General features: G+C 55.4%; 47 protein-coding genes (2 of these 47 only partly in view). 36 read left to right on the forward strand and 11 right to left on the reverse strand.

Going from position 1 to position 57,671, the window contains the following annotated elements; all coding sequences use genetic code 11:
* From M655_RS01250 to M655_RS01265, 4 genes are all read right to left on the reverse strand, one after another.
* Positions 1-378, reverse strand: partial view of a FadR/GntR family transcriptional regulator gene (locus tag M655_RS01250; protein ID WP_026557657.1) — the 5' portion only. It extends 339 nt beyond the left edge of the window; the window shows 378 of its 717 coding nt (coding positions 1-378); it begins with the start codon at positions 376-378; the stop codon falls past the left edge of the window.
* Positions 379-481: 103 nt separating this feature from the next.
* Complete coding sequence (locus M655_RS01255; RefSeq protein WP_026557656.1) at positions 482-1,162, reverse strand: LutC/YkgG family protein; 681 nt, start codon at positions 1,160-1,162, stop codon at positions 482-484.
* Complete coding sequence (locus M655_RS01260) at positions 1,155-2,663, reverse strand: LutB/LldF family L-lactate oxidation iron-sulfur protein (protein ID WP_026557655.1); 1,509 nt, start codon at positions 2,661-2,663, stop codon at positions 1,155-1,157. Before M655_RS01260 ends, M655_RS01255 begins: the two co-directional genes overlap by 8 nt.
* Entirely contained in the window at positions 2,650-3,390 is a 741-nt protein-coding gene (locus M655_RS01265; protein WP_025846918.1) for a (Fe-S)-binding protein, read from the reverse strand. Before M655_RS01265 ends, M655_RS01260 begins: the two co-directional genes overlap by 14 nt.
* A gap of 313 nt (positions 3,391-3,703) precedes the next feature.
* Here M655_RS01265 and M655_RS01270 point away from each other — a divergent pair, with 313 nt between their 5' ends.
* From M655_RS01270 to M655_RS01400, 27 genes are all read left to right on the forward strand, one after another.
* The gene (locus M655_RS01270) at positions 3,704-4,318 is read left to right on the forward strand and encodes a TetR/AcrR family transcriptional regulator (RefSeq protein ID WP_007778208.1); all 615 of its coding nucleotides are present in this window, start codon (positions 3,704-3,706) and stop codon (positions 4,316-4,318) included.
* A 194-nt stretch (positions 4,319-4,512) separates the two neighbouring features.
* Entirely contained in the window at positions 4,513-5,322 is an 810-nt protein-coding gene (locus M655_RS01275; RefSeq protein WP_206699357.1) for an HAD-IIA family hydrolase, read from the forward strand.
* 90 nt (positions 5,323-5,412) lie between these two features.
* Positions 5,413-6,558 (forward strand): ABC transporter ATP-binding protein, encoded by a 1,146-nt coding sequence (locus M655_RS01280; RefSeq protein WP_026557653.1) that lies wholly within the window; start codon positions 5,413-5,415, stop codon positions 6,556-6,558.
* Positions 6,546-7,895 carry an ABC transporter substrate-binding protein gene (locus M655_RS01285; protein ID WP_026557652.1) on the forward strand — a complete coding sequence of 450 codons (1,350 nt, stop codon included), beginning with the start codon at positions 6,546-6,548 and terminating at the stop codon, positions 7,893-7,895. The genes M655_RS01280 and M655_RS01285 overlap by 13 nt, the downstream gene beginning before the upstream one ends.
* Before the next feature lie 33 nt (positions 7,896-7,928).
* Complete coding sequence (locus M655_RS01290) at positions 7,929-8,816, forward strand: carbohydrate ABC transporter permease (protein WP_026557651.1); 888 nt, start codon at positions 7,929-7,931, stop codon at positions 8,814-8,816.
* Between the two features lie 12 nt (positions 8,817-8,828).
* Positions 8,829-9,632: a carbohydrate ABC transporter permease gene (locus tag M655_RS01295; protein ID WP_026557650.1), complete on the forward strand. Its 804-nt coding sequence runs from the start codon at positions 8,829-8,831 to the stop codon at positions 9,630-9,632.
* A gap of 18 nt (positions 9,633-9,650) precedes the next feature.
* The gene (locus tag M655_RS01300; RefSeq protein ID WP_026557649.1) at positions 9,651-10,463 is read left to right on the forward strand and encodes a sugar phosphate isomerase/epimerase family protein; all 813 of its coding nucleotides are present in this window, start codon (positions 9,651-9,653) and stop codon (positions 10,461-10,463) included.
* 20 nt (positions 10,464-10,483) lie between these two features.
* Positions 10,484-11,050: a glycerol-3-phosphate responsive antiterminator gene (locus M655_RS01305; RefSeq protein WP_005831112.1), complete on the forward strand. Its 567-nt coding sequence runs from the start codon at positions 10,484-10,486 to the stop codon at positions 11,048-11,050.
* 157 nt (positions 11,051-11,207) lie between these two features.
* Positions 11,208-12,104 carry a LysR family transcriptional regulator gene (locus M655_RS01310; protein ID WP_235694721.1) on the forward strand — a complete coding sequence of 299 codons (897 nt, stop codon included), beginning with the start codon at positions 11,208-11,210 and terminating at the stop codon, positions 12,102-12,104.
* 399 nt (positions 12,105-12,503) lie between these two features.
* Entirely contained in the window at positions 12,504-13,028 is a 525-nt protein-coding gene (locus M655_RS01315; RefSeq protein ID WP_005831116.1) for a hypothetical protein, read from the forward strand.
* 40 nt (positions 13,029-13,068) lie between these two features.
* Entirely contained in the window at positions 13,069-14,730 is a 1,662-nt protein-coding gene (locus tag M655_RS01320) for an ABC transporter substrate-binding protein (protein WP_026557648.1), read from the forward strand.
* Positions 14,731-14,746: 16 nt separating this feature from the next.
* The gene (locus M655_RS01325; RefSeq protein ID WP_005831122.1) at positions 14,747-15,757 is read left to right on the forward strand and encodes an ABC transporter permease; all 1,011 of its coding nucleotides are present in this window, start codon (positions 14,747-14,749) and stop codon (positions 15,755-15,757) included.
* A complete protein-coding gene (locus tag M655_RS01330; RefSeq protein WP_007778234.1) occupies positions 15,754-15,897 on the forward strand; it encodes a hypothetical protein in 144 nt (47 codons plus the stop codon). Before M655_RS01325 ends, M655_RS01330 begins: the two co-directional genes overlap by 4 nt.
* Before the next feature lie 24 nt (positions 15,898-15,921).
* Entirely contained in the window at positions 15,922-17,469 is a 1,548-nt protein-coding gene (locus tag M655_RS01335) for a dipeptide/oligopeptide/nickel ABC transporter permease/ATP-binding protein (RefSeq protein WP_051353916.1), read from the forward strand.
* A 19-nt stretch (positions 17,470-17,488) separates the two neighbouring features.
* Entirely contained in the window at positions 17,489-18,046 is a 558-nt protein-coding gene (locus M655_RS01340; protein WP_241752943.1) for an ATP-binding cassette domain-containing protein, read from the forward strand.
* A gap of 23 nt (positions 18,047-18,069) precedes the next feature.
* Positions 18,070-18,315 carry a hypothetical protein gene (locus M655_RS01345; protein WP_286085949.1) on the forward strand — a complete coding sequence of 82 codons (246 nt, stop codon included), beginning with the start codon at positions 18,070-18,072 and terminating at the stop codon, positions 18,313-18,315.
* 44 nt (positions 18,316-18,359) lie between these two features.
* Positions 18,360-19,007: a hypothetical protein gene (locus M655_RS01350; protein WP_026557647.1), complete on the forward strand. Its 648-nt coding sequence runs from the start codon at positions 18,360-18,362 to the stop codon at positions 19,005-19,007.
* Complete coding sequence (locus M655_RS01355; RefSeq protein ID WP_026557646.1) at positions 19,004-19,609, forward strand: hypothetical protein; 606 nt, start codon at positions 19,004-19,006, stop codon at positions 19,607-19,609. The genes M655_RS01350 and M655_RS01355 overlap by 4 nt, the downstream gene beginning before the upstream one ends.
* Entirely contained in the window at positions 19,609-20,256 is a 648-nt protein-coding gene (locus tag M655_RS01360) for a cell division ATP-binding protein FtsE (protein ID WP_026557645.1), read from the forward strand. Before M655_RS01355 ends, M655_RS01360 begins: the two co-directional genes overlap by 1 nt.
* A complete protein-coding gene (locus tag M655_RS01365; RefSeq protein WP_026557644.1) occupies positions 20,253-21,128 on the forward strand; it encodes a cell division protein FtsX in 876 nt (291 codons plus the stop codon). Before M655_RS01360 ends, M655_RS01365 begins: the two co-directional genes overlap by 4 nt.
* Positions 21,121-22,086 (forward strand): hypothetical protein, encoded by a 966-nt coding sequence (locus M655_RS01370; protein WP_025846942.1) that lies wholly within the window; start codon positions 21,121-21,123, stop codon positions 22,084-22,086. The genes M655_RS01365 and M655_RS01370 overlap by 8 nt, the downstream gene beginning before the upstream one ends.
* 37 nt (positions 22,087-22,123) lie before the next feature.
* Positions 22,124-23,038: an LPXTG cell wall anchor domain-containing protein gene (locus M655_RS01375; protein ID WP_286085950.1), complete on the forward strand. Its 915-nt coding sequence runs from the start codon at positions 22,124-22,126 to the stop codon at positions 23,036-23,038.
* A gap of 360 nt (positions 23,039-23,398) precedes the next feature.
* Positions 23,399-24,136, forward strand: a complete 738-nt coding sequence (locus M655_RS01380) for a hypothetical protein (RefSeq protein ID WP_005831142.1) — start codon at positions 23,399-23,401, stop codon at positions 24,134-24,136.
* A 738-nt stretch (positions 24,137-24,874) separates the two neighbouring features.
* The gene (locus M655_RS01385; RefSeq protein ID WP_221843694.1) at positions 24,875-26,161 is read left to right on the forward strand and encodes an IS110 family RNA-guided transposase; all 1,287 of its coding nucleotides are present in this window, start codon (positions 24,875-24,877) and stop codon (positions 26,159-26,161) included.
* Between the two features lie 408 nt (positions 26,162-26,569).
* A complete protein-coding gene (locus M655_RS01390) occupies positions 26,570-27,808 on the forward strand; it encodes an MFS transporter (RefSeq protein WP_005831145.1) in 1,239 nt (412 codons plus the stop codon).
* A 185-nt stretch (positions 27,809-27,993) separates the two neighbouring features.
* Positions 27,994-29,091 (forward strand): nitric oxide synthase oxygenase, encoded by a 1,098-nt coding sequence (locus M655_RS01395; RefSeq protein ID WP_025848125.1) that lies wholly within the window; start codon positions 27,994-27,996, stop codon positions 29,089-29,091.
* A 217-nt stretch (positions 29,092-29,308) separates the two neighbouring features.
* Positions 29,309-30,277, forward strand: a complete 969-nt coding sequence (locus tag M655_RS01400) for an iron-hydroxamate ABC transporter substrate-binding protein (protein ID WP_007778264.1) — start codon at positions 29,309-29,311, stop codon at positions 30,275-30,277.
* Positions 30,278-30,345: 68 nt separating this feature from the next.
* On the opposite strand, the gene M655_RS01405 is transcribed toward M655_RS01400, so the two are convergent.
* Positions 30,346-31,977 (reverse strand): family 10 glycosylhydrolase, encoded by a 1,632-nt coding sequence (locus M655_RS01405; protein ID WP_007778267.1) that lies wholly within the window; start codon positions 31,975-31,977, stop codon positions 30,346-30,348.
* Between the two features lie 201 nt (positions 31,978-32,178).
* Between M655_RS01405 and M655_RS01410 the strand changes: the two genes are divergently transcribed.
* The gene (locus M655_RS01410; protein WP_005831153.1) at positions 32,179-33,132 is read left to right on the forward strand and encodes a PGAP1-like alpha/beta domain-containing protein; all 954 of its coding nucleotides are present in this window, start codon (positions 32,179-32,181) and stop codon (positions 33,130-33,132) included.
* Positions 33,133-33,470: 338 nt separating this feature from the next.
* On the opposite strand, the gene M655_RS01415 is transcribed toward M655_RS01410, so the two are convergent.
* The 5 genes from M655_RS01415 to M655_RS01435 all read right to left on the reverse strand — a co-directional run bounded on the left by M655_RS01415 (position 33,471) and on the right by M655_RS01435 (position 38,020).
* Positions 33,471-34,124, reverse strand: coding sequence for a YHYH domain-containing protein (locus M655_RS01415; RefSeq protein ID WP_007778273.1), 654 nt, complete (start codon positions 34,122-34,124; stop codon positions 33,471-33,473).
* A gap of 136 nt (positions 34,125-34,260) precedes the next feature.
* Positions 34,261-34,893 (reverse strand): LysE family translocator, encoded by a 633-nt coding sequence (locus tag M655_RS01420; RefSeq protein ID WP_005831157.1) that lies wholly within the window; start codon positions 34,891-34,893, stop codon positions 34,261-34,263.
* Positions 34,894-35,166: 273 nt separating this feature from the next.
* Positions 35,167-36,924, reverse strand: a complete 1,758-nt coding sequence (locus M655_RS01425) for an SH3 domain-containing protein (RefSeq protein WP_035422924.1) — start codon at positions 36,922-36,924, stop codon at positions 35,167-35,169.
* 14 nt (positions 36,925-36,938) lie between these two features.
* Positions 36,939-37,874: a hypothetical protein gene (locus M655_RS01430; RefSeq protein WP_005831161.1), complete on the reverse strand. Its 936-nt coding sequence runs from the start codon at positions 37,872-37,874 to the stop codon at positions 36,939-36,941.
* Positions 37,871-38,020: a hypothetical protein gene (locus M655_RS01435; protein WP_007778284.1), complete on the reverse strand. Its 150-nt coding sequence runs from the start codon at positions 38,018-38,020 to the stop codon at positions 37,871-37,873. Before M655_RS01435 ends, M655_RS01430 begins: the two co-directional genes overlap by 4 nt.
* A gap of 176 nt (positions 38,021-38,196) precedes the next feature.
* On the opposite strand from M655_RS01435, the gene M655_RS01440 reads away from it, so the two are divergent.
* Genes M655_RS01440 through M655_RS01470 form a run of 7 tightly spaced genes read left to right on the forward strand, consistent with a single transcriptional unit; the run spans position 38,197 to position 51,467 of the window.
* On the forward strand, positions 38,197-39,996 hold the full coding sequence (locus tag M655_RS01440) for a vWA domain-containing protein (protein WP_026557641.1): 1,800 nt from the start codon (positions 38,197-38,199) through the stop codon (positions 39,994-39,996).
* Between the two features lie 12 nt (positions 39,997-40,008).
* Positions 40,009-43,392 carry a tubulin-like doman-containing protein gene (locus tag M655_RS01445; protein WP_005830182.1) on the forward strand — a complete coding sequence of 1,128 codons (3,384 nt, stop codon included), beginning with the start codon at positions 40,009-40,011 and terminating at the stop codon, positions 43,390-43,392.
* A 14-nt stretch (positions 43,393-43,406) separates the two neighbouring features.
* A complete protein-coding gene (locus M655_RS01450; protein ID WP_026557640.1) occupies positions 43,407-45,755 on the forward strand; it encodes a hypothetical protein in 2,349 nt (782 codons plus the stop codon).
* A complete protein-coding gene (locus M655_RS01455) occupies positions 45,752-47,032 on the forward strand; it encodes a vWA domain-containing protein (protein ID WP_007778298.1) in 1,281 nt (426 codons plus the stop codon). Before M655_RS01450 ends, M655_RS01455 begins: the two co-directional genes overlap by 4 nt.
* A 17-nt stretch (positions 47,033-47,049) precedes the next feature.
* On the forward strand, positions 47,050-47,685 hold the full coding sequence (locus tag M655_RS01460; RefSeq protein WP_005830179.1) for a hypothetical protein: 636 nt from the start codon (positions 47,050-47,052) through the stop codon (positions 47,683-47,685).
* Between the two features lie 12 nt (positions 47,686-47,697).
* The gene (locus tag M655_RS01465; protein WP_007778303.1) at positions 47,698-48,963 is read left to right on the forward strand and encodes a TRAFAC clade GTPase domain-containing protein; all 1,266 of its coding nucleotides are present in this window, start codon (positions 47,698-47,700) and stop codon (positions 48,961-48,963) included.
* Positions 48,963-51,467: a GAP1-N2 domain-containing protein gene (locus M655_RS01470; RefSeq protein ID WP_026557639.1), complete on the forward strand. Its 2,505-nt coding sequence runs from the start codon at positions 48,963-48,965 to the stop codon at positions 51,465-51,467. The genes M655_RS01465 and M655_RS01470 overlap by 1 nt, the downstream gene beginning before the upstream one ends.
* Positions 51,468-51,760: 293 nt before the next feature.
* Here M655_RS01470 and M655_RS01475 read toward each other — a convergent pair whose 3' ends face one another.
* Positions 51,761-52,372, reverse strand: coding sequence for a cupin domain-containing protein (locus tag M655_RS01475; RefSeq protein WP_005830173.1), 612 nt, complete (start codon positions 52,370-52,372; stop codon positions 51,761-51,763).
* A 127-nt stretch (positions 52,373-52,499) separates the two neighbouring features.
* On the opposite strand from M655_RS01475, the gene M655_RS01480 reads away from it, so the two are divergent.
* Positions 52,500-57,671: the 5' portion of an AAA family ATPase gene (locus M655_RS01480; protein ID WP_026557638.1), read on the forward strand. Its footprint extends 825 nt past the window's final position; the window shows 5,172 of its 5,997 coding nt (coding positions 1-5,172); it begins with the start codon at positions 52,500-52,502; the stop codon falls past the right edge of the window.

The raw sequence follows: 57,671 nt of genomic DNA on the forward strand, positions 1-57,671 counted from the left end.
GTGCAGGTCGTGATCGTCACGCTTGAGTGCAGCGATAGCGGCGTTGGAGACTTCCAGCGATTTTCGCACCTCGATCAGTTCGAGAATGGTTTGTTTGTTCGTTTGCAAGCCGCTGAGATCAGGCAGCAGGCTGTGCGCAGGGGAGGGGATGCTTCTTACCGTGCAATTGCCGCCCTGGCGAATCTCAATCAGCCCCATCGCCTTCAAGGCACTGAGCGCCTCGCGCGTGGTGGAGCGGCCGACGTCGAATCGCTCCGACAGCTCCTTGGTGGAGGGGAGCTTGGCTCCGGATGGCAGCTCTCCGTTGAGAATGAGCGCTTTTAACTGCTCGGTGATGTGTTCGTAATGGTTTTTTTTGGCGAGCCTAGAGAGATCCATTTCAACACTCCTGTACAATCCGGTTTTTTCCAAAAGCTATTGTAACACGTGACGACGCCGGAAAAAGAGCGCGCTTCCCGCAGGCCAGGGCGCGACCGGGTGCTTAGCCGACGAGCAAAACAAACACGACGCCAGGGCCGTGCACCCCGATGGTCAGATCGTTTTCGATATCGGCGGAACGGCTGGGGCCGGAGATGAAATGAATCCCGGCAGGAAAGTCTGCGAGCTCGCGTCCGTCGTAGGCAGCCAACGCTTCCCCGAGCCTTGTCCGGAGCCGCTCTGCGGGGAGGATGGCGATAAACACGGCAGGCAGCAGGCTGACCGAGCGTCCGCTGTTTTCCGACGAGGTCACGACGACCGTTCCGGTATGCGCGACGCCGCAATCGACGAGCGCGATGCCGATATCGGCTTGGGCTGCCTGTGCCAGCAGCACGTCGCGATTGGCTGGATGCCAGACGGTGAAGGTGGAGTCGGGCAAGCTCTCGGATAGCCCGAGCGCGAGCAGCTCTGGCTGGTTTTGCAAAAGAAACTGGCGGGCCTTCAGTTCGGCCGCTTTTTCCACGATGAACTGTTTGGCTTCACGCATGGTCGCAAAACGGCAGAAGTGTCCGCCAGCTTTTTGCCAATTGTCGCGGAAAAGCGCGATCTTGTCCTCCAGCGCAAGCGCGTGGGTTCGCCAAAAATCAGGAGCGCCTTTGTACGGGTGCACAGGCGGCGAAGCGGGCATCGGCCTGCCCAGTCGGTTTGTAATCATTTGAATGAAGGCTTTTTGCGCGTCACTCATGGTCGTCGACTCTCCTTTCGCGTTTGCGCAGTTCCTCTTCCAGCCGGGCTTGTAGCTGCGGGCTTAGTTCCTTGCGTTCGTCGCCGAGCACGTGCGCCAGGGCAGGCCACTTTTCGCGAAAAGACTGCGCAGGGATCGCAGGCGTGTGCCGATACTTGCTCCAGCCTTGCAAGGGTCCGCGCTTCGCTTTGATGGCAAAGTCGTGCAGCCCCAGCTTTTGCCCGAGCCTGCCCAGCGTAAGGACCCGCCTGAGCCGTCTGTGGTCGGACATGATGTAGCGAAAGCCTTTCATGGCCCATGCTTCTTCGGGGGCGGTATTGCCTGCTTCTGCCTTGCGCTTGCGCAAGTAGACGAGCATGTCGTGCAGCGGAATTTTGACCGGGCACGCTTCGTAGCAGGCGCCGCACAGGCTGGAAGCGTAGGCGATGTCGTCCCACTCCGCCACGTTTTTTTGCAAGGCAGGCTTGAGTACAGCCCCGATTGGCCCGCTGTACGGCCCGCCGTAAGCGTGTCCGCCAATGTGCCGATACACGGGACAGGCGTTGAGGCAGGCTCCGCAGCGGATGCAGTTCAACAGCTCCTGAAAATCCGGGTCGCCGAGCTGCAGCGAGCGGCCGTTGTCGACGATGATGATGTGCATTTCCTCCGGCCCGTCGCTGTCTAGGGCGCGGCGCGGTCCACTGATGCCGGACATGTAGACGGTCAGCTTTTGCCCGGTGGCGGAGCGCGGCAGGAGCGTAGCCATGACCTCCAAGTCAGCCCAGGTCGGAATGATGCGCTCCATGCCCATGAGCGAGATTTGCGTTTTCGGCACAGTGCTGACCATCCGCGCATTGCCCTCGTTTTCAAACAGGACGATGGAGCCTGACTCGGCGATGGCGAAGTTGACGCCCGTCATGCCGATGTCTGCTTCGAGGAACTTTTCGCGCAGCTTCCGGCGCACAAACCCGGCGAGCACGGCCGTATCGGGGGGCATCGACTCGCCTGCTTCTTTCGACAAAAGCTCCGCGATTTGCGTCCTGTTTTTGTGGATGGCGGGGATGATGATGTGCGACGGTCCTTCTTTCGCTAATTGAATGATGTATTCGCCGAGATCGGTTTCGATCGACTCGATGCCTTGTGCTTTCAGCGCTTCGTTGATGTGTACTTCTTCGGACACCATCGACTTTGACTTGACGACGGTGCGCGCTCCGCGTTTCTCGGCGATGGCGAGCGTGATCGCCGCCGCTTCTTCCGCCGTGTAGGCAAAATGAATCTGGGCGCCGTTCGCGCGGGCGTTGTCGATGAACTGATTGAGGTAATAGTCGAGGTGGGCGATCGTATGCAAGCGAATTTGCCGTCCGCGCTCGCGCCACTCCTCCCAGTTGCCTTGCTCTGACGCTGCTAGCTGCTTACCGTCCCGCAGCCGCTCGGTGGTGTATTTGACCGCATTGCGCAAAAATTCGTCCTGCAAAGCCGCCCTGGCCCTGTCTGCAACGGATGCTTCCTTAGCGCTTTTCACCGTTTTTCACTCCCTCGTACAGTAATTCAGCCAGATGCATCACGCGCACAGGCTCTCCGCGAAAGCGCAGGTTGCCCGAGATGTTGAGCAGACAGCCCAGATCAAGGCCAACGAGCACCTCTGCTTCTGTCTCCAGGACGTGATCGGCCTTTTCCGTCACCATCGCCCCTGATATTTCGCTCATTTTCACGGCAAAAGTACCGCCGAAGCCGCAGCAATCTTCCGCAAACGGAAGCGGAACCAAATCGAGTCCCCGAACTTGCTGTATCAGTTGCAGCGGCTCCTCGCTGACGCCGAGCAGGCGGCTCCCGTGACAGGAGGGATGGTAGGTAACCTTGTGCGGAAAAACAGCCCTCAAGTCCGTGATGCCCAACACGTTCACGACAAACTGGGTAAACTCGTACGTTTTGTCGCGCAATTGCTCCGCTTTTTGCCGCAAGACAGGGTCGTGCTCGAACAGCTTCGGGTAGTAATGATGAATCATGCCCGTACAGGAGCCGGACGGAGAAATGACAAAGTCGCTGTCGTCAAAAGCCGCAAGCAATGTTTTGGCCGCAGCTCTGGCCTCGTCCCAGTATCCGCTGTTAAAGGCCGGCTGACCGCAGCACGTCTGTACATCGGGAAACTGCACTTGCACGCCGTATCCGGCAAGCAGGCGAACCATCGCTTCTCCCACCTGCGGATACAGGGCGTCACTCAAACAGGTAATGAACAGAGAGACTTTCACGCGATCACCTTCTCAAACCAATTTTTTACTTATCAGCTTATTATACATGTCGGGAGGTTAATAGTCTGAAAAATGAAACGATCGACGCGTAAAGCGGAAAAGCTGGCAGAAGCGTTCGTATTGGGCGTTGGGATGCGCACAGGACGTACCGGGGCAGGGGGCGACCAGGGGATTTTTTCCTGCCTGATTTTTGTGCTGCCGCAAGGGTTGAGCTTGGGTAGCAGCTTGTGTAAACTGTTCATAATTAAGCGGCAGGAAGCGACGAAAGCGGAAAGCCGTTCAGGGAAAAAAGCAGGCAAAGAAGGTGTTGCGCATGGCGAGACAAAAACTGCACATCGACGAGCTGTACGAAGTGTCGGGCAAGATTCTCGTGGAAAAAGGCTACGCTGGCTTTCATTTCAAGCTGGTAGCCGATCAATTGAATGTAAGCCGCAGCACCATCTACGAGTATTTTTCCAACAAGGACGAGCTGATCGCCTCATTGATGGTCCATTTGATGGAAAAAGTCATGAGCGAATACGAGCGACCGGACAGCGAGCCGGCTCCTTTGGCGAGATTGCGGAAGATGTTTGACTCGTTTATGAAGTACGCGGACATTCACCAGATTTTGCTGTTTGCTCCGTTTGTGAACGGCGAGTCGTCTCCCGGCGTGAACGAGGCGATGACGACACTGCGCCAGCAGCATCATTTGCTGAATCGGCGGCTGATCGAGCTGATTGACACCTGCAAGCAGGACGGAGCGATTCGGGGCGATATTCCGAGCGAGCTGATCGCCAGTCTGTTGTTTCAGGCCATCCAAATTCCCAAGCATCCGGGAGTGGCCGAGACAGAGTGGAATCGCCTGATTTTTCAGGTGATGCTGGAAGGCTACGGGGCAAAAGTCGGGCGCGATTTACACAAACGAGAGCAAAGCTCAACACTCTCTTAACACTTCCCTGCTATGCTTGTCTTAAAGTCACCAAGTGAATAACGTCTGTAAGTGGGCCGAGACGTGGAGAAAGCCCTCATGCAGCGACAGCTTTAGCAATGCGGACCGATGGTATCGGTTTGTTGTTTGCATGCTGTTGCCTTGCGTGAGGGCTTTTTGTGTTTCCCCAAAAAGAAAGGAGCGAGCAGGAGGTTTTGTTAGATACCGCTTTGTATGACGCGTATTTTTTTGATCTGGACGGGACGATCTTCATTGGGGATCGGCTGCTGCCCGGCGTGGGAAAAACGTTTGCCGCCTTGCGTGCGAACGAGAAGAAGATCATGTTTTTGACGAACACCACGGTGCAGACGAGAGCGGACTGCCAGGCGCGGCTGGAAAAGCTTGGCCTCTGCGTGGAGCGCGAGGAAATCATGACGGCAGCTTATGCGGCGGGCCTGTATTTTCAGCAGCAGGCAGACAGCGCGCGTGTGCTGGTTGTCGGGGAGCGCGCGCTTGCCGCAGAGCTGGCGAGTTTTCAGATCAGGCAGGTGCAAGCGCCGTCGCAAGCTACGCATGTGCTGGTCGGCATGGACAGAACGTTCACCTACGAAAAATTGCTGCTGGCGGCCGATGCGCTGCGAAACGGAGCCAAGCTGATTGTAGCCAACCCTGACCCGGTATGCCCCGTACCAGGCGGTGCGATTCCGGATACGGGAGCGCTGGCGCAGGCGATTGAAACCGCAGGCGGCGCGACTGTCTGGGCCATGACGGGAAAGCCGTCCCGCTTCTATGCGGAGCAAGTTTTTCAGCAGTTGAACGTCCGGCCGGAACAGTGCCTGATGGTAGGCGATCGGCTGGAGACGGATATTTTGCTCGGCAAAAACAGCGGAATGAAAACCGCGCTCGTGCTGACAGGGGTGACGACGTGCCATGAGCTGGAGCGTGCGGGCATCCGGCCGGATTTTGTCCTGCCTACGCTGGATGGCAGCGCGCACGACAGGCAAGAGCAGCAGCAATGTAGATAAAAGCTTTACATTTTCCAAATATTTGCTTATCAAGCGGTTGATATGATCGGGTGATGAAGCACCAACGCCAGAGGTTCAGGGGGGATTGTCGTGGCAGAAGTGGAATTGCGACGCATTTCCAAAATGTACGAGCGGCAAAAGGTCGTCAATGAAGTCAGCGCGCTCATTGCGCCGGGAGAGTTTTTTGTGCTGGTCGGTCCTTCGGGCTGCGGCAAATCGACGACGCTGCGCATGATTGCCGGACTGGAAGACATCAGCGAAGGAGAGCTGTTGATTGGCGGCAAGCGAGTCAACGAAGTCGCGCCGAGCGGGCGAAATATATCCATGGTCTTTCAAAATTACGCCTTGTATCCGCATTTGACGGTCAAAGATAACATTTTGTTCGGCTTGCAGGTTCGCAAAGTGGACAAGCAGGAGCAGGCCAAGCGGCTGGAGCGGGTGGCCGAGATGCTCGGGATCGCCCAGCTTTTGCACAGAAAGCCAAAAGAGCTGTCGGGCGGTCAGCGGCAGCGGGTGGCGCTCGGCCGGGCGATTGTCAGCCAGCATCCGATCTGTCTGATGGACGAGCCGCTGTCCAATCTCGATGCCAAGCTGCGCGGGCATATGCGGACGGAGATTCGGCAACTGCAACAGGAGCTGGGAATCACGATGATTTACGTCACGCACGACCAGGTCGAGGCGATGACAATGGGCGACCGGATGATGGTGCTGCGCGACGGCGAGGTGCAGCAGGTAGGCAGGCCGCTCGACGTGTACAACCGTCCGGCGAACCTGTTTGTGGCCGAATTTACCGGGGCGCCGCCGATGAATACGACAGAGGGCGTTTGGCGAAGCAATGGCGCGCAGTCCGGCGTCGAGCTGACGAATGACCCGAGCAGACTGTTTTTGCCGCTCGGTCTACAGGCAGGCATCAAGGGCGGGACGCCCGTTGTGCTCGGCGTGCGCCCCGAGGCGTTGCAGCCGCTGGAGGCAGGCAGCCCGCTCGATGAGAGCCGTTCGTTGCTTGTCAGCGTGCAGGGCGTGGAGATTCTCGGTTCCGAGACGATTGTGGAATTCAGGCTGGGCGACAAGCTGTGGAAGGCAAAATGGAACGGGCAATGGCCGTGCCGCCGGGGAGATGTGCTGCGCGTCGGCTTTGCCGCAGAGCAAGTCAGCCTGTTTGATTCGCAATCGGGAAAAAATTTGGCCATCACGGCCGGAACAGAAAAGGGAGAGATACTGCGATGCGTACAGTAGTGAAAAGTCTGTTTTCAGTCGCCATGAGTCTGGCGCTTATTACAGGGTGCTCCAGCGGGACTTCCACCACAAGCGGCAATTCGTCGGGGCAGACGGGACAAGCTGCGCAGACGGGGACGCCGGAGACAAAGCCCGCGGAAAATACCGAGCTGTCCTTCTTTTATCCGGTGGCAGTCGGCGGTCCCCTGACCAAAATCGTCGACGGGATGGCAGAAGAGTTCAACAAGGCGAACCCGGGCATTACCGTCAAGCCGGTCTACACAGGCAGCTACCAGGACACGACGACGAAAATCCAGGCGGCCGTGCAAGGAAAAACGCCACCTGACGTAGCTGTCATGCTCTCGACCGAGCTGCACACGATGATGGACATGGACGCCATCCTGCCGCTGGACGAATTTATTGCCAAAGACGGCGGCAGCGAGTACGTGAACGATTTCTTCCCCGGCTTCCTGGCCAACTCCCAGGTCGACGGCAAGACGTACAGCATTCCGTTCCAGCGCAGCACGATCGTTTTGTATTACAACAAGGAAGCGTTCAAGGAAGTGGGCCTCGATCCGGAAAAGCCGCCTGCGACGTGGGAGGAGCTGGCCGAGTACGCGAGCAAGCTGACCAAGGACGGACGCTGGGGTCTGGAAATCCCTTCCTCCGGCTTCACCTACTGGATGTATCAGGCGCTGGCCTTGCAAAACGGCAAAAACCTGATGACCGAGGACGGCAAAAAAGTGTTTTTCGACACGCCGGAAAATGTAGAAGCGCTGCAATACTGGCTCGACCTGGCGAAAAAGCATAAGGCGATGCCGGAGGGCGTGATCGAGTGGGCGACCGTTCCTTCCGACTTCCTCGAAGGCAAGACAGCGATGATGTTCCATACGACCGGAAACTTGACCAACGTGAAAAACAACGCCAAGTTTGACTTCGGCGTAGCGTTTTTGCCAGCGAAAAAGAACTTCGGCAGTCCGACGGGCGGCGGCAACTTCTACATGTTCAAAGGAACGGATGCGAAGAAGCAGGAAGCGGCCTGGAAGTTCATCCGCTTCATGACCGAGCCGAAGCGCGCGGCACAGTGGAGCATCGACACGGGCTATGTCGCGACGCGCAAATCTGCCTATGAGGAAGAGATCATGAAGCAGTACGTCAAGGACTTCCCGGCAGCGGCAGTCGCGCGCGACCAGTTGGAGTACGGCCATGCCGAGTTTTCCACGCACAATAACGGCAAGGTGACAAAAGCGCTGAACGACAACTTGCAAGCGGTCATTACCGGAAAGGCGAGTGCTGCGGAAGCGCTGAAAAAGGCGCAGGAAGAGGCAGACAAAGTGCTTGCGCCATTCAACAAATAAGCGAAATCGAGCGAGGCATATGGAGGAGCGACGATGGGGGAACTACGAGCAAAATGGAAAGTGAATATGTACGCCTGGCTGCTGCTCCTTCCCTCCCTCATCTTCCTGCTGCTGTTTACCTTCTACCCTGTGTGGCAAACGGTCATTCTCAGCTTTCATCAAGCGGATCTGGGTTCCCCAGAGCCGTTTTTTAACGGGGTAGACAACTACAAGCAGATGCTGGAAGATGATGTGTTTTGGAAGGTGCTGACCAACAATCTCTGGTTTGCGTTGGGAACGGTTCCGACGAGCGTGGCTCTGGCGCTCGGCATGGCGCTGTTTGCCAACAAAGCGCTGCGGGGCAAAAGCTTCGTCCGCACCGCCTACTTTTACCCGACGGTGGTTCCGATGATTGCCGTCGCCAACATCTGGCTGTTTATTTACACGCCGGAGTACGGGGCGCTCAGCCACGTGATGGAGTGGTTAGGAAAAGGCGATATCAACTGGCTCGGCGATCAGGCGAACGTGATGTGGGCGATGATTTTCATGGTGATCTGGAAGGAAGCGGGCTACTTCATGATCTTTTACTTGGCGGGGCTGCAAAACATCTCCCAGGAGCTGTACGAGTCTGCCGCGATGGAAGGAGCATCGGCGTGGACGGTGTTTCGCCGCGTGACGTTTCCGCTGCTCATGCCGACGACGATGTTTGTCAGCATTATCGCGTTTACGAACTCGTTCAAGCTGGTCGATCACCTGGTCATCATGACAAAGGGCGGCCCGGACAATGCCAGCAACCTGCTGCTGTACTACATTTACGAAACGGCGTTCTCCTTCTGGGATCAAGGGATGGCGTCCGCTTTGACCATCGTGATGGTCGTGCTGCTGCTCGCGGTGGCTGCTGTGCAATTTTTTGGTCTGGATAAAAAAATTCACTACAACTGAGGGGGAGAGCAGATGGCCCGCAAAATTACAACCGTCGGCATGTACGTCCTGGCTGTACTCTGGCTGTTCCCTTTGCTATGGGTGCTCTGGACGTCGCTTCGGCCGAGAGAGCTGGCGACTTCTTGGACACTCAGCGCCGACTTTACGCTGGCAAACTTCGCGAAGGTGTGGGACGCGGCTCCTTTTGCCCAGTATTACTTCAATACGTTTTTGATCGTCGCAGGCGTGTTGATCGCGCAAATGATTACGGCTACGCTGGCGGCATATGCCTTTGCCAAGCTGCGCTTCTGGGGGCGGGATGTGCTGTTCGTGTTGTTTCTCGTGCAGCTCATGGTTCCGGCTGACATCCTTATTTTCCCGAACTACAACGTGCTGCGCGACTTGGCGTTGCTCGATACGAAAATTGGCATCATGCTGCCGTACTTCGCTTCCGCCTTTGGCGTGTTCCTGTTGCGGCAAACGTTCAAGACGATCCCGCACGAACTGGAGGAAGCGGCGCGCATGGAAGGCTGCTCCTGGCTGCAAATTTTGTGGCGGGTGTACGTTCCGCTGGCGCGGCCGACCTACATTGCGTTCGGCCTCGTTTCGGTCAGCTATCATTGGAACAACTTCATGTGGCCGCTGATTGTCACCAACTCGGTAGAAAACCGCGCGTTGACGGTAGGGCTGGCGATTTTTGCCCAGTCGTTTGAGACCGGGGCACAGTGGGCAGAGGTCAGCGCGGCTACGATGATGGTCATTTTTCCGTTGCTGCTCGCCTTTTTGCTGTTCCAACGCCAGTTCATCAACAGCTTCATCCATTCCGGGGTGAAATAAAGGAAAGGGGAACGATCCATGAAGGAGCAAAGTGCTTTTGCCGTATCCAGCTACGCCTTGTTTGACCTGCCGCTGCGCGAAGCCGTCGCCAGGCTGATGGACGCGGGCTGGACTTCGATCGAGATCATGTGCGAAGCAGGCCATGCCGAGCTGTTGGCCTGGTCCCGGGAGCAGCTTGCCGAGCTGAAAAAGCAGGGAGAAGAGCGGGGCATCACCTGGTCGATTCACGCGCCGATCAGCGGCTGCAACCTCGCCGCCGGCACAGGCCCAAGCCGGGAAAAGACGTTGGAGACGATGAAGCGGTGTCTGGCGATTGCCCGCTTTTTGGACAGCACGCACGTAGTCATGCACGCAGGGGAAGTAGCCGACGCTCACGATGCGGACAGCCGTGCGCGCGGGGTCGAGCATGTCAGCGAGGCTGCTCGGCTGCTGACGGCGGAAGTCAGCGACGGCAGAACGACGCTGGCGTTGGAAAACGTGCCGCCTTATCCTCGCGTGCTGGGCTGGAATGTCGATGATTTGCTCGCGGTGTGCAAGGCCGTCGATTCTGCGCATCTGGGAATTGCCTATGACGTCGGACACGCCCACCTGATCCGCCCAGGGTACGCACTTGAAGCGCTGGAAACGGTATTTCCTTACGTCTCTGTCTTGCACATCAGCGACAACGGCGGCGAGACAGACGAGCATCTGGCGGTAGGGGAGGGGACGATTCCGTATGCGCAGGTGTGGTCGGCTTTGCAAGCCGGAAGCTTTGCGGGAAGCCGGGTGATCGAAACAAAGCAGCTCGCCTGCGCACGGCGCAGCGTGGAGCGAATCATTGCGCAGCTTTAAACGAACAGGAGGCTCCTATTATGGATATGGAGACGATTTTGAAAACGAATCGGATTATCGCTGCGACGGAGCAGGATCGGCTGGCAGAGGCGATGGATTCGGCGGCCTGCGCGATTTTGCTCATGTACGGGAAGCTGACTCGGCTGATGGCCGAAGCGGACGCGATCAGCCAGGCGAGCAAGCCGATTTTTTTGCACACAGACCTGATGAACGGCCTGTCCAATGACAAAGAGTCGTTCCGCTTCCTGTCTGCGTATATCAAACCGACCGGGATTGTCACGACGAAAGGCCCGATGATTCGCGCGGCAAAAAAAGAAGGGATGCTGACGATCCAGCGCGTGTTTTTAATTGATACGACCTCGCTTACGACGACGATCAAAAACGTGCTGGAAAACCAGCCGGACGCCATCGAAATCATGCCGGGCATCGCCCCGTCGATTATCGCGCACATCAAGGAGCATTTGCCGCAGCCGATCATTTTGGGCGGGCTGATCTGGAACAGGCAGCAGGTCGCGGAAGCGCTGGCGAATGGCGCGGATGCCGTTTCTTTGAGCAGGGCGGAGATGTGGAATGACATAACCGAGTAGGATGGGGGAAAGCCGCAGTTTTCCGGTACACATATGCACATTTGCGCATAGACACTTGCTGGCGGATCAGGTAAAATTGTTGATAATTGATAACAATAATCATTTTCAATAAATAACCAGTTTACTTTTTATGTGCGTCTTTTACGGGGTGCTGCTTATGAATACGCTGGAAAAAATGGAAACCTTCATCGTGCTCGCGGAATGCGGCTCTTTTACCGAGTCTGCGAAGCGGCTTTTTTGCTCACAGCCAACCATCAGCCACCATATTCAACAACTGGAAGAGTTGTTTGAGTCGCCGCTCGTGCAACGGTCGGGGAAGCAGGTGCAACTGACGCGGCAGGGCGAGATTTTGCTCCGCTATGCCAAGCAGATTTCGCATCTGGTCGAGGAGGTGGCTGTGGAGCTGAAGCGCATCAGCGAGCAGGAGCGGGTACTGTCTGTCTACGTCAGCAACTACATTGCCGGGTACTTTTTCTCCGACATTCTCAATGAGTTTCATACGATTTTGCCGCACAAGCCGTTGGAGATCAATACGTACTGCTACAGCGACCTCATCCGCTGCTTTCAGGAGGGCCGGACGCACTACGCGTTAATGCCGATCTATCCCGAGGATGATTATATACGCAAAAACTTTGAGACTTCTGTTTTGTTCGAGGAGGAGCTTCTGCTCATCTTGCCTGTCGACCACCCTTTGGCCAAAAGAAGGCTGCTGTACGCGCGCGACTTGCACAACGAAACCGTGCTGCTTCCGAAAAGCGAGTATTTGCAGCAATACGTCATCAACCATTTGAGCAGCCGCCAGGTGAAAACGCGCTTTTTGCAAATGAGCAACTTCGAGACGATCAAGCAGGCGGTCAAGTCGCGCCACGGCATCGCCTTCCTTCCATCCGGGGCGGTAAAGGAAGAGCTGAAAAGAGGCGAGCTGGTCAATGTGCCCGTCTCGTCCTTGCAAATCAGACGGCAAAACGGCTTTGTGTTCCGCAAAAATGCCGAGTTGAGCCAGGCGGATCGCGCCTTTTGCCAAAACGTCGAGCAGTATTTGCGGACGGTTTAGGTTTAGTGGACATTGGCATTGCCATAAAAAAGACGGCCTGTTTCCCGCACGTATCGGTGTGGGGGACAGGCTGTTTTTCATAAGCGCAACATGGCGAGACTGCGAACGAAGCGAAAAAGCAAGGCTTGTGCTCTGTGGGCACCAAGGCTTTGCCAGTAGCTTGGCGCAGCCGGGTTTGCTAATGCGCGACGCTTGCGGGACAAGCGTTGGAAAGATTTGTGCTATCAAGAAAATGAATAGATGGATTCAAAAATATTATGCGGGAATGAGGGCGGTTGAAGCGCGCGGAATTTCAAAAAACGCCCCTACAAGTGGGATTGATATTCATTATCAATTAAATTAAGATGGACCTAGTTTTCGGATACAAACACATACAGTCAACAATGGAGGGGTTTTTTCATGTCTGTGATCTACGTACGGGATCGCAACGAAGTATTGGAACTCAGCTTTCAGGATGTGACGAAATACCACGGAAGTCTCGCCTTGATGGCCGTCGCGGTTGGATTCCGCACGTTGCAGGCTGCTTTTGCCGAGCTGTTTGGCGAGGAGGCGCCAGACCGCAAAGAGCTGTCCATTCTGTCCGGCCATGCCGGGCCAGGGTTTCGGGACGTGTTTGAATATGTGACCCGGGCGGTGACGCGGGGAGCCTACCGTGTAGATGTGGACTATCCCGTCGCGCAATACGATCCGCATCGCCCGCAGTCGTACGCGTTTGTCATCACTGCCGCAGACGGACGGGCTGTAGAAGTGTCGCTCTCCGCCAGCTTTTTGCCAGCGGAATTTTACGACTACTTGAAAAAAGGCCGGGAGCAAGCCATGACCGAGCAGGACGTCGAAGCTTTCGACAAACTGAAGCTGGCTTTATCCAGGCGGGCACTGGCTCTGCCGCAGGACGAGCTGTTGGCGATCAAACGAATCGCTTGATGGAACGGATCACAAATCAGGAATGTAGGAGGTTATTTCCTTGTTGAAGCGCAAGTCTTTCGGACTTTTTCTCAGTTATTTGCTAGTGCTGTCGACCTTCGTGCTTGGCTGCCAGTCCAATCAGGGCGCCGCACCGAGCCAGCCCCAGAACGACGCGGCCAAATCCGGCGAAGCCGCGAGCGCCGCACCGCAGACCGTGCCGGAGTTGAAAATCGGCTTGCCGAGCGACGCCGGCCCGCTGAACATCTACACCGGAAACATCGACTATTTGACAGAGCTTGTGTTTGACAAATTGTTCTCGCCGTCGCCTTACGTGGAAAAGCCGCAGCCGTGGCTGGCGGAATCGGCCCAGCAACTGGACGATGTGACCTGGGTGGTCAAAATCCGCTCCGGCATCAAGTGGCATGATGGGACGCCATTCACTGCGGAGGACGTCAAATTCACGTACGAATACTATCGCGACGGTCCAGCCAACCGCCATACGCACCACGTGAGCGAAGTGCCGCACATCTCCAAAATCGAGCTGGACGACCCTTCGACGGTCCGCTTCACTTGCGCTTACGCGTGCCCGACGCTGGAGCGGATCACTTTTGCCGACCTGCCGATCTTGCCCAAGCATATTTGGGAAAAGGTGCAAAACCCGCGCAAATATACAGATTTGCCGATCGGCACCGGGCCGTACAAGCTGGTCGAATACAAAGCCGATCAATACTACAAGTTTGAAGCGAACAAAGACTACTTCATGGGCAGCCCGCTCGTCGACACGCTCGTGATGCCTGTCATCAAAGACCCGACCGCGAGCTTCAATGCGCTGCGTGCAGGAGAGATCGACATTTCCGCCAGACCTGTTCCGGCCGAGCTGGAAGCATCCTTCCAAAACCAGGCCAACATGAAAGTAGTACAAACCGCGCCGCTGTCGCTGGTCGAGCTGAAGCTCAACTACGAAAAGGCGCCATTCAATCAGGAAGCGTTCCGCAATGCCATGTCGCTCGCGGTGGACCGCCAGGCGATTACGGATACGGTCTTGCTTGGAAAAGGGCGTCCGGGCTTAAAAGGCTATCCTCACCCGGATTCGCCGTGGACCAACCCGAACTTGAGCACGCCGTATGACGCAGAAAAAGCAAAAGCCGTCATGGACGAATTGAAGCTGACAGACAAAAACAACGACGGCGTCCGCGAGATGGCAGACGGCAAGCCGCTCGCCTTTTCGCTGAAAGTGCCTTCCACAGAGCCGGCGTGGATTCGCGCGGCCGAGATGCTCAAGGAGCAGTACGCCAAAGTCGGGATCAAAATTACCGTCGAAGTGCTCGACTCCGGCACGATGGCGACTGTATCGCAAACCCGCGACTTTGACCTCGTGATCGGAACCATCGGGGCGCACGGGGTAGCAGACCCGGATCAGTTTGTCATGTCTCACCGTTCTTCTTACCTGTGGAACAAAACGATTCCGTATCCGGCGATGGACGAGCTGACCAAGCAGTGGATGGCGGAAACAAGCGTAGACAAGCGCAAGGAAATCGCGTTCAAAATGCAGGAGCTGTTCAACAAGCAACCGACTAGCATCGTGCTGTACTACCCGGAAGAGAAGTTCGCCTACAACGCGCAAAAGTTTGACAAATGGGTAGAGTCGCCCGGGTTTGGCGTCATCAACAAGTTTTCCATGCTGCCAGACGGCGCGAAAAAGGCTGTAGCCAAAGAGTAAGACGGGGGGAGCTGTGATGAGTGGGAGCGGGTTCTCCGCGGCATTCGGCAAGAAACTGATTCAATATGTGCTGGTGCTCGCCGTGGCGTTGACGATCAACTTCGCCCTGCCGCGGCTCGCACCCGGCGATCCGCTGGAATTTTTCTTTGGCGAAACGACAATCAACGAGCTGACGCCAGAGCAGCGCCAGCAAGTGGAGCGGGAGCTTGGGCTGGATCGCTCGCTCTGGCAGCAATACGCGGATTTTATGACAGGAGTGTTCCGGTTTGATCTCGGCAGCTCCATCAAATACGGAAAGCCAGTGACGGAAGTATTGGCAGACAGGCTGCCGTGGACTTTCCTGCTGGTAGCTCCCTCCCTCGTTCTGAGCGCGGTCATAGGCATTGCTATCGGTGCCTATGCCGCGTGGAGCCGGGGGAAGCGGCGCGACCTGCTTTTTTTGACGGGGATGCTCACGATTGAATCCATTCCCGGCTTCTGGATCGGCATGCTGCTGATTGCGGTGTTTTCCGTCAGCATGGGCTGGTTCCCGTCCTTTGGCGCGGTGCCGATCGCCTTTTCCGGAGGCGGTGCCGACTACGCGCTGGCCGTGCTCAAGCATATGACCCTGCCTGTGATGACGATTACCGTCGCTACCGTCGGAGGCAATTTTTTGCTGACCCGGTCGTCGATGCTCGACACGCTGGGCCAGGATTATGTGCTGATGGCGGAGGCAAAAGGGGCGAGCAAGCGCAGCCTGATTTTCAATCATGCCCTGCGAAACGCCCTCTTGCCCGTCTATACGCACATTACGATGAGCCTCGGTATTTTGGTGAGCGGCGCTGTTGTCGTGGAGACAGTCTTTTCCTATCCGGGCGTCGGCCGCTTGCTCTATGAGAGCGTGATCGCACGGGATTACCCGATGATGCAGGGGGTATTTTTAATCATTACGCTGGGTGTGATTGCGGCCAACCTGCTGGCGGATGTGACTTATCCGCTGTTTGACCCGCGCGCCCGCCAAAGAAAGCAGGTGGAGGAGTCCCCATGAGTCGGATTGGTTCCAAAATGATTGGCTGGCTTGGCGTTGTCTTGCTGGCAATCGTCCTGCTGCTCGCGCTCGTGGGACCTTACGCAGTTCCGTACGACGCCAGCGAGCAGTCTGGCGCCCCGTTCCAGCCGCCTGGCTGAGAGCATTGGCTTGGCACAAATGACATGGGGCAGGACATCCTGGCCGAGCTGGTAGTGGGCGCGAGGACCTCGCTTACGGTTGGGATTGTCGCCGCCTTGCTGGCTACGCTGATCGGCACGGTGGTCGGCCTGGTCTCCGGCTATTCGGGAGGTTGGCTGGACGCTGTTTTTATGAGAATCGTGGATATTTGCCTGACGCTGCCGTTTTTGCCCCTGATGATCGTGATTGGCGTGTACATCGGCCCGAGCCTGTTTACGCAGGTGCTAGTGATTACCTTGGTCATGTGGGCGGGAAAGGCGCGGAAAATCCGGGCGCAGACGTTGTCGCTGCGCACGCGAGGCCCGGTCCAGGCTGCGCGGTCGATGGGCGCAGGGCATCTCTACATTTTGCGTCGGCACGTTTTTCCCAGCATCCTGCCTTTGGTGATTCCGCAGTTCGTGCAGGCTGTCAACGTCTCGATCATGATGGAATCCTCGCTGAGCTTTTTGGGCATGGGCGATCCGTTGTCCAAAAGCTGGGGCAGCATTTTGTTTTACGCCAACTCGCGCAGCGCCTTTTTGACGGAGGCGTGGATGTGGTGGGTAATTCCGCCGGGGCTGTGCATTGTTGTGACGGTGCTCGCCTTTTCGTTGATCGGCTACTACTTGGAGGAGCGGGTAAATCCGCGGCTGCGCGCTTATCAGGCGACTGCTGCCAAGGGAGGCCAGACGACGCCGCAAAACGGACCGTCCGCGTCCGCTGCGAAGATTGCGACAGCAGAGGCGCTGCTGGAAGTCCAAAATCTGACTGTTCGCTATCCAAAAGAGAGCGGAGTGGTCAATGCGGTGGATCAGGTCAGCTTCACGGTGTCCAAGGGCGAGGTGCTCGGCCTGGTCGGAGAGTCGGGCAGCGGCAAGAGTACGGTAGCTTCGGCAGTCATGCAGTTGTTGAAGCCGCCAGCGCTCGTTTCGCACGGCGCGATTTATTTTGCGGGCCGTGATCTGACTGCGCTTTCCCCAGAAGAGATGAGGAAACTGCGGGGAAACCGGATTGCCTTGATTCCGCAGGCGGCGATGAACGCGCTCAACCCTGTGATGAGCGTGCGCGAGCAGTTGGCGGAAGCGGTCAGCTCGCATCAGCAAATGCCCAAGGACGAGTTGCAGAAACGAATCGACGAGGTGCTTGCGCAAGTCGGACTCGCTCCGAAGTGGGCCACCGCTTTTCCGCATGAGCTGAGCGGCGGCATGCGCCAGCGGGTCGTCATCGCGATGGCGCTGATGAACAAGCCCGATCTGGTTATTGCCGACGAGCCGACGACGGGGCTCGACGTCATGGTTCAGGTGGAGATCATCAAGCTGCTGAAGGACTTGCAGCGCACGCTCGGGCTGTCCATGGTGTTCATTTCGCACGATCTTCCTGTCGTTTTGAGCCTGGCTGACCGCACGATCATCATGAATCAGGGCAAAATTGTCGATCAGGGCGACACGCTCGCCTTGGCGAAGACGTCCACCCATCCGTACACACGGCGGCTGATCGATTCGATCCCCAGGCTGACGCCTGCGCCGGAGCGTTCCTTGCAGGAGCAACGATAATCTCACGGAGGCATGAAGGATGGAAGCGCAAAAACAAGAGCGGGATATGCTGCGGCAAAAGGAACTGCTGCAGGTGTCCGGACTGTACAAGACCTACGAGGGCAAAAGCTCCGGCAAACAGGCAGCGCCTGTCATTAATGGGGCCAGCTTTTCCATACAGGCAAACGAAACGGTCGGGCTGGTCGGTTCGAGCGGCGCCGGAAAAAGCACCATCGGGCGAATCATCGCGGGGATCGAGCAGGCCGACAAGGGCCAGCTCATCTACCAGGGGCAAGACCTGCTGTCGATGAAGCCCAAGGCGCGCAGGGAGGCCACGCGGTCTATCCAGATGATTTTTCAGGACCCGTACGAGTCGCTGTCCGCGCGCATGACGATTGCACAGTTGATCGCGGAACCGTTGGTCATCGCCCGGCTGTACAAAAATGACCCGGCAAGACGGACAGAGCTTGTTCGGGAAGCGTTGCAGGAAGTCGCGCTGCCGCCTGAGCGCTACATGCACCGCTATGCCCATGAGCTGTCTGGCGGGAGCGGCAGCGTGTCGGCCTGGCGCGCGCTTTTGTCACCCGCCCGCAGTTGATCGTGGCGGACGAGCCGACCTCGATGCTGGACACGTCCCTGCGGCTTGATTTGCTGCGGCTCATGCGCGAGCTGAGCCTGCGTCACGGGATCGCCTATTTGTTCATCACCCACGACCTGGCGCTGACGCGGGGCTTTTGCGATCGGCTGCTTGTGCTCGACCAGGGCCAGATCGTGGAGACAGGCACGCCGGAGGAAGTGACGGAGAATCCGCAGCATCCTTTTACGCTGCGGCTGATCGGGGCAGTGCGGGAGCTTGACCAGTTTTAACCGAAACGGCTGTACCGGATACAACGACGATCGAGGAGGCATACATGAATCAACCAACCTATTTTTTGATGCTCGATTCGGGCTGCTGCTTTGGCGAGCCGCGTCTGAAAGACCCGAATTATCAGGATTTTTTTACCTTCATTGATGTGTACGATTTGCCGGAGCACGACTTGTCGCCGTACAAATGCCTCGTGATTACCGGATTGATCGACCAGGAGCTTTTGTACAGGCAAAAAGACAAGATTCGCCGCTTTCTCGACGAGAAAAAGGTGCTCGTTTTCAGCGGCAACCTGTTTTTGCCCTGGCTGCCGGGCGGGTCTCGGTTCGTGCCGAAACAAATTCGCAGCCATGCCGACTACGAGGTGCGGATTGCCAAGGAACACCCGATTTTTGCCGGGGTAGAGACGTACGATATGACGTACAACAAAGGCGTTGCAGGCTTTTTCGCCAGAGGACACCACCCGCTCCCGGAAGGCGCCGAGGTGCTGCTGACCTTGCCAGGCGGCGAACCGATTACCTATATCGACCGGACCAGCACGAAGGGAACGATTCTCGTCCATGCCGGAAACGACCTGTTCGGCTACAACCACCCGGGAAAATCAACCGGACGCATCGCGGTCCAGCTCACGAAGTGGGTGCGGGATGAATACCGACAGCTTCAGCAACTTCAAGAAGGAGGCGCGTACGTATGAGAAAAATCGCAGCCCTGTACGGCGGCAGCTCGCAGCATTTTCGCAGCCTGAACGAATCAAAATACCGCCGCTATTACGAAAAGCTCATCTACCTGCCCGATTTGGAGCGTACGTCTCTCGATGAATTTGACGCATTGGTCGTCCCTTCGCAGTTGCACATGGGCCTGGTGATGAAATCGCGCGACAAAATCAGGGAGTTTTCCGAGCGGGGCGGGATCGTCGTCGCATTCGGGCCGCAGCCGCGCGAATGGATTCCCGGACAAAACTGGGAGCTGCGCCCGACGAATTTCTGGTGGTGGCTGGACAAAAACGCGAAGAGCGGACTGGTGCTGCAAAAGCCGGACTACGACCTGTTTTCCTACATTACCTTAGAGGATGCGACCTGGCACCAGCACGGCGTCTACTGGCCGCCGGAAGGGGCGGAGGTGCTGATCTCGACCGAGGATGGCGGAGCTGTACTCTACGTCGACAAAGTCAGCACGGCGGGGACGTGGATCGTCACCACGCTCGACCCGGACTTCCACTTCGGCTCGTACTTCATGCCAGCGACAGAGCGGTTCCTCGACGGCTTCCTCCCGTGGCTGGCAGAGGGGAACGTCTGATGATCTTGCTGGAAAATGTGTACAAGAGCTATGGGAAAAGAGTGATTTTACAAGACCTTCACCTGCATTTGGAAGCAGGGGAGTTCGCCTTTTTGCAAGGGCGCTCCGGTTCGGGAAAAAGCACGCTGCTCAAGCTGTTGTACCGGGAGCAAACCGATTTTGCGGGACGCATCGAAATAGATGCCGTCCCGATCGGGCAAATTCCGAAATTCGAGCTGCGGCGCAAGATGGGCGTCATTTTTCAATCGTTTGAACTGCTCCCGCGAAAGACTGTCATGGAAAATGTCGCGCTTGCCGGAGAGGTCGTCGGCAAGACATGGGCGGAGATCGAGCCTGAGGCGAACCGGCTGCTGGAGCGGGTCGGGCTGTCCGACGTGAAGGATTGTTTTCCTGACCAGCTTTCCGGGGGCGAGCAGCAGCGCGTCGCCATCGTGCGGGCTTTGCTGAATCGCCCGCGCCTTCTGTTGGCAGACGAGCCGACAGGCAATCTGGACAACGAGACGGCTTTTGAAGTCTTGCAATTACTAAAGGAGCTGCACGTGGAGGAAAACATGGCGATGCTGATCGTTACGCATTCGGAGCGTCTGATTGAACAATTTCCGGCAAAGACGTGGATCATGGAGCAGGGGCGGGTACGTGTCGTATGAACAGACAGTCGTGCATGTACATGCTCAGGGATGCGCGCGAAGGCATTCAGCGAAACATCGGGGCTGCGGCGGCAGCAGCCGTCCTGATTTTTGTCGCAATGCTCATCGCGGACATCCTGCTGCTCGGACGGTTCGGCGTCGGGGATTTGCTGGGCTATCTGGAGTCACAGGTAGCGATGAAGCTGTATGTAGACCCTGCCGCGGACACGAAGGCGATTGCCACCATTTTGCGGGAGAAAAGCTTCGTCCAGTCGGCTGAGATCGAGACGAAGGAGCAGATGCTGGACCGATTGGCGGCGTTTTTTACCGGGAGAGAGCACCTGCTCGTCTCGTTTCAGGAGAGCCAGATTCCCGACGCCATCCGGCTGGAGCTGCGAGACAAGACGCAGATGAAGCTCGTCGCGGAGCAGCTACAGGCGATGAACGGCATCACGAAGGTCGTCTATCCGCAGCAATTCGCCGAAACGATCCTGCACTGGTCGAGCGAGCTGAACCGCTATGGGCTGGGGCTTCTGCTCGGCATGGCGGCGCTGGCGTTCGGCATGGTGTTTATCGCGATGAATCTGGCCTTGTACCAGCGGCAGCAGGAGATTCGCGTCCGGCTGCTGCTCGGCGCGAATCCGTGGCACGTCAGGGGGCAGTTTTTGTTTGAGGGCTGGCTGATCGGCTTCGTCAGCAGCTTGCCCGCGGCGCTGGCTGTTTACGCGCTGTTTTCGAGCATACTGCTACCTTTGCAAAAAAGTTTTCCGCTGGTGTTCCACTTTTCGCAGGGCATGGTGTACGAAATGATGGGCGGCATGGCGGTCGCAGGCTCTCTCGTGGGACTGTCGGCCAGCTACGTGTCGACAAGGAAGCTGATCGATCATGCGTAAAAAGCTGTTCATACCAGCGGCAGTCGCGCTGCTTTTGTGCGCCACAGGGGCGTACGCTCATTTGACGGGGGCGTTTGCGAATTTTCTCGTCACGGTCAACGACGAGAGCACCACCGAACGGCTGAAAGAGGAAGTAGCCCAGACGAAAAAGCAGATTGCCGAGCTAATGCCGCAGATCGCGAAGCTGGAAGCAAGCTACAAGGCCGACCAGCAGGTAGCGGTCGACAAGCTGCAATTTTACAGCGAGCTGGGACTGGATACGTGGGTCACGCTGTTGCTGCAGGAGCAGGAGCCAGTCGATATTCTCGGCAGCCAATGGCTGATCGAGCGCAACCTGGACGCTTACATGGCGGAGCTGGACAAGCTGTACCTCGCTTACAAGCAACTGGTCGCGACCAAAGAGACGCTGGAAGGACACGAAAAGCTGCTCGCCGTCATCGAGGAGAATCTGCAAGCGAGAGGGGCGTTTCTCGCGGACAATCCGGAGCTGCCGATTGAGCAGTTGGCCAATTATTTGGACATCGACTGGATGGCCGAGGTCGAGCCGGCTTTGCTTGCGATATTGGCAAAAGACCGCGCCTTGACCGAACACGAGGCAGCCGCCTGGGCTTCTGCGCGAGCCGTTTCCGGGCCGAATCCGTATCGGCTGGACGAGAGCTGGCTTAACGAACGCAGCGAGCTGCGCTACTTTTTCCGCTCAGATCATGTGTACGTCGTGTTTCAAAAGCCGGACTTGCACGTCATTTTGATCGGGCAGGTGCTGGAAGAGTCGCCCGCTGCGGCTGCGCTTGTTTTTGAGGCGGGATTTTTCAACGGCTTTTTGATGCCGGAGACGTTGATCGAGGAGTTGCAAGGCTTCCGCATTCCGTACGCGCAGCTTGGGCAATTGCCGGACGCACAGGTGCCTTTGTACCTCCAGCAAACGAGCGGAGGGCTGATTGTACGGACAACAGAGTAGCCGCAACGGGCACACCATCTGGATGGGAGAGAAAGACATGAGAAGGAGCTTGTGTTTGCTGGCGATGCTTTTGCTGCTGCTGCCAACGGTCGTATCGGCGCACATCGTCAACGAACAAAATTTGTACGACGACCTGCAATATTCCAAGGCCACGCCGCAGATCGTGCAATTGAGCGGGCTTGGGGTCATTGCCTACGATCACGGTTCCACGCTGTTTTCGCCACAGGAAAAGCTGACGCGCGAGGAACTGGCGCATTGGGCAGGAGCTTTTTGGAAGCTGAAGGAGAGCGGGGCTGCCCGCGAGCAAGTGACGGCGGCTGCGCTGGAAAAAGGGCTCGTGCCTTCGCTGGACGGCAATGCCACCTATGCGGATGTCAACCAGGCGTATTTTGCGGGCAAGCTCGCTGTACCTGAGCAGGATGCCGCGCGCGAGTTGACCAAAGAAGAATTTGCCGTGTTTGTCTTCGAGCACAGAAACGATGCCGTCGAGGGCAAGAGCCTGTACGACCGGGGCGGTTTTGTGGCCGGGCCGACAGGCAAAGTGGAAAAAGTCGCGGTCCGGGAAGAAAAAGATACGGCAGGCAAAACTTCCAAGGTGTACTCGCTGACTATCTCCGGCACCGTGCATGATCTCTCTGCGCATCCGCGCGTGCTGCAGGCTGCGGTCGATCCGGCGCAGTGGGAAGGAAAAACGGTTGAGGAAGCGTGGCTGATGAACGTGGCAGGCAAGCCACAGCTTCAACTGATCCTGTTTGCCAAAAGCGCAGACGCTTCCGGGCAATCCGCGCAACCAGAAAAGGCGCCGACAGCCGATCACGCGCACGCAGGCCATACCGATCACGCAGCGGCAGCGAGCGGCGACGAGACAGGGGCGTCAATGGTTCCGCTGGTTGTGGCGATCGTTTTGCTCGCCCTCGTCGGGGGCTGGCTTTTTGCGCGGAGACGAAAATAACGCCGCTGCTATGGTGTTGACGTAGTGAAAGCGAACGCGAACGGGAAACGGGCGGGCTTCGGAAAGCGAGGCCCCCCTGTTTTTTTCTGGCAGCCCTATGTCAAATTAAGCTGAGCTACTTTATGACATGCCAAGTGCGCCATAAAACAAAAAGCAACTTAATAGAGCTGGAATCAAAAATATATTTCCTTGTACTTCTTGCAATACTTATAGATGAATTTTTTGTGAACACAAGATTTTGACAATGTTATTTGGTTGAATTTTTGTTAAAAAATGTTATTATTGTAAGTATATTCGTGAGATGGGTTGGCTAACCTTTACTATCCTGAAAAAATTCAATTATGGTAAAGGAGTTTCAAAATGAAAAAAGCGATATTTTTAGCATTGTCAATTTCTTTGTTTTCCAGCTCTCTTTATAGCGCTAGTTCCGCTCATGCTGCCACAGTAAAATCGTATAATCTCGATATTTCGAGCATAGACGTTTCTCAAATCAAAGACCCGCAAGAAAAAGCTGCTTTTGAGAAGTTTAAGCAAATGCTTGAATCTGAGGATGCGAAAAAATTAATCGATGGATTAAAAGCGTATCGCGATTATTATCAAGTTGACAGTAATGGATATCATTTTGTCAAAGAGGCAGATAAATATATTCCAGCCGATGTTTACAAACTTATGTCAGAAACTTTCGAATCGGCCAACGAGGAATTGAATAAACCCGAAGCAAAGAAAGTGAAACAGAAATCGAGTTCTAAAGTAGAAGGACCTGTCTATTATCCTGATCCTGGGGAAACAACGAAATATTATGGATACCATTCAAAAACCTACTATTTTCAAGGAAGTAATTGGGATGTTGGAGATTGGCTGTATCTTAGTGACGAAGATACTAGATGGGTTGTCAATGTATTGATAGCTAGTACGGTTTTCTCTTACGTACTAGGAAAAGTGCTTTCTTTGTTCCCACAAACTAAAGGCCTTGCTTTGTCAGCAGATGTAATTACATTTATGTGTGGGGCAGGTGCTGCTTACCTAAGCAATAAAAATGAGGGAAAGGGCATTTACATTCGAGCCTACAGTGGAGGAATTTATTGCAGGGCTAGATAAACAGGGGTGATTTATTATTCAAGCCTACTTTACCTACATTATCTTTGGAATAATGATTGTGTCCACTTTAGTATCCATGGTAAAAAAAGAGAACTTGTTTGGGTACATTAATGGCGGAGTTCTCTCAATCATTATTTATGTGATTGATCCAGCGTATTGGTGGATTAGTATCTGTCTATTGTTAATAACGTATCTTTTCCAATTTATAGAAATCCAATTTCCTAAAAGGTGACCACGGTTGTGGGTTAACCCCCAATAGCCAGGATAAATCTGCAAGCACAGAAAGGATTGACAGCGAAGCGGGCTTTCCCTTACGATAAATCATAATTCACTACGGTTTTTCAAGGAGGCTCTTTTATGTACTCTGTACGCATGCGCTAATCAGGCACGGACGACTCGCCCGTTTTTCGATGGGTTATTTGTCATGCCTGCATAGTTAGCTTGCGTATGTACCTCCAAAGCTCCTCGCTGCCTGATTCTGATTCGTCAGGCAGTCGGTTTCATGTGCTTGGATTGAGCAAGCTTTTGCACGGATGGCATCCCCTCGGACGGGACGTTCTCCGTGCTTTTTTGCGTCCAAAAACGGATGTCGCACATGAATGTCCACATGAGGAGCCATTCCTGTAATGAAGAAATTTGAGCTTTGAAAGAAAAAAGCGCCTCCTGTATGCTGGGTCTTGGAATGGTCACATTCACACTGCCCTAATGAAAAGGAGGACGCTCTACATGAAGTATAAGCTGAAACAGAAACAGAATCAACGGATTACACGAATTACCGAAAAAACACTGGTTGTTGGCGCGGACATCGCCAAAAAGATTCATGTAGCTCGAGCCGTGGATTTCCGAGGCATTGAGCTTGGGAAAGAATGTGTGTTCCACAACGATCAGGAGGGGCTAACGAAACTGGCTGCGTGGATGAAGGAGCTTGGCCGGATACATGAGAAAACCGACATCGTATTTGGCATCGAGCCTACCGGACACTACTGGTTCCCGTTAGCGGCATTTTTGAAGGAGCAAGACATCAGGGTCGTCGTCGTGAATCCGCACCATGTGAACAAGAGCAAAGAACTTGAGGACAACTCGCAGACCAAGAGCGACTACAAGGATGCGAAGGTCATTGCCGACCTGATTCGGAGCGGGAAATATTCAGAGCCCAATTTGCCGACCAAGGAATATGCAGAGCTACGCATTCTGATGAATTTTCGGGAGAAGGTCATGGTGAGCTTGAATCAAGTGAAAGCTCGGATTACAAACTGGTTTGACCGCTACTTTCCGGAGTATCCACAAGTGTTTAAGGACTGGGAAGGCAAGGCATCACTGATGACCATGCGCCAGTTTCCCACTCCAGAGGAGATTGTCTCGATAGGCGCCAGAGGCGTTCTCACACATTGGAAGACGGAAATCAAGCGTGGGGTGGGCATCAAGAGAGCGGAGCAGCTCTATGCTGCCGCTACGGTCTCTATCGGGCTTACCGAGGGGCTGACAGCTGCCCGAATCGAGCTTGCCGCCTTGCTGCAGCAGTACGATCTGTACTGCAAGCAAGAAGAAAGCATTATGACGGAAGTCCTGCAGATTCTGGAGAAGATCCCCGGAACGAAGCAAATGCTGAGCATCCCAGGGATTGGCATTCTGACCGTCGCCGGCTTCTTGGCGGAGGTTGGCGATCTGAACAACTACGACCATGGACAGCAGATCATCCGTCTGGCTGGGCTGAATCTGACGGAGAACAGCTCTGGAAAACGTAAGGGAAAGACCGGAATCAGCAAGCGGGGGCGCTCTCGCCTAAGAGGCATCTTGTTCCGCTGCATGCTGCCGATGGTAGCCAAAAACAAAGAGTTTAAAGCGCTCCACGAGTATTATACAACGCGTAGTCAAAATCCGCTCAAGAAGAAGCAATCGATTATCGCCTTATGTGGAAAACTGGTTCGCGTCCTCTATGCACTGGGGACAAAGCAGAAAGAGTATAACGCAAACGAAGTATTGGGGCCGATTCGACAAGCCCAGCTACAACAAAGTGCTGCATAAAGCTTATCAACAAACCTGTCATCTCGCTTATTCACATGTGTACAACCATGACAACGGAAGCACCGGAGAAGCCGAAGAATTATAATCCATAAGGGCAACGACCCAGTCGAGGAGCTAGAATCGGCCTCCACCCCTTGAGAGGTAGAACGAAGGAATGTAAGGGCATAGACCCAGCGTGACATGGGAGGGTAAACCCCGAGGGCGGATGTGGAGATCCACTGTGCGATCATACCTTTTTATCCACAGTCTGGAAACTGGTGATTGCAGGCTCTATTCCCGCCACAGCCCTTACAGAAATATTTGTATCTCCTTCAATCTTCCGACAAGAGCTTTAAGATGTCAAAGTTAAAAAACAGAGAATGAGCGAGAAAACAGGAGAAAACATTACTTTATAGTGGGAGGATGTATATGAGTACGAAAAAAGAAAGCTGGAAGCAAACCTTTTACACGATTTTTGCCGGGCAGGCCTTTTCGCTATTGGGCAGTGCCGTTGTGCAATTCAGCATCATCTGGTGGCTGACAGAGAAGACGGGCTCGGCGCTGGTGTTGACCATCGCTTCGATGGCCGGCTTTTTGCCCCAGGCTTTGGTCGGCCCTTTTGCCGGAACGATTGTCGATCGGCTGGACCGCAAAAAAATCATGATTGCCGCCGATATGTTCATCGCCCTCGTCAGTCTCGCCCTGGCGATTCTGTTCCTGAGCGGGATCGAGCCGCCTGTTTGGGTCTTTTACGCCGTTCTTGGCTTGCGTTCGATTGGTACGGCGTTTCACATGCCGTCAATGCAGGCTTCGATTCCGTTGATCGCGCCGGAGGATCAGCTCATGAAGGTGCAGGGCTGGATTCAGACGCTGACTTCTGCTGTCAGCATGGCTGGCCCGATGCTCGGTGCGTTTTTGTTGGCTTATTTTTCGATGGAAACCGTGCTTTTGCTTGATGTCGCAGGGGCGCTGCTGGCAAGCGCCGCCTTGCTGCTCGTGCATATCCCGAATCCCGAGCGCAGCGTGCCGGAGGAAGGCGAGCGCGGCATGCGCAGCGAGATCAAGGCAGGGCTGCGGGAACTGATGAAGTCAAGAGGCTTGGTGGTCATCACGGCCGCCATCGGGTTCACGAGCTTCGTGTACGTGCCGGTAGGGGCGCTGTTTACGCTTATGGTGTTAAGCCACTTTGGCAAAGGGGCGTGGCATGCCGGAGTGGTCGAGTTTTCTTTTGCGGCAGGCATGCTCGTCGGCTCGATTTTGTTGGGTAGTTGGGGGGCCAGGCAAAATCGCGTGTACTTGCTGACGGGCGGAATAGCGCTGTTGGGGCTGGGGCTGTTCTTCTCGGGGCTTTTGCCTGCGTCCGGTTTTGTCGGGTTTGTGCTGCTGTCGGGGCTGATGGGGATATCGGGGCCATTGTTTGGCGGCCCATTTGCCGTGCTGCTGCAAACGACGATTGACCCCGCTGCTCTGGGGCGAGTGATGTCGCTCGTCAACAGCTTGATGCTGATTGCCACGCCAATCGGCTTGCTGGTGGCAGGCCCGGTAGCTGAGGTGATCGGGGTCAACAACTGGTTTTGGCTCTCCGGTATTGCCATTGTGCTTATCGGAGTGTTCACCTCGCTCGTTCCAGCGGTGAGAGAGCTGAAGGCAGCCCAAGCAAACCAGTAGACGTCTGCATAGAAACAGCCAGGGTCACGTCAGGTGGTTCTGGCTGTTGTTGTTCACAAAGATGGCACGAGGTTTTACAGTTATGTGTCGAAACGCCTGGGAGATTGGTAATGCAAGTTGGGGAAAATTATAATGAAGGTACATACGCAGCGAGCAAGCGCCTTTTCAGCGGGAAAGAGGGTACTATGGAACCAAATCAATTGATGGAAGCAGCTCAACGTTTTATCCGCACCTGCTACAGCGAGTTGAACAAGACGGCGGCCGAGACAGAGCAGCGTTTGCAGGAAGTCCGGTACCAGATCGAGTCACAAGGCTATTACGAGCACACAGAGGAAGAACTGCGCCACGGGGCGAAGATGGCCTGGCGCAATAGCAATAGATGTATTGGACGCTTTTTCTGGGAATCGCTCATTGTGATGGACGAGCGCCATGTCCAGACAGAGGAGGAGATGGCCCAGGCGTTGCTGCGGCACATCGAGTTCGCGACGAACGGCGGGAAAGTGCGTCCGACCATTACCGTTTTTGCCCCTGCCATACCAGGGCGGCCGCAGATGCGCATTTGGAACCATCAGTTGATTCGCTACGCCGGGTATGAGACGGAGTACGGCATTCTGGGCGATCCGGCTTCGCTTGAGCTGACGAAGCTCTGTTTGAGCCTGGGGTGGCAAGGGGCTGGCACGCACTACGACATATTGCCGCTCGTCGTGCAGATTGGGGATCGGCAGCCGCAATTTTTTGAGATACCGCCAGAGCTGGTCATCGAAGTGCCGATCACGCATCCGGAAATAGCGGGCTTTGCAGACCTTGGCCTGCAATGGTACGGCGTGCCGATCGTCGCGGACATGCGTCTGGAAATCGGCGGCCTGGATTATGTGGCGGCTCCTTTTAACGGGTGGTACATGGGGACCGAGATCGGGGCGCGCAATCTGGCGGACGAACAGCGCTACAACATGCTGCCAAAAGTCGCGGAGGTCATGGGCCTGGACACGAGCCGGGAAGCGACGCTCTGGAGAGACAAGGCGCTGGTGGAGCTGAACGTGGCCGTGCTGCATTCCTTCAAGGAAAAAGGCGTTTCGATTGTCGACCATCACACAGCCAGTCAACAGTTCAAGCGCTTTGAGGAAAGAGAAGCCAAAAACGGCCGGGAGATTACAGGGGACTGGACGTGGCTGATTCCGCCGATTTCTCCTGCGGCTACCCACATTTTTCACAGCACGTACGACAACAAGATGGAGTCGCCGAATTTCCACTATCAGGCGAAGCCGGATTTGCCCAAAAAATAAGGGAAACAACAGGCAAAATGTCGCGGACGACGGTTCGCGGCATTTTTTTGTACAGATAAATGGGCGCACAAGCTCCCGCCAGGAAGTTTGCGCAAAAGCAGGGCCTGTAAAGGATTTACAGTTATTTTCTTGCACAGAATAGGTGGCGAAATCGGCAAGATGTGATAAAATTAGTCGATAATGATTATCATTATTAAAAATGTGGGGGAGATTCATTTTGCGCAAAACCGGATCTTTCAAAGTCATCTTACTGGCATTTATGCTGGTTCTCGTCGGGGTTTTGTCGGCATGCGGACAAGCTCCGGCCAATAATGCGGCCCAACCGGCTGCTCCGGCCAAAACCGAGAGCAGCGACGAGTTTATCACCTATCAGGCACAAAACGGAGAGGTGAAAATCCCGAAAGACTTGAAACGGGTGGTCGTGCTGGCAGACAGCTACGTCGGTGATTTTCTCGCGTTGGGCATCAAGCCGATCGGGATTACCGATCATGTGATGAAAAACCCGTACATGAAAGGCAAGCTGGACGGCATTGAAAGCGTTGGCGACGGCTCTTCCGTAGAGAAGGTGCTCACCATGAATCCAGACTTGATCGTCGTGTTCGAAGGCGACAAAAATCTGGCGGAGCTCTCCAAAATCGCGCCGACCGTTGCGATTCCATACGGCAAGAAAACGTTCCGCGAGCAGCTTCAAGAGTTCGGCAAAATGACGGGCAGAGAAGACAAAGCCAATGAGTGGATTGCTTCCTGGGACAAAAAGATCGCTGAGCTGAAGCCAAAAGTACAGGCGGCGGTAGGCGACAAAACGGTTGCCATCCTGCAGCCTTACGCCAAAGGCATCTATGCATTCGGACACAACTACGGCCGAGGCGGCGAAATCATTTACGGCGAATTTCAGTTGAAGGCTCCTGCTGCTACGCAAAAGGCTGCCATTGACAGCGGCACCGGTTGGGCGGAAGTCTCGCTGGAAACATTGCCGGACTTCGCTGGCGATTACATTTTCACAAGCGCATGGAGCGGAGATGACGCCGATCCGGAAGCTGTCTACGGCTCTAATGTCTGGAAGGGACTTCCCGCTGTGAAAAACAACAAAGTATTCCAGCTCGACCGCGATGGTTCTTACTTCAACGACCCGATTTCGCTGGAAGCCCAGCTTGATTTCATCGTAGAAAAACTGACGCAAAACTAAGCCGATCAATAGAAAACCCCCGAGTCAGAAACAGCACAATCGCTGTCTGACTCGGGGGTCTTTTGCTGTTAACGGCTGTAGTAGCTGCTGAGTGCTTGCAGCAGGCCCAGCGGATTCTTGCGCAAATCTTTGGCGCTGAAGAAGACGCTGCCCTGGACTTCAGGGATTGTCGCGTTGAAATTCAGTTGATTGATAATCTCCTGAGAGCTTTGCCAGCCTGCTTCGGCTGTGCCCAGCTTGTAAGGAGAATGGCCGATGAACAGCTTGACGTTGGTGCCGCGTACCTCGTTCGCCCACCAGGTGACGAGCTTGTCGTACTGGGCCGGGGCAAAGGAGAGGCTCCAGTAAATTTGCGGCGTGACATAGTCCATCCAGCCTTGCTTGATCCAGGTGCGGACGTCGGCGTACATATGGTCGTAGGCAGTGACGCCTGCTTTTGTATCGGAGCCTGTCTTGTCGACGGCGATGTTGCGCCAGACGCCAAACGGGCTGATGCCGAACTGGACATGCGGCTTGGCGCTTTTGATCGCCTGGTTGAGCTGCTGCACGAACTGGTTGATGTTGTCGCGGCGCCAGTCCGCTTTTGTCGCGATTTTTTTGCTGTTGTAGCTTTTGAAGGTCGCATCGTCGTTAAAGGTGCCGTTGGACGGATAGAAGTAATCGTCCAGATGCACGCCGTCGATGTCGTAGCGCTGCACGACTTCCATGATCTCGGCAATGATTTGCTGGCGGGCTTGCGGGATGCCCGGATTGATGTACAGCTTGTTGCTGGAATTGACGATCCATTCCGGATGTTTTTTCACGACGTGAGTGGCGGCGAGCTGGTCTGTTTTCGCGTCCACGTTGGCGCGGAACGGATTGAACCAGGCGTGGAACTGCATGCCGCGGCGATGTGTTTCCGCCACCATGAAGGCGAGCGGGTCGTAGCCGGGATTTTTCCCTTGGGTGCCCGTCAAATATTTGGACCACGGCACGAGGGAGGACGGGTACAAGGCGTCTGCCGAAGGGCGCACCTGCACGAACACGGCATTCATTCCCATCGCTTGCAGCTCGTCCAAAAGCTGTATGTATTCCTGCTGCTGCTTGGCCTGGTTTCCGTAGGAGCCAGTCGAAGGCCAGTCCAGATTGTACACGGTCGATACCCATACGCCGCGCAGCGAACCGCTATTGGAGACGGGAGGCGTTGGCGGAACGACGACGGAGCTGTCGTTTCCACCCGGAATGTCTTGCGGCGGCGGAGTGACGGCTACGGGGCTTCCCGTCGACAGCGTGATCGTTCTCGTTTCCTGCGTCCAGCCTACCTGCAGGCCAAGCTGCTCGGAGACAAAGCGGAGCGGAACCATGACCCGGCCCTGTTTATTTTGGACAGAGGCATCGAGAGGCACGGTGCTGTCGTTGACGAGCGCGTAATTTTGGTTGATCGTCATGGACAGCACGGTATCGCCTTTCAAAATCGTGGCCGTTTGCAAGTTTTGATCCCAGTAAACTTCTGCGCCAAGACTTTCGCTGATGACCCGCAGAGGGACCATCGTGACATTGACTTTGGGGATGATGTACGGAGCGACATCGCTTCTGACTTGCTGCCCGTCCAGAAAGATGCTGATCGCAGGAGATGCCTGCGCAGCATGCACAGATGTCCCCATCGCTGGAATGCACAGCACGAACGTAAGCAAAAGCATAAACCACTTGCGTAACTTCATTTTGTGAATCCTCCGACACATATTATTTGCTGCAAAACTCTCGCTAATCGTTAGACGTCTTATTATATCGTTTGTTACGGTGGTGTGGGAGGAGAATTGATTCGATTCTGTTCATTTCGACAAAAAAGCTGGCTGGAACCACCCAAGCCGACGGGGAATAGGCAAAGACATAGGCCGTTTTTTAGGGAGAGGAATAGCTGCATGAGTTCTTTTCTTTCGCAAAAGGTGCCGATCGTGTTTGTTCCGGGGCTGTTTGGGTCGATGAACAATCAGATTATACCGGGGACGGGGGACTGGAGCTTCGGTCTTGCGCGAACCGCATACGAGCCGTTCATTCGCATGCTGGAAAATATGGGGTACAGACTGAATGAACAGTTGTTTGTCGCTTTTTATGACTGGCGCAGGCCCATTGGCATTTCCGCGGAGCACTCTCTCGTGCCCGTCATCCAATGGGCGAAGCAGGTGACGGGTGCAAACCATGTCAACCTCGTCTGCCACAGCATGGGCGGCCTGGTAGCCAGAGCGTACGTGCAAGGCGATACGTACCAAAACGACGTGGACCAACTGCTTGTTTTTGCCACGCCCAACGCAGGCTCGCCGATCAGCTATTGCTACTGGGCAGGAGGAAAGCTCCCGCGCCCGGTTCCGGGAAAAAGAAATGTGCTGGAAATTTACATGAACGTATATCTCGCTTATTTGGAGCAGGGCAGGCCGTTTAAACGCGTCCAGGCGATCCAGAGGCATTTTCCGAGCCTGCTTGACCTGGTGCCTGCCGCCGACTACGGGGACTACTTGCTGGAGAAGAAAAACGGGGCGGAGAGCTTTGTTCCGTACAGCAGCATGGTGGTCAAAAATCATTACATGGACCTGCTCAACAGCACGATGGGGCTGATTTACGAGCGCAACATCCGCATCACGGTTGTGGCAGGGATTGGGCAAGAAACGATTCATTACTTGCGCACGGTGCCGTCGCTTTCCCCGACCAAATGGGTCGACGGGAGAGTCGTTGGTTCCATCAGCAGCTCGGCAGGCGACGGCAGCGTCATGGCCAAAAGCGTGTTTACGCTGGAGGGAGACAAATATTACGTCGAAGCAACTCATTTGGATATTTTGTACAAGAGCGAGCCGCTGCTGAGACAGCTTCTGGGATCGTGAAGCGAATGTGGCAGGTGCTTTTCGACAAAAAAAGAGGATTGGGCCAGGGGGAACCGGGCACAAGTCCTCTTTTTCCAGTATAAGGGCAACCAAGGCTGCGTCAATGGCTTGGCGCAGCCAAGTTTTCTAATGCAGAGCAGAATGGATGCGAGGCGTAGCCAGTATTCGTGCAACGTAGGCTACGGTAATTTTTCGGCCCATACAAATTCTCAACATGTGTCTGGACAGCTTTGGCATCGGGGCGGACAGGCTGCGCACAGTAAAAAGGCCGGGCGAAGGAAATCTCCAGCCCGACCTGCTGTTTTCTTTTGACGAATGTGTGGTTCGTCTGCTCGCTGTCAGTAAGCGACGCTTTTGGAGACGAAGCCGACCAGGACATTTCCTTGCGCGTCCTGGGTGGAGCCGTAATACCAGTCGCCGTGCTCGCCGACGACCTGGACCAGCGCATGCTGTACGGCATAGCCTCTGCCGCGGCTTTCCGCAGAAGGCGTAGCGAAGAAGTAGCCTTTTTCTGCATGAATGCTGACCGTTTTAGGGGTGATGGGAGTATAGCTGGTAATGACTTTCTTGGAGACGAAGCCTTGTCCGATGGTGACGAATTCCGGGTGAGTGCCGGAGTCGACAAGCTCAAAGCCATACCAGAGCGTCGTGGTCACCGGCGAGTCGGCAGAGGGAGCGGCAAAAACATTCGCTTGCTCTACCGCTACAATGACTTTGGGTGCGACTGGCTTCGGCTGCTGCACTGGTTTGGCCGCTGGCGGCTTGGGTGTGGCGGGCTTCGCCTGGCTGTTGCCGGAAGAACGGCCGCCGGAAGAGTTGCTTCCTTTGTTGTGGTAGTGGTACTCGCCGTACTTCAAGCCCCATTTTTCGCAATTCGTTCTGCAAGTATGTCCGCCGTTTGCATCTGTGCGACCGGGATGCGCTTCCAGCGATTGAAGAGGGAATAAAATAACGGCAAGAATGAGAGCGAACAAAAATGCTGCTTTTTTCATGGTTATCCTCCAAAAGTATCATTTTGAATATTATACCAATTTTTCTGGCGTTTGGACGAGGACAGACGCAAAAAAACCGGGTAGTTTGCCCTACCCGGTGTAAGTCCGAAATGTATTTTGCCAATGACCGCAGTGGTCAAGGAGTAGCTTTGGCCCGCAGCAGGTTCAACCCCATCCCGATAAAGACGATCCCGGTCAATTTGTTCAGGATAGAGGAAAAATGCGGATTGTTGCGCAGCTTTTGCGTGACGAACGAAGCGAACAGTGCGACCAGGCTGAACCAGATTCCGCCCGTCAGCGTGAAAGTCAGGCCCAACAGGAGAAAAGGCAGCGGACCTGTGTGGGTCGCGTCGACGAATTGCGGCAAAAACGCGATGAAAAACAAAGCGACCTTCGGATTGGTAACGCTCGTGACAATCGCTTGCCCGTACACCTTCCCCGCTTTCCGGCCAGGCGAGGCCGTGGAGTCGAACGACAGCGCTTCCTTGGTCATGAACATGCGCACGCCCAGGTAGACGAGATAGGCGACGCCGAGAATTTTGACGATGTTAAAAAGCACGACCGATTGGGCCAGGATGAGCGACAGGCCGAAAGCAGCCAGCACGGTGTGAATGAGCGAGCCTGTCAGGATGCCGAGAACAGAGAGGATGCCAGCCTGACGTCCCTGCGAAATGCTGCGGCTGATAATGTACATCGTGTCGGTTCCGGGAATCAGGTTAAGCATGATCGCTGTCAGTACAAACGCTTCGTAATGAACAATGCCAAACATCTCTCTTCACACTCCATTCATCGCAAGACAGGACGGTCACCATGCCTGTCTGGGCGCGCGTTCCCCTATTTTTGCTTAAACAACTGCTCTTATTTTGCCAACACTGCAAAATCTGTGTCAATAACAACATGGTTTGCGAAACAGCCCGTAATTCAATCCGAGTACGAAAAAAAGCCCCTGACGACAAAATCGGTGACAGGAGCTTTTCTCATATCCGTGCCGACTGCCATGGCCGAAGCAGCGACAAGTTGCTTAGTGCGCTGATGGAACGCCTTACGGAGCGGTTTGCGGAGTGCGTATCCACCCCTCTTGTCCGTCCAGTGTAATCCGGGACCAGCCGTTCAGCTCTGCGCCGATGGCGAGAGACTCGTCTGCCACCACTTCGCCGATCACGTCATACTCTTCGCCTGGCCCCGCAAACACCTGCACGGTTTGCGGCTCGGCGGCAGGCTCCTCAGCGGCCGGGGCGTCAACGCCAGTGCCAGTGCCGGAGGAATCCGTATCCGTTTCAGCCTCGTCCGCGTCAGGCGCCATGTCGGCGACCTTTTCGACGTAGGCCAGCCCTTCGGAAGTGAGCTTGAACCGGGCGTACTCCTGCTTGCCTTTTCCTACCGCATTCTTAATGATGGCATGCTCGGCATCTTCTACCGCAAATTCGTCCGCTTCGATCGCAAAGCGCTGCTCCATCGTCTTTTGCGACAAGTCAGGCAGCAGGCCCGTGTAGGAAAACTCCCGCTCTTTGCCCGCCGCCTGCACGAGCAAGACAGGCGCTTTGGCGCCGCCCAGAGCGTCCGCGATATGGACGCGCCCCGATTTTATGTCAAGGCCGTCAAAGCTGTGCTCCAGATAGACGAGCGAATCATCCTGCAGCTTGGCTGCAACGTACAGACGCTGATCCTCCTCCACGAGGCCATACGCATACAGCTTGGCTCCCCATAGATCGGTACCGGAGAAGATTTCTGTAAAAATTTTGTCCGGGTATTTGACCGCAAGCAAACGGCCTGGGTCATAGTCGAGCCAGCGATTCTCCACTTCCGCTACGAGCGTCGCCGTGTCTTCCAGTGGGCTCAGCTCCTGATACAACTCAATCGCTTTGGAAAATTGGCGCGACTTGGCGTACTGCTCCGCCTCCCGCAAGCGAGCTTTCAGATGGTCGCTGATCGTATCGAGCGCACGGGAATCATCCGGGAGCACATCCTGTATTTTCCGGTAAACGGCCGCCATTTTGACGAACGAGGCGAGGTCCTGCTTGCGAATTGCTTCTTTCAGTTCGTCCTGCGCGTACTTTTCCAGCCGCGTCAGCAGCCAGTCTGCCGCAAAGCTCTGCTCGGCATAGTGGCGCAGACTGCTCGCCGTCCTGAAAATCACTTCCTCAAAAGAGGCGTTGTTTATCAAGGAGCGCAGCTTCGTTTTTTCATAGTGCTCAAACAGCGCCAGCAGCGCTTCCTGCTTTTGGGGCTGGCCGCCGTAGTACTCCGCGGGAATGGCGAGCAGCGTATCAATGAACGATTCGTCGCGATAGCTTTCTTTGTCCAGATTCGCCTGCGACTGGCCGCGGGCAGCCTGCATCGCCTGCTGGTAATAGTCGGACCAGCCTTTTTCCAGGCGCAAATGAGCGGACAACTGCTGGAAAAACGCAGCCGCTGCGCCAGGCTGGTTCGCGTATGTCTTTCGCATGGCCTGGTATGTCTCATACGTCTCCAAAACGTCCGCGTCCTGTTTGGCCTGCATGGCGGTTTGCGCTTTTTGCTGAAGCCCCTCCATTTCCAGACGGATCGAGGTCAACTGCGACATGAGCGCGCTCCACTGCTCGTCCCCGTAGGAGATGGCGCCGATGTCGCTGGCCCGGGCAAAGCTTTCCTCGGCTTGCAGCAGGTTGTTGGCTTCATAATAGGCTTTGGCCTGATCGTACAGGGTCATCTGTCTGTACCCGAGCACAAGCTTGACGCAAACAGCGACAAGCGCGACGGAAAACACGATGAGCGCCACATTTCGGACAAACAGCGATTTTTGATAGGATGAGATTTTCATCAAAGGCGGCTCCTTCACAGTACGCCTTTAAAATCAGGATCAAAGGCGAAATGCGTATCTACCCTGTTTTTGGTAGAATGATATAGTTGCTCCCAGCCTTCGCTTCGATGCGTCTGGAGCATTTTGGCGAGCCGCAGCAGCCGTTCGCGAGGCAAATAATCCATAAATTCGATAATCAGGTCCTGATACTCGTCCACATACGTCCTCATCCGCAAAGCCGCGCCAGCCACTTGCCCAATCAGTTGCTCCCCGTTTTCCAGCAGCAAAATTTGCTTTTTGTAGCGCCGGACGTAATCCAGTACGGCTTTTTTGACCAGCGACGGCTGCACTTTGACGACTTCACGCACGTATTCCATGAAGTCTTTGTCATAGGTGGAGGGGATCAGCGTTTCCAGTTCAAGCTCCATGTCCTTGCGCAGCACGAAGTGATTCAGAAACATGATTTTGCGAATTTTGATCGTATCAGAATCGACAAAATAGCCGATTTCTCGCGTTTTTTCGTAGGCTTCCTTGATCTGTCCGGCCTTGACGTCGGCTCCGACCTGTTCCAGATGCTGCAGCAGCGATTTTTTGAGCGCTTCTTCCTCGCGGGTGAAAAACGTCAGCAACTGGGCGTCTCTCTCATACGAACCGTACTTTTTTTGCATCGCGAAAAAAAGGCAAACGAGCAGCAAGCCCACGCCAAAAGCAACGGCTATCTGCACCAGCGTGTCGGCACAGAGGATCGCGAGGCAAATGAACAGGCCGAGCAGCAAAAAGCGCGTCTGCACATAGCGGCGCGTCACGGCAGCGGAGACTTCGCGAACCGGGGTGTAGGCTCTGCCGCACGCGTCACAGTGCGTATCCCAGAAGACGTGGTACGTGTGGCATCGTTTGCAGGCCATGATCCGTTCAAAAGCGTGCGCCGTTTTCCGACTCTTTCGAAATTGAACACCGATTCGTTTTCTCATGGCTGGTTCCTCTTCTCATTTAACAGACGGTGAAGATGCTGATCGATTTCGGCTGCGGAGAGGTTGCGCCGTTTCAGTCGCAGCAGCTTGAAGAAACGCACTGCCAGCAGCAAAAAAGCGGCAAAGAGAAGGAAATAAGTTAACATAAAAATTCTCCCTCATAAAAGTGTCGAAATCTGTAACAAAGAATCACGTCGTATCGTATTACGAGTAGGAGCGCAATCATCTACTACTTTTTCACTATTCTTTAATCTAGTGGTATAGTGTCACAGTCTTACTTTGTTTGCAATAGTACTTAAATTCTGTACGCAGAGGGGTCCTCATGAAAAAGTTACGTTTTGGCTTGTGGTATCGATACGCATTGTGTCTCATGGTTCTGTTTGTGTCAGTCATCTACGGTGCGCACCCAGGCTTTGCGCAAACCGCCGGAAACAGCATGGATGCGGTACTCGTCGTGGACGTCAGCAACTCGATGACGCAGAGCGACAAGAACAAGGTCAGCAATGAAGCGATGAAAATGTTCGTCGACATGACCTCGATTCAGGCGAACAAGATCGGCGTGATTTCGTACACCGACAAGATCGAGCGGGAAAAAGCGCTGATTCAGGTCAATTCCGAGGAAGACAAGAACGATATCAAGGCGTTTATCGACAGCCTGCAAAAAGGGGCGTACACCGATATTTCCGTCGGGGTGACCGAAGCGGTGAAAATTCTCGACGCAGGGCGCGATCCGGCCAATGCGCCGATCATCGTGCTGCTTGCTGACGGCAACAACTATTTGAACAAGGCGTCTGGCAGGACGCAGGCCCAGTCTGACCAGGACCTGCAAAAAGCGGTCAAGGAAGCAAAAGACAAAGGCTACCCGATCTACACGATCGGCCTGAACGCGGACGGCCAGCTCAACCGCACGACTTTGCAGCAGATTGCCTCCGAGACGAACGGCAAGTTTTTTGAAACAAGCACAGCGGACAGGCTCCCGCAAATATTGAGTGAAATTTTTGCCAATCATTTGAAGCTCAAGGTCGTCCCGGTCAAAAGCTTTACAGCGAACGGCCAAGCCCAGGAAGTTCCGATCTCCATCCCGAACGCGAGCGTCATGGAAGCGAATATTTCGATCATGTCGCCAAAAGCGGTGAAAGTGAAGCTGTTTGACCCGGCGGGCAAGCCAGTGGCGATTCCGTCCGATCAGGTGCGGCTGAGCAAATCGAGCGCGTACACGATGGTCAAGCTGGTGAAGCCACAGCAGGGCGACTGGAAGCTTCAGGTAAAAGGCGCTCCCAAGGAAAAAATCGACATCAATCTGATCTTCAACTACGACTTGCAACTGGAGGCAGAGCCGCTCCAGGCAACCAGCTTCAAAGCCGGGGACGTCGTGCCGATCAAGGCCGCTCTCGTGTCCAACGGCCAGCCGATCACAAGCCCCGACCTGTACAAGCAGATGAAGGCGACGCTGATCGTGGAGGACAAGACGGACAACAAAACGAGCGAAGTTGCTTTGAATAACACTGGCAGCGGATTTGCCGGCAGCTTCATGATTCCCGCCGACCATGCTTACGAGCTGAAAATCAAGGCGGAGGATACGAGCTTTTACCGCGAGACGAAGCCGCTGGTCGTGGATGCATCGCAGACGGCTGGCGCAGGAACGACGAAGCCGCAGCAGCCGACAACGACCGCGCCTGGCGAACAATCGAAACCATTTCCGTGGCTGACCGTAGTAGGAGGTGCGGTGCTCCTTACCCTCCTGATCGGAGCCGGGCTGTACGCGCTGGCGCTCTGGCGCAAGGCCAACAAAGGCTTCATCGGACAGATCGCGATCGAAATCGTGGACGAGGACACAGGCGACAAATCCAATCCGCAGTACAAAAAACTGAGCGCGTTCAAAGGAAAAGTGAAGCTGCACCAGCTTCTGCAGCTCGCACCGGAGTTTGCGGAGACGGAGAAAGTCATCTTTTTGCCGGGAAGAAATGATACGCTGATTATCGAGAACCGCTCCACCTGCCGGATCGAAAAGGCGGGACGCGTGCTGGATGTCAGCCGTGGCAAAGAACTGAAGAAAAACGATCGCATCAAAATTTCGTTAACGAATGTCAACAAGTCCGTTTATGTAGACTACATCGTCTAGGAGTGGATCGGTATGAAAGCAGTAGTGAGAGAACATATTCAGCAACTGGACGTATCGCTTGGCGGCGGTATCGTCAGCGACAAGATTCGTGTAGACACCATCGACAACCCGATGCTCGTCATCGGGCTGGGCGGGACAGGCATCGACGCGCTCTTGCGCCTCAAATATCAGGTGAACAGACGCTTCAAGCTGCCAGTCGATGCGCTGTCGAAAAAACGCAAGGAAAAGCCGGACAATATTGAATTTATCGCGTTTGAGACGAACGAGCACGACCGCAACAAAAAGTACAAAGGCATCGGACTCGATCCGGTGACCGAGTTCGTCCTGTTGTCCAATCCGGAAATCGGGGGCGTGCTGCAAAACCGCAGCATTCTGGAGCCGTACATAACGGAATGGCTCTCGCCCGAGCTGACGATTACAGACGGCATCAGCGGGGCATCCGGCGTGCGCCAGGCAGGGCGGCTGCTGCTGTTTACCAAAATCACGCAAGTCGTCCAGACGATTGAGAAAAAGATCAAAATGCTCTGCGAGGGCACGAACAAAAAGCTGACCGTCTTCCTGTTGAGCGGCTTGTCCGGCGGGACAGGCAGCGGCTGCTTCCTCGACATCGCCTACATCGTGCGCGGAATTTTGGAGCGCGACTTCGGCAGCGCCGGGGTGGACAAGGTCAATACGCTCGGCTACCTGTTTACGCCGGACGTCAACCTGTCGAACAAAAGCCTCAGCTCGCACACGCGCGACTACATCATGAAAAACGGCTACGCCGCGCTCAAGGAGCTTGATTACTGGATGAACGCCGACGAGCGCCAGGAGCGCTTTCGCCAGCAGTACGGCAATGTGCTGACGGTGCAATCGCCAATGCCGCCGTTCAACCTGTGCCATCTGATCTCGGCGACGAACCTCGAAGGCAAGGCGCTGGAAAACGCCTATGACTACTGCATGAACGTGACGGCGGAGAACATCACCAACTTCATGGCGAGCGAGGAAAAGCGCTCCGGCGAAGAGTTCGCCATTCACGACTACATTAGCAACATCCGGACGAACATCAACCAGATGCCGAAAGCGTACGCGGCCAACTACCAGTACAACGTGATCGGCGCTTCCTCGGCAGTATTGCCCATCGAGGAAATGACGACCTACCTGGCGTACCGCCTGTTCAAAAAGATGGAGAAAATGTTCCACGTAGCGCCGACGCAGGAGGATGCGGAGAAGTTCGCCCGCAAGCTGGGAATTGATATCGACTCGGTCTCCCGCAAATTCGAGGAGCGAGTGCCGGAGCCGCTGCCAGGCTACGAGAACAGCGAGCGCCTCAGCTACAGCAACGTGATTTCGCAACAAGTCGTGAGCATCGACCACGAGCTGGAGCAAGGCTACCTCGCCAAAGCGCGTGAGGCGTACATCAAATGCAAGAAGCAGACGCCAGGCGAAATGATCGGCGTATTCGGGGAGATGATTACCCGCGTCTTCCTGCACCCGCAGCAAGGGCCGTTCTACGCGTCGCGTCTGATTCATTCGGACAAAGGCTTTTGCCTGATGAAAATGATCCTCTCCTACGTGGAAAGCTTGAAGGCCACGCTGGAAAGCTACCCGCGGGAGATCGAGGCCGCGAGGGAAAACGCCAACGAAAAGCTCGGCGATGCTCGCAGCGCGTTCATTTCCAAGGAGAAAAAGAAAAACCTCTACATCGAGGCGAAAATCAACGAGTACCAGCTCCTGGCCGACCAGGAGAAGCTGGAGCAGATGATCGAGTTTTACGAAGAGCTGCACCGCCTGCTGAATGCGGAAAACAACCGGATTTACAACGTGTTCACGGAGGTTTTGAACGCGCTCAACCAGATTTTCGAGCAAAACGGCGACATCCTGATTAACGGCGGAGAAGAGATGGACCGCACAGGCAACAAGACGTACTACTGGAACATCGTCAGCGTGCCGGATATCGCCAAGGTGGTCGGAAACATCCTGGAGCAAAAAGACGCCGACGACCTGATCCGCGACTTCACGAGCGAGCTTTTGCGCCACTCCGACAAATGGGTCAAGGAGCAGGAGCTGGATATCGTCAGCTCGATCTCGGAATTTCTCTCGGAGAAGTTCGGCGAGCTGATTACCAAATCAATGGAAGAGTTCCTCGTCATCAAATACGGTCAGGACGAGACGCTCGACCGCATCGTGGAGCGCAAGATCGCCAGCAAGCTGGACGAAGAGGCGATTCCGGTCTTCCATCTGAGCAACAATCTCGGCAACATGCACTTCCCGTCGTGGGGCTTCGTGTCTGTTCCGCTGAAAGCACCGTCGATTTTGAAAGGAATCAAAAACTATCAGAATACGGCGATTAGCGGCTCGCGCTTCACGGTTAAGGAAAGCGAAGTCAAAAACCGCATTTTCTGGCTGAATACGAAAAACGGGGTGCCGCTGTTTGCCTACACGCCGCTGAAGGTGTACGAGGAAAGCTACGAGCGCACGATTCTCGACCGCGAAGGCATCGGCCGCCACCTCGTGCAGACGGAGAAAAACAACTGGGCGTACCTCCCGTCGCCAATCCCGGAAAAATCGTGGGGCGACACGTACCAAAACGAGCGGATCAAAGCTTACAACGCCAAGGTTCGCGAGCTGTTTGCGCAGGCCATGCGCTACGGCTGCATTCGGGAAAAAGGCGACGACAGCAAGACGAGCAACCGTTACGAGTGCGTAGTGTCCAAGCCGTTTTCGATCAACGCATTTATGGAGAAGTACCAAAGCGACACCGCCAAGCTCAGTCCCGGCGAAATCAAGCGGGCGTTGGCAGAGCTTAGAGGCTTCATGAAGGATGGGCTTGCGCAGGAGAGCGTTCGCGACATTTTCGGCAGCATCAACGAAGAGCTGGCGAAGGAAAATCTGATCCGCTCGCCGCAGCTCATTCGCTTGCTCGAAGAAGAGGTGCGCAAATACGCGGAGATCGAAGCGAAAATCCAGGAGCTGGAGCAAATCGTCAACGCCATCCAGGGTGAGGAGGAGCTTTTGACCCGCTATATCGAGGCGCTGTACACCGGCACGATTTGCAAGCGCGGCGCCCTGTACGTCTACGACAAGGACGAGGAAGAAGAAGCGTGGGAGCCGTTCGTCAACCTGATGAAAGTGAACAAGCACGTAGAGTTCGCCATCTACGAAAAGTTCCGCGCCCTCGACCACAAGAGCATGGCGGCGATTCAGCGCAAGTCGGCCAAGCGCAGCGACGCGTTTGTCTCGGCGGAGGATACCGAGCAACTCGTGAAAAAGCTGGATGAAATCGCAACGGCGTTCCAGAGCGTGAAAAACGATCTGGAGTACGACCGCGACGAGTACGTAAACGGCGAGGAAATGTACCAGTTCTACAAAAAAGTGTGGGCAAAAGTAAACGACATGCGCAAGACGCTGCAATAAACGAGGGAGGAAGCATGAGGGATTTGATTAACGAGTTCGCGACCCAATACGTGGCGGATTTACAGCGGCAACTGGATAGCGGATACGGGCAGCGCAGCCTTCAAAACCCCGTGCTTTTCCTCTTTATCGGGGACAAGAGCGTAGAGGCGCTGCGAGCAGTCTGCGCGAGCAATGAGCGCGACTGGCAAAACAGCCGCGGCGTCCTCTACATGCACGCCTATCAGGAGAAGACGTGGGAACATCCGCAAGTGCTCGGCTGCCGGCTGCCGCAGGCGGATGCGGACAAGAAGACGATGCGCTCATCGGTCCACGAGCGTTTTGTCGAGGACGAAGCCAGCAAAATGGAACTGAACAAGGCGATGAAGCTGGCGAGCGTGCGCATCGCGGAAACAGGCAAGCTGTTTTCTGCCTTTCAGCAGGTGAACATCGCCGTCGTGACCAGAGCGGACGACCCTGCCGCGATTCTTTTGCCAGAGCTGACCTTGCTGTTGAAAAGCTACCTGAACGAGCTGTTCAAAAACGTGTCGGCTGACCTGTACGTCTTGCTGCAGGAACGGAACAACGGAGAGGCGTTCGGCTTTTCGGCGGCGCTCTCCGTCAGCTTCCTGGAGGAGCTGAACCGCTATCAGCGAAGCGATTACAGCTATCGCGCCAATTTGCTCGTGACCGAGGATCTCGTCAAGCTGCCGGTCGAGCACGAGAAGGCGCCTCTGTTTTCCATCGCCTATCTGCTCAGCGACAAGACGGAGCACGGCCTGTTTCTCGAAGGCGGGATGCAGGAAAATTACGAGCTGATTAGCAAGCTCGTGCTGCTCAACAACAAGCAGGCAGAGCACGAGTTCAGCGAGGGCAACGAAGGCTACAACAAGCTGCAGTTCATTCGCAGCATTGCAGGCGACGGCGGGCAGACCCGATTCGCGTCTGCGGGGCTGTCCAAGGTGAAGCGCCCGACTCACGCGATTGCGCTGACAGTGCTTGCCGCTGTTTTTGACCGTTACTGGGAGCGGCTCAAAGAGGGAGAGCTGGTGCCGAAGACAAAAGCGCGGGAAAAGCTGGGGCTGTCTGCGCATGAGCTGGAGCGGAAAATGGCGGCGATCATGCCCGAACCGCACATGCTGGAGGAAATGACGGGCCTCATGACCTCCGGGGTCAGCTACAGCGAGCTGTCCGGCATGACGATGCGCGAGGCAGAGCTGGCGCTGTTTGACGGCAGCAGCCAGGCTTTTTTTGAGACGAATATGGCATCCGTTGCGAAGGAGAGGCTGGAACGCCTGCTGGTGCAGGAGCCTCTGGCGGATTTGATTCAGGATCGCGTCATGGCAGATGAACGCTTCGGCCTGTACGCCGCGTATCAGTTGACGGCGGAGCATGCCAACGGAGCCAATCTGCTGGACGAGCTGCGCACGGGAATCAGGGAGGCTGCGCGGCAAGTGGAGCTGATTCGCGCTGAGCTGGCTGAGCTTTACCAGCAGCGGGTAGATCGGCAGGACATTCGCGTTGGCGGCTTTTTCACGCGCGATAAGGAGCGTGTCCGCACGCTCGTCCGCCATCTGCTGCACGTCGTGTACGAGAAAAAGCTGGAGCTTTTGGAGTGGGAGCTGCTGCACGCCCTGCTCGTCGACTACGAGCGGCAGACGGAGGTCATTCACAGGCAGATCAGCGAGCAGGTCGACCAACTGGAAGGGCTGCAAAAGCAACTGCGCGAGATCGCCCAGGCGAGCGTCCGCGAAGCGACCGACTACCTGGGGAAAAACGTGGACGAGTATTACGAGTCCGTCGTCCGCGACACGATGCGTTCGCTGGAAGCGGCCAAAGGCAGCGGGTTTTACATGGAGCAGCGCTACATCGGCAGCGGCGCCCTTTTGTTCCAGAACCGGATAGCGGGACTGGTGGAGCGGCTGTGCCAGTTTTGCCGCAACGAGATTTTGACCCGTTCGCCGTTCGCCCTGTCTTTTGAAGCGGAGCTGCTGGCGCGTGCCAACGTCGGGGCCGCTTACGACAACAGAAGCGTGCTGACCCGCGAGGATTTGTTTTTCGATCTGTCCCAGGTGCTCGAACAGCGGGCGGCTGTGCACATGGAAGTGTTTCACTTCCTGCAAAAGCACCGCTACGAGGAAAAGTATCTGTTTGCGGATATTCACAACGACTTCGTCCAGTACGTGCTGCGCAAGGATGAGGGCATTCGGACGTACAAGCAAGGCTGCATCCACGAAGAGCAAAAAAGCGGGATAGAAAAAATGAACCTGATGGGTGGATTCGGCATGGAGGACCTGATGTTTTACCGCAATAACAAAAAGTACCACGCCTCCTACGTGGAGAGCGGATTTGTCTTTGACCGTGCGGGAGAGGAGGGAGCGTCATGAGCCAGAGAAAGCTGAGCCTGCTCATGGTTGTGTGCAGCCTGGTAGGTGGTGTGATCGGCTTTTTGGTAGGAGAGGTCATTCTGGATCGCCTGGCTGGCGAGATCGCGCAATGGCTGTTAATTGGACTTTATTTTGGTCAATATGCATTTTTCGTTGGACTGATGTGCCTCATTGCGGAAATGATCTCGCCACGCCTGAACGGTACAGGCTGGAAGCAGAGATATGCAGGTTTTTCCTGGAAAATGCTCGTCCCCAGCACGTTTGTGATGGTAGGCGTGGCAGCGATGCTGCTCCAACTGCTCTACGGATCGTCGTTCCAGGCGCCCAGCGGAGCCAACAATATCGTCATGCTGCTGGACACCTCTGGCAGCATGCGGCAGTCTGACCCGGACAACCAGTTGTTCAAGGCGGCAGCGGACATGGTGCAAAAAATGGACAGCGACATGAAGATTGCCGTCGTTACGTTCAACGACGAGACGAACGTGCTGCAGCCGCTCGTGGCGCTCAGCAGCCAGGCAGTCAAGGATGACGTCGTGCAAAAGCTGCTCAATCATTCGGGGACGGACGGCGGGACGCGGATCGAGCTGGCGCTGCAAACGGGGTTAGAGCAGCTAACGGCAGCCCAGCAGGTGGAGAACAGTACCGTCGTGCTGATGTCGGATGGCTACACCAGCCTGGATATTCCGGCAACGCTGGCTCCTTTCAAGCAGCATCAGGTGCTGGTCCATACAGTCGGGATGCGGAATATTGATGAACAAGGCACGCGTCTGTTGGAGCAGATTGCGGCAGAAACCGGGGGCCGCTACTTCAACGTCGAGCACGCCAATGAAATGACAGGCATCTTTGGGCAGATTTACGATATGAGCCGCCAGGACCGCAATCTTGTCTCCGAGCGGACGGGTGCCACGGCAGACAGCACGTTTTACGCGATTTTGCGGGTAGCGAGCCTGCTTGTGATCGGCGCTTTGCTCGGCTTGTCACTGGGACTGATTTTTGACAATCGCCATCTGGCAAAAAGCTTCACGATCGGAGGGGCGGTATCCGGTCTTCTGGCCGGGATCGTGCTGGAGACAGGGCTTTCCTCGATCTACTTGCTCGACATGGCGGTGCGCCTGATCGCCGGCGCCTTGCTCGCCGTCGTTCTGACGCTGTTTACAGTCTTCATCCCAGTTCCGGCCAGCGGCGGATCGTCTTTTCAAAAGCGGAGGCTGGCCGCCCAGCAAAGTCCGCGCGCTCTCGGGGCAGGGAACGAAACCAGCAAACGGTTTGATCTGTAGAGGGAGCCTGATGAACCATGATGAACCGGGAGGAAACAGTTGAAACGCTGATTAAGAACGTTTCGTGCCAGCAGCAGGGAGGCGACTTCGTGCTGACCTGGCATTGGGGGCAGGATATTCCTTGCGTGTACGTGCACAAGTCGCTGTACGGCGCTCCGTTTGATGCCGGTCTGATCGAGGATCAAGAGTTGAAGCTGTACACGCGCGAGGAATACAAGGTACACAAAGGACTGCGCGAAAAAGCCGAGGGCATCGGCCGATATACGTACCGCATCTTTCCCTGCCGCCTGGAAGACGGCAAGCCGATTCTGCTCATTCCGCAGGGCGACGCGCACGTCATCCATGTCAGTACGGGGAAGGCGAAAATTTACTACTCGTTCAAGCGGAGCGGAAGCTGGTTTCGCAAGCAGCAAACGTTGCAAATCCGCATTTTCTCCGAAATTCCGATCGCCAAAGACGTCCTCTGCTATGTGAAAAAGGAAGGCTCGCCCCCCGCGCACAAAGATGACGGGACGCAATACCCGTTCATTCGCGATCTGGTGCCAGGCGTCAATCTGTTGCCCGAAATCGAGGTCAGGAAAAAGGACGTCATCCGCCTCTTTTTTACGGACGGAAAAAAATACGGGGAAATGTACGAACTGATTCCGGAATAGGAGGGTGAAGCCATGCTGTCGTTTTTGAAAAACATGTTTGAGAAAAAGCCGCAAGTAAGCGAACGGCTTCCTTTTTACGATATTGTCTGCCCGTACTGCTTTGCCAAGTACGGACCGGACGAGGTGGTGTTCCGCGCGACACACTACCGCCAGGACGACGAGGACTACGCCTTGCAGGAGGATGAGATTCTCAACGCCTATCGCGACAAATTCGGCCTGGATGCCATCGACGAGCTGGAAGCGGTCATCGACCCGGACTCGATCCCGCCGGAAAATCACCTGTACGTCGACAATGTGCTGGCAGGCGTGACCGACCGCTACGGAATGGTGTCCAAGCGCAGGCTGTGCCCGAAGTGCCACAACGAGCTGCCGATTACGGCGGGCAAAGCGCCGAGCAACATCATTTCGATCGTCGGGGCGTCGCAGGTCGGCAAATCCGTGTATATGACGTCGTTGATTCATACGCTGCAAAACTCGACGGCAAGCCGCTTCAACGCTGCCTGCATGCCGCTCAATGCGCAGATCAGCCGCAAGTTCCGCGAGAACTACGAAGCGCCGCTGTTTGAGCGCGGCCAGTTGCTCGATTCCACGCAAAAAGAAAAGCGTCAGGAACCGTTTATTTTTCAGTTCATTTTCAAAGACAGCCAAAAAGCGCCGCTCATCCTCGTCTTTTTCGACGTCGCAGGCGAAGGCATGGTCGATCGCGAGTATTTGGAGCTGTACGCCGCGCATGTGAAAAACTCGTCCGGCATCCTGTTTCTGGTCGATCCGCTGCAAATCAAGACGATTCGCGACCGGGTCATGCTGCGGGCGGGCGACGAGCCGGGCGAATTCACGGCGAGGTACGATGAGCCGCGCGAGGTCGTCATTACGTTGTTCGAGAACTTCATCGGCTATCAGGAGCAGAGCAAGACGGACATCCCGACGGCGGTCGTGCTGACGAAGAGCGACATGCTGCATCTCATCAAGGAAGACGACGGCGAATACATCAAGTCCAACAGCAATGTGTTCCGCAATTTCGTCCATGAACAGTATTTGAACACGGCTGAATTCGAGAACATCAACGGAGAGATCAGCCGCTTTATCGAAAAAGTGGATCGCCCGTTCAAAGACGCGCTGGAGGTCTACTTTACCAATACGGCCTACTTCGCTGTATCAGCGCTGGGCAGCAATCCGGTCAATCAAAAGGTGAGCGGCGTCGTGACGCCGATTCGCGTCGATGAGCCGTTCATCTGGTTGATGCATCAGCTTGATTACATCGAGGGGAGGGAGCAGTAGTGAACCGTCAGCCCATTTTGCAGCAATTCTACACCCGCGGGCGACAGGGGGTTTTCCGCTCGAACGAAGGCTACGATACGGTAGCCAGGACGCCAGGGCTGGACAACCAATTCATCAAAAAGACACTCCATCCTTTTTGCGTGTACGATGCCCCCAGACAGCTTCAGGAGCGGGCGGAGAGCGACCTGTCCGCCTACCCGGAAGCGCTCGTCTGCTTCCACGTCGAATCTGGCGAGATGGTGCTCGGCAGAAGCGTGTTTGTCGGGGCGGACTTTACCGGGCAGCGAAACACGTTTTTCAGTCACAACTACGTCATTCCGGCGGGGCGGCGGGACGAGTTTATTACGAATCCGGAGAAAATTTTCGGCGTGCGCGCCTTTGCCGACCGTCACGACGATACGCAGGGCAAGGAGCTGCCGCCTGTAGCGGAGCTTCCGGCGCAGTCGACCTTGCCCGCAGACCGGAAGCGGCTGCTCGGACAGCTCGGGTTCGATGAGCGGCTGTTCAAACAACTGCTCTATGCCGTCATGACCTCGCTTACGGCGAAAAAGAAAGTATTCATCAGTCTGGACGTGGACATCAGCGCGGCCGCAACCAGCGCCAGCCAACTGCTCGAGGTTCTGTACAGTTGCTTGCCGTATGAGCTGCGCAGACATTTTGGCTTTCTCACCTACAGCAGCGAGCCGCAGAGCAAGAAGCATATCCACGTCATGTTTGTGGAAAAAGGCAGCATTCGCCTCGGCGGCGGACACAGTGACAAAGACTTTTTGTTTGATCTGGCGCTCGGACGTGTGCAGAACGTCGACTTGCAGGAGGGGGCGCACGAATACCTCGATTTTGCCTGGGAGTACGTGAACGACCCGCAGGCTCTGGCGTCGTTCCATGCTTTTTGCGAGGAAGTGCTGGCAGGGGCGGAGACGGCGCTGACCTTGCAGGTGCGCACGTATTACGAGCTGTGCGCCCTCTACCTGATCGAAAAAGGCCGGACGGCTGTCTACGAACGCAATCCGGCGGGCGTATGGCAGGCGTTGAACGGCTATTTGCGCCAGCCGGCGCTGGCGAACAACAAACGGCTGCTGGAGCTGCAAGTGCTGCTGTTTCACGGCGAAGTAAGCGCGCTTGCCGCCAAAAAGTTGCCCGAGGGCGAGACGATCCGGCAGATGCTGGACTCCTGCGGATTGAGCAGGCAGGACCGTCTGCGCATGGACATGGTCCGCTATTTGCTGAATGTGTTGGTGAGAGCGAAGTCGTCGGGGCAGCGCGGGCTGGCAAGCGAAGTGTACAAGCATTTGTCCGCCCATCCCGAGCTGTTTGGCATGACGATGAAGACGATTTTTCACTCGGAGCAATTGGTGAAGCAGCTTTTCGAAGGGTACGCGAGCGAGCGGTTGGCAGCAGTGACCGCGCTATCCGGCATGCTGGAGGAAATTCGCTTTTGGACGAAAACAGCCCCGGAAGCTTTGCGCCATCCTTTTTTTGTCGCCGAATCGACGGAAAAGCTGCTCCGTTTGTTCGCCCGCGAAAAAAACAAGCTGGAAGCCGCGATTTCCATTCACCAGTTTTTTGACAACCTCGACAGAGCGCGCAGCTATGCCGATCCGTTGCTGGACGAGCTGGACAAGTCGCTCTTGAAGCTGATAGAGCTGGAGAAGCTGTCCAGGGAGGAATTTCAGAAAATGATCGCGCTTCTGGAGGAAAAGCCGCAGAGCTTTTTCGGGACGCTTGATGTGGCGAGCAGGCAAAAGCAAGAGATGCTCATGCATGTAGCGACGCTGCGTGAAGCGAGAGGCGGCTTGCACCCGGCGGAGTTTTTCCGCAAATGGGAGCGCGACGAGGTCAGCGTGCAGCAGCAGATGATCGCCAACATGCTGGCGCGGCCGCTTGACGCGGACTGCTTTGCCCATGTGCCGCTCGTCTACTATCGCGAGGACCATTTTGGCCAGGAAGGCTTCCAGTTTGCAGAGATGCTCGACTTCGTGCAAAAAAATGGCGGCGAGGAAACATTGCACGCGTTCATCCAGTGGACGATGACGCAGCGCATGTTTGTGGAAGGAAGAAGTTTGCTGCCAGCGTATCGGCAAGCGCTCCGGTCGCTTTTCCTGGAAAACAAGGCGGCAAGACTGCGCAACAAAGAGTGGCGCAAGCGGTGGTACACGGTCCGCCATGCCGATTTTCGCAAGCTGCTGGAAGAGGTGCGCAGCGAGACGGCCAACCCGCTGGTCAAGCTGTTTCGCCACAAGACGTTGATGATTTCCGCGATGGTTGTCCTCGTGGCGGCTGGTGGCACGGCAGGCTATATGCTCTCGCAGCAAAAGCCGGTGGCCGAGCCTCCGCAGGAGCAACCGGGAGATCAGCAGCCCGTGCCGCCCGATGTGGTCCAGGCGCAATTCGTCCCTGTCTATCGGCTCATGCTGGAGGAGCCGCACATCCAGCCAGTGAGAGAAGCTGCCGGGGAAAACGGCCAGCAAGCCCCGGGTGCAACGGATCAGCCAGCTACGCCGTAGAAGCGGGTTTTTGTGCGCGTGCTCCCGGAAGCTTCGGGCATTCGGGCAGAGCGCAGGCCCTATAAATAGCGGGACCGATTTTCCCTGACATCGCGCTTTTGCAAGCGGCAAGCTGGTAAATCGGTCCTAGAAAAAATTTGCAGCAATGGAAAACGATTCAGTGATTTGCTATTATGGAGGTATCTGCCAAAAGACGTGCAGGGGCAAATTCAATCACTGAACGGGTAGCGCTCGATGAGCAAAAAATGTGTGAAAATAATCAGCATTTGCAGACACCCTACCGGATTGGACAGTTAGGGTGTTTTTTGCAGCGGTTCTTGGGGCAAAGCTTCTTTGGCGACGGAGCCTTTGTAGTATTTTTCCAGGGATTTGTCGGAGCCTGTCCAATGCGCCAGCTTGGCGAGCAAACCAAACAGCGCTTTTTGCAGGAACAGCGGCAGGTAGGGGACGTAGAACTGTCCCATTTTGAACAGCGTGCCCAAAAGCAGGATGTTTTTCGGCAAGTACTGCTTCAAAAATGGCATGTAAAAGCTCCGTCCGTCCGTATCCAGGCCGTATCCGCAGCGGACGAACGACTCGAAAGTGCCGGCAGGGCGGATCTCCGCGGTGAAGCTGACGAATTCATTGGAAGGGTTGTAAAACCCGTGAATATGGTCGCGAGGGATGTCCAGCTTCTCGCCAGGCTTCAAAATGATTTTTTTTCCGTCAATTTTTACCTCCAAATTTCCGCTTATCCCTTCAAACGTCTCCGTAAGTTCGGTATGATAATGTAGAAAAATTCCATTGTCCGGTGGCAGGTCTGTGCGGAAAAGCAAATATTCCCCATTGGTTTCTTCTGTCGTCTTCAGAAAGGTAACCGTTTCATTTGTGTAAGGGTTGCTTACAACTCGACTCAAATTTGCCATAGAGATACCTCCATAAGTATTAGTAGAAAAATAGCATTTTATGACAGAATATATATTCAATATAGATTATTTGTCCTGAAGCAACAATATAAATGATAGGATGTTCTGCCTAGATGGAGTGGATAGTATGAGCGGCATGATCGTGATTCCGGGATACAGAGTGACAGAGTTTCTCTCAACACATTCAAATATGGGATTTTACCGCGGTTTTCGTAACAGCGACAACCTGCCCGTCATCATCAAGAAGCCGCGTGAAGGTCCCACGCACAAAGAGTCGCTTTGGAGACTGAAGCACGAGTATCGCATTTTGCAATCTCTCGAATCACATGCTGTGGAAACTGCCGTTGAGCTGATCGATCACAATCGGGAAACTGCGCTTATCACGGAAGATTTCGGGGGAGTGCCGCTCTCCCTGCTCTGCAAAATGAAAGAGCTGTCATTAAAAGAAATCCTGACCATTTCGATTCGTATCGCTTCGTGCATCGAGGACATTCATCAGCAGCGCATTATCCATAAAGACATCAATCCGGCCCATATACTGGTGCACCCGGAGACGTATGAGGTCAAGCTGATTAACTTCGGCCTGGCGACCAGGAGATACCAGGAGCACCAGGGCGTGATGAATCCGAAGGAGTGGAGAGGCAACCTGCGCTACGTATCGCCTGAGCAGACGGGAAGAATGAATCGGACGGTCGATTACCGGACGGATATTTACTCGTTTGGCGTGACGATTTACGAGCTGCTGACAGGAAAGCCGCCTTTTCTCACATCGGACATGCTTGAGTTGGTACATGCCCACATGGCCCGAAAACCGATCGCTCCCGTGCAGGTGAAACCATCTGTTCCGCCAGTTTTGTCGGACATCGTGATGAAGTGTCTGTCCAAAAATACCGAAGACCGCTATTTCAGCATGGCTGGCCTGGTGGCCGATTTGCAGCTTTGCCTGGACCAGCTTGTGAACAACGAAACGATCGGGCTGTTCCCGCTGGCGCAGCACGACCGCGCGGACCGCATGCACATCCCGGAAAAGCTGTACGGACGCGAGCAGGAAATCCAGATGCTGATCGACGCGTTTGAAGAGGCGTCAAATGGCGCGTCGCGCATGGTCATGCTGAGCGGCAGTGCAGGTGTCGGCAAGTCCGCTCTCGTTTTCGAGGCGCAAAAAGTTTTCCTGAAGGGCAGAGGGCGCTTTATTTCCGGCAAGTTCGATCAATACCGCCAAGGCGTGCCGTATTCGGCCATCATTCAAATCTTTCAGGATTTGATAAAGCAGCTTTTGGCCGGAAATGAAAGAGAGCTGGCGACGTGGCGGGAAACGATTCTCGAAGCGATGCAAGGGCTTGGGCAGGTCATCATGGACGTGATTCCCCAACTGGCCGCGGTGATTGGCAAGCAGCCGCCCGTGCCGGAGCTGCCCGCCGCAGAGGCCAAAAACCGTTTTCAGTTGGTCATGCAAAGGTTTATCCGCATCTGGGCAAGCCCCGAGCATCCGCTGGTACTTTTTCTCGACGACCTGCAATGGGCGGATTCGTCGTCGTTGTTTCTCATCCGCGAGCTTGTCGCCGATTTGCCGCTCAGCCATTTTTTGCTCGTGTGCGCCTATCGCGATCAGGATGGAGGCGCGATCAATCCTTTGATCGCGATTTTGACGGAGGCGGGAGTCAAAAGCAGGATGCTGCGCCAAATCACGCTGTTGCCGCTGCGGCTCGCCCAGATCAACGCGATGCTCTCCGACGCGCTGCATACAGACCCTGCTGTCACGCAGCCGCTGGCGATGATTTTAATGCGGAAAACGGCAGGGAATCCGTTCTACTCCAGGCAGTTTATCAAGTCTTTGTACGATCAGAACCTGCTGCGGTACGTCCCGGAGGAGCGCGGCTGGCAATGGGATCTGGCTGAGATTGAGAAGCTCAGCACCACGGAGAACGTCGCTGATTTTCTCGTGGAAAAAGTGCGGCGCCTGCCTGAAGTGACCCAGAAGCTGCTGGCTTACGCGGCGTGCCTCGGTAACTCCTTTTATTTGGGGATGCTGGCAAAAGCGCAAAATCGGAGTGAATCCGAAGCGGTCCGGGATATTTGGCCTGCCATGGAGGAAGGGCTGATCTATCCCTTGGAAGGCGCAGAGTATTTGGCCTATGCGGCCGTTGAGGAAGAAGAAAATCTCGCGCAGGTCACGATCCAGTTCAATTTTGTTCACGACCGAATTCAGCAGGCGGCGTACTCCTCGCTGTCGGTGGAGGAACAGAAAAAGGCGCACGTAAAGCTCGGGAGAATGTTGTGGAACATGTCCCACTCGTATGAATCGGTGCTGCTGTTTGAAATATGCGAGCACATGTATCGCGGCGCAGACATGATTGAAGATTCGGCGGAAAGAATCCAGGTCGCCCACTGCCATCTGCTCGCCGGCCAAAAAGCGATGGCCTCTACTGCCTTCGATGCGGCGCTGCAGTATTTCCAGCGGGGGACGATGTTCATCGGCGAAGCGGCGTGGGAGCAGCACCATCAACTGGCGATGGAGCTGTACACGCTCTATGCCGAGTCGGCGTATTTGTGCAACCAGATGGAGGACGCGAATCGGCTGTTTGACCTTACCCTTTCGCATGCCAGGACCAACCGTGAGCGCGTGCGGGTCCTGGAGTTGCAAATCCACATGTACACCCGCCTGGCCGAGTTTTCGCGGGTGATGGATATTGCGAGCGAAGCGTTGGGGCTGCTTGGCGTGCCCATTCCGCACAAGCCAGGGAAGCTCGATATCATCAAGGAAATGTGGCAGATCAAGCGGCGGCTGAGAGGGCGCAAAATTGACGAGCTGCTCTATTTGCCGGACATACCGGATGAGAACTACCAGTTGGCGATGAGCATCATCAGCGACGCAGGACCTTCCTCGTACTTCGTCAATCCGAACTGGTTTGCGCTGACGATCTTACGCGTGCTGCACCTGTCGCTCGTGCACGGCAACGCGGTTGCGTCAGCGAACGGCTATACCGGCTACGGGATCGTGCTCGGCTCGCAGCTCGGCAACTACCGGGAGGCGTACGAGTTCGGGCAACTGGCCTGCCGGGTGGCGGATGGCTTTGCGGACCCGATCGCGATGACGAAGGCGTACGGAGCGTTTGCCCTGCTCATCAACCACTGGTGCGACCATGCGCGGACAAACATTCCGTTGCTGAAAAAAGCGATCCAGCTCGGGATGGAAGGCGGAGGAAACATTTACGCTGCCTACAATGCCCACGGCTTGCTGGAAGCCATGCTCTACTGCGGGCTGCCGCTGGAAGAGCTGGAGCAGCAAATCGAGGAGCATGCCGACCTGATCTGCCAGATGAAGGTGGTCGATCACGATGATCGGCTCTTGTTGTTGCGGCAAGCGTTGTACACGTTTACACACTGGACAGAGGGCGCAAAGACGGCGTTTTGCCGGGACGGCTTCGATGAGGCGCAATACGTGAGCAGCCTGCAAACAGAAGGCACCAGCTACAAGCGCTACATGTACCACTTTTACAAGTCGCTGGCGCATCTCATGTACGGCAACTACGCGGAAGCCGCGCAACTGCTGAGCGAAGCAGAGCAATGGATGGAGTCGGTCAGCGGCCAGGTGCTGGTCAGCCAGCATGTTTTCATGCACGCCCTGTCGTTGACGAAGCTGTACGAGCACGCCAATCGCCGCGAGCAGTTGCGCTACGCGAAAAAGATCAAGGCGCATTTGAAAAAAATGAAGACTTGGGCCGACAATTGCCCGGAAAACTTCCAGCACAAATACTTGCTGATGAGCGCCGAGTGGAGCCGTGTCAACGGCAAGCGGCAGGCAGCGGGAGAGCTGTACGATCAGGCACTGCAACTGGCGAAAAAGGATGGCTTTTTGCAAAATGAGGCACTGGCGAGCGAACTGGCTGCCCATCATTATTTGGCATTGGGCCTGGAGACAATCGCCAGGGTGTACATGACGGAAGCGTATGAGACGTACTTGCAGTGGGGAGCTTTGGCCAAGTCCAGAGAGATTGAAGAGCGCTACCCGCATCTTTTGCAGCGGGGGAGAGGGCTGGAAGCATCGGCAGAGCTTGCGGCGACAGACCAGTCCGCCGATCTGGTCGATCTGATGAGCGTGATTAAGGCGTCGCAAACGATGGCGAGCGAGATCAGGCTGGAGCTGCTGCTCGCGACCATGCTGCGCACCGTCATGAGCAACGCGGGAGCGGAAAAAGGCATCCTGATCCTGAAAAACGAGAGCGAATGGGTCATCGAGGCAGCCGGGTCTGTCGATCTGGACGTGGAAATCATGCAGTCCGTCCCGTACGAGCACAGCGGGATGCTCTCTGTCGCCGTGGTCAACTACACGATCCGGACTGAAGAAATGCTGGTGCTGCACAACGCTTCGGTCGAAGGCGTCTTTTTCCGGGATACGTACATCACGAAAAACAAGCCGAAGTCGATTTTGTGTTCGCCACTGTGGCAGCAGGGCAAAATGATCGGCGTCATTTACCTGGAAAACAACGAGACGACGCACGTCTTCAACGAAAAACGCTCGGAGCCGCTGCGGCTCATTTTCTCGCAGATGGCGATCTTTATTGAAAATGCCCGGCTGTATCACCAGTTGGAGCAATGGAACCAGTCGCTGGAGATGATCGTCGCCGAGCGAACGACGGAGATTCAATCGCTTTTGCAGGCGAACAAAAACTTGCTGAACAACGCAGGCCAAGGCTTCCTGTCGTTTTCCAAAAATTTGCTCGTCCATTCCGAATACAGCCGCGAATGCTTGCGGATGTTCGGCAGAGAGCTGGCAGGCGAATCGGTGGCAAGCCTTTTGTACCCGAACCGTCCGGAAGAGCGGGCGTTTGTCGAATCGCTTCTGGAAAAGTATTTTGAGACGAAGGACCAGGGACAAAAAGAGCTGTATTTGAGCCTCTTCCCTACGGAAATTTACATCAACCAGCTTCCGCTCAAGCTGGAGTGCAAGCCAATCCATGAGGATCGCCGCGATTCTCCCGAGGGTTTGATGCTGATTTTGACCGACTTGAGCGAACAAAGGGCGCTGGAAAGCAAAATGGAGCAGGAGTGGCAAAGGCTGAACATGATTTTGACCGTGGCGATCAGCTTGCCGCTTTTCCAAAAAGTATATCGCTCCTTCACGGCTTTCTTCGCGGGCGGTTGGAAAACGCTGTTCAGCGCGGGCGTGGACGATCCCGACAGCCTGCTCAAGCTGGCGGCGCAAATCCATCAGTTCAAAGGGGATTTCAGTCAATTCCATCTGATCCACACGCCGCAAAAGCTGCACGATCTGGAAACGTGGCTGATGGATCGGGAC

Origin of the sequence: Brevibacillus sp. NSP2.1, assembly GCF_000470975.2 — a bacterium.
In the GTDB taxonomy this organism is placed as follows: domain Bacteria; phylum Bacillota; class Bacilli; order Brevibacillales; family Brevibacillaceae; genus Brevibacillus; species Brevibacillus agri.

Coding starts and splice junctions, on each gene's coding strand:
- M655_RS01435 (WP_007778284.1), bottom strand. CDS start 38,020: ATGTTAACTTATTTCCTTCTCTTTGCCGCTTTTTTGCTGCTGGCAGTG.
- M655_RS01310 (WP_235694721.1), top strand. CDS start 11,208: ATGAATACGCTGGAAAAAATGGAAACCTTCATCGTGCTCGCGGAATGC.
- M655_RS01455 (WP_007778298.1), top strand. CDS start 45,752: ATGAGCCAGAGAAAGCTGAGCCTGCTCATGGTTGTGTGCAGCCTGGTA.
- M655_RS01405 (WP_007778267.1), bottom strand. CDS start 31,977: ATGAAGTTACGCAAGTGGTTTATGCTTTTGCTTACGTTCGTGCTGTGC.
- M655_RS01285 (WP_026557652.1), top strand. CDS start 6,546: ATGCGTACAGTAGTGAAAAGTCTGTTTTCAGTCGCCATGAGTCTGGCG.
- M655_RS01460 (WP_005830179.1), top strand. CDS start 47,050: ATGATGAACCGGGAGGAAACAGTTGAAACGCTGATTAAGAACGTTTCG.
- M655_RS01475 (WP_005830173.1), bottom strand. CDS start 52,372: ATGGCAAATTTGAGTCGAGTTGTAAGCAACCCTTACACAAATGAAACG.
- M655_RS01315 (WP_005831116.1), top strand. CDS start 12,504: ATGTCTGTGATCTACGTACGGGATCGCAACGAAGTATTGGAACTCAGC.
- M655_RS01325 (WP_005831122.1), top strand. CDS start 14,747: ATGAGTGGGAGCGGGTTCTCCGCGGCATTCGGCAAGAAACTGATTCAA.
- M655_RS01360 (WP_026557645.1), top strand. CDS start 19,609: ATGATCTTGCTGGAAAATGTGTACAAGAGCTATGGGAAAAGAGTGATT.
- M655_RS01380 (WP_005831142.1), top strand. CDS start 23,399: ATGAAAAAAGCGATATTTTTAGCATTGTCAATTTCTTTGTTTTCCAGC.
- M655_RS01415 (WP_007778273.1), bottom strand. CDS start 34,124: ATGAAAAAAGCAGCATTTTTGTTCGCTCTCATTCTTGCCGTTATTTTA.
- M655_RS01290 (WP_026557651.1), top strand. CDS start 7,929: ATGGGGGAACTACGAGCAAAATGGAAAGTGAATATGTACGCCTGGCTG.
- M655_RS01450 (WP_026557640.1), top strand. CDS start 43,407: ATGAGGGATTTGATTAACGAGTTCGCGACCCAATACGTGGCGGATTTA.
- M655_RS01440 (WP_026557641.1), top strand. CDS start 38,197: ATGAAAAAGTTACGTTTTGGCTTGTGGTATCGATACGCATTGTGTCTC.
- M655_RS01445 (WP_005830182.1), top strand. CDS start 40,009: ATGAAAGCAGTAGTGAGAGAACATATTCAGCAACTGGACGTATCGCTT.
- M655_RS01390 (WP_005831145.1), top strand. CDS start 26,570: ATGAGTACGAAAAAAGAAAGCTGGAAGCAAACCTTTTACACGATTTTT.
- M655_RS01305 (WP_005831112.1), top strand. CDS start 10,484: ATGGATATGGAGACGATTTTGAAAACGAATCGGATTATCGCTGCGACG.
- M655_RS01340 (WP_241752943.1), top strand. CDS start 17,489: ATGGAAGCGCAAAAACAAGAGCGGGATATGCTGCGGCAAAAGGAACTG.
- M655_RS01375 (WP_286085950.1), top strand. CDS start 22,124: ATGAGAAGGAGCTTGTGTTTGCTGGCGATGCTTTTGCTGCTGCTGCCA.
- M655_RS01345 (WP_286085949.1), top strand. CDS start 18,070: ATGCTGGACACGTCCCTGCGGCTTGATTTGCTGCGGCTCATGCGCGAG.
- M655_RS01365 (WP_026557644.1), top strand. CDS start 20,253: ATGAACAGACAGTCGTGCATGTACATGCTCAGGGATGCGCGCGAAGGC.
- M655_RS01370 (WP_025846942.1), top strand. CDS start 21,121: ATGCGTAAAAAGCTGTTCATACCAGCGGCAGTCGCGCTGCTTTTGTGC.
- M655_RS01355 (WP_026557646.1), top strand. CDS start 19,004: ATGAGAAAAATCGCAGCCCTGTACGGCGGCAGCTCGCAGCATTTTCGC.
- M655_RS01395 (WP_025848125.1), top strand. CDS start 27,994: ATGGAACCAAATCAATTGATGGAAGCAGCTCAACGTTTTATCCGCACC.
- M655_RS01410 (WP_005831153.1), top strand. CDS start 32,179: ATGAGTTCTTTTCTTTCGCAAAAGGTGCCGATCGTGTTTGTTCCGGGG.
- M655_RS01300 (WP_026557649.1), top strand. CDS start 9,651: ATGAAGGAGCAAAGTGCTTTTGCCGTATCCAGCTACGCCTTGTTTGAC.
- M655_RS01420 (WP_005831157.1), bottom strand. CDS start 34,893: ATGTTTGGCATTGTTCATTACGAAGCGTTTGTACTGACAGCGATCATG.
- M655_RS01465 (WP_007778303.1), top strand. CDS start 47,698: ATGCTGTCGTTTTTGAAAAACATGTTTGAGAAAAAGCCGCAAGTAAGC.
- M655_RS01295 (WP_026557650.1), top strand. CDS start 8,829: ATGGCCCGCAAAATTACAACCGTCGGCATGTACGTCCTGGCTGTACTC.
- M655_RS01335 (WP_051353916.1), top strand. CDS start 15,922: ATGGGGCAGGACATCCTGGCCGAGCTGGTAGTGGGCGCGAGGACCTCG.
- M655_RS01425 (WP_035422924.1), bottom strand. CDS start 36,924: ATGAAAATCTCATCCTATCAAAAATCGCTGTTTGTCCGAAATGTGGCG.
- M655_RS01255 (WP_026557656.1), bottom strand. CDS start 1,162: ATGAGTGACGCGCAAAAAGCCTTCATTCAAATGATTACAAACCGACTG.
- M655_RS01350 (WP_026557647.1), top strand. CDS start 18,360: ATGAATCAACCAACCTATTTTTTGATGCTCGATTCGGGCTGCTGCTTT.
- M655_RS01270 (WP_007778208.1), top strand. CDS start 3,704: ATGGCGAGACAAAAACTGCACATCGACGAGCTGTACGAAGTGTCGGGC.
- M655_RS01330 (WP_007778234.1), top strand. CDS start 15,754: ATGAGTCGGATTGGTTCCAAAATGATTGGCTGGCTTGGCGTTGTCTTG.
- M655_RS01430 (WP_005831161.1), bottom strand. CDS start 37,874: ATGAGAAAACGAATCGGTGTTCAATTTCGAAAGAGTCGGAAAACGGCG.